This is a genomic window from Thermostichus sp. MS-CIW-36 (assembly GCF_054059035.1).
On record NZ_JBSSBR010000007.1, the window covers coordinates 1 to 57,671 of the forward strand.

At 58.2% G+C, this 57,671-nt stretch carries 48 protein-coding genes (1 of these 48 running past the window's edge); 26 read left to right on the forward strand and 22 right to left on the reverse strand.

Features of this window, described 5'->3' with window-relative positions:
- Positions 1-639 precede the first annotated feature (639 nt).
- Positions 640-3,423: an isoleucine--tRNA ligase gene (gene ileS / locus ACVWVQ_RS04770; RefSeq protein WP_457507269.1), complete on the forward strand. Its 2,784-nt coding sequence runs from the start codon at positions 640-642 to the stop codon at positions 3,421-3,423.
- Positions 3,424-3,521: 98 nt separating this feature from the next.
- Here the strand turns inward: ileS and ACVWVQ_RS04775 are convergent, their stop codons facing one another.
- Positions 3,522-4,892, reverse strand: coding sequence for a dihydroorotase (locus ACVWVQ_RS04775; RefSeq protein WP_457507171.1), 1,371 nt, complete (start codon positions 4,890-4,892; stop codon positions 3,522-3,524).
- Positions 4,893-4,894: 2 nt separating this feature from the next.
- Positions 4,895-6,286 carry a histidine phosphatase family protein gene (locus ACVWVQ_RS04780; protein ID WP_457507271.1) on the reverse strand — a complete coding sequence of 464 codons (1,392 nt, stop codon included), beginning with the start codon at positions 6,284-6,286 and terminating at the stop codon, positions 4,895-4,897.
- 377 nt (positions 6,287-6,663) lie between these two features.
- Here ACVWVQ_RS04780 and murQ point away from each other — a divergent pair, with 377 nt between their 5' ends.
- From murQ to ACVWVQ_RS04805, 5 genes are all read left to right on the forward strand, one after another.
- Positions 6,664-7,593, forward strand: a complete 930-nt coding sequence (murQ, locus tag ACVWVQ_RS04785; RefSeq protein WP_457507173.1) for an N-acetylmuramic acid 6-phosphate etherase — start codon at positions 6,664-6,666, stop codon at positions 7,591-7,593.
- 21 nt (positions 7,594-7,614) lie between these two features.
- Complete coding sequence (locus ACVWVQ_RS04790) at positions 7,615-8,901, forward strand: recombinase family protein (RefSeq protein ID WP_414400729.1); 1,287 nt, start codon at positions 7,615-7,617, stop codon at positions 8,899-8,901.
- A gap of 371 nt (positions 8,902-9,272) precedes the next feature.
- Complete coding sequence (bchL, locus tag ACVWVQ_RS04795; protein WP_041437180.1) at positions 9,273-10,109, forward strand: ferredoxin:protochlorophyllide reductase (ATP-dependent) iron-sulfur ATP-binding protein; 837 nt, start codon at positions 9,273-9,275, stop codon at positions 10,107-10,109.
- Between the two features lie 158 nt (positions 10,110-10,267).
- Positions 10,268-11,245 (forward strand): protochlorophyllide reductase, encoded by a 978-nt coding sequence (locus ACVWVQ_RS04800; protein ID WP_414349746.1) that lies wholly within the window; start codon positions 10,268-10,270, stop codon positions 11,243-11,245.
- 40 nt (positions 11,246-11,285) lie between these two features.
- On the forward strand, positions 11,286-12,686 hold the full coding sequence (locus ACVWVQ_RS04805) for a ferredoxin:protochlorophyllide reductase (ATP-dependent) subunit N (protein WP_457507176.1): 1,401 nt from the start codon (positions 11,286-11,288) through the stop codon (positions 12,684-12,686).
- Here the strand turns inward: ACVWVQ_RS04805 and ACVWVQ_RS04810 are convergent.
- The 3 genes from ACVWVQ_RS04810 to ACVWVQ_RS04820 all read right to left on the reverse strand — a co-directional run bounded on the left by ACVWVQ_RS04810 (position 12,683) and on the right by ACVWVQ_RS04820 (position 14,907).
- A complete protein-coding gene (locus ACVWVQ_RS04810; protein ID WP_414330709.1) occupies positions 12,683-12,928 on the reverse strand; it encodes a hypothetical protein in 246 nt (81 codons plus the stop codon). The two genes, ACVWVQ_RS04805 and ACVWVQ_RS04810, sit on opposite strands and share 4 nt — an antisense overlap.
- 314 nt (positions 12,929-13,242) lie before the next feature.
- Positions 13,243-14,553 carry a glutamate-1-semialdehyde 2,1-aminomutase gene (gene hemL / locus ACVWVQ_RS04815; protein ID WP_414399924.1) on the reverse strand — a complete coding sequence of 437 codons (1,311 nt, stop codon included), beginning with the start codon at positions 14,551-14,553 and terminating at the stop codon, positions 13,243-13,245.
- 78 nt (positions 14,554-14,631) lie between these two features.
- On the reverse strand, positions 14,632-14,907 hold the full coding sequence (locus ACVWVQ_RS04820) for a DUF4404 family protein (protein ID WP_414330610.1): 276 nt from the start codon (positions 14,905-14,907) through the stop codon (positions 14,632-14,634).
- A 202-nt stretch (positions 14,908-15,109) separates the two neighbouring features.
- Between ACVWVQ_RS04820 and ACVWVQ_RS04825 the strand changes: the two genes are divergently transcribed.
- The 5 genes from ACVWVQ_RS04825 to ACVWVQ_RS04845 all read left to right on the forward strand — a co-directional run bounded on the left by ACVWVQ_RS04825 (position 15,110) and on the right by ACVWVQ_RS04845 (position 19,274).
- Positions 15,110-15,421, forward strand: coding sequence for a hypothetical protein (locus ACVWVQ_RS04825; RefSeq protein WP_457507178.1), 312 nt, complete (start codon positions 15,110-15,112; stop codon positions 15,419-15,421).
- 30 nt (positions 15,422-15,451) lie between these two features.
- Positions 15,452-16,198, forward strand: a complete 747-nt coding sequence (locus ACVWVQ_RS04830) for an SIMPL domain-containing protein (protein WP_457507180.1) — start codon at positions 15,452-15,454, stop codon at positions 16,196-16,198.
- A 422-nt stretch (positions 16,199-16,620) separates the two neighbouring features.
- Positions 16,621-17,811 carry a response regulator gene (locus ACVWVQ_RS04835; RefSeq protein WP_457507182.1) on the forward strand — a complete coding sequence of 397 codons (1,191 nt, stop codon included), beginning with the start codon at positions 16,621-16,623 and terminating at the stop codon, positions 17,809-17,811.
- 47 nt (positions 17,812-17,858) lie between these two features.
- Positions 17,859-18,362, forward strand: coding sequence for a hypothetical protein (locus ACVWVQ_RS04840; RefSeq protein WP_414344808.1), 504 nt, complete (start codon positions 17,859-17,861; stop codon positions 18,360-18,362).
- A gap of 45 nt (positions 18,363-18,407) precedes the next feature.
- Positions 18,408-19,274, forward strand: coding sequence for a shikimate dehydrogenase (locus ACVWVQ_RS04845; protein WP_414356614.1), 867 nt, complete (start codon positions 18,408-18,410; stop codon positions 19,272-19,274).
- A 63-nt stretch (positions 19,275-19,337) separates the two neighbouring features.
- Here ACVWVQ_RS04845 and glnT read toward each other — a convergent pair whose 3' ends face one another.
- The gene (gene glnT / locus ACVWVQ_RS04850) at positions 19,338-20,636 is read right to left on the reverse strand and encodes a type III glutamate--ammonia ligase (RefSeq protein ID WP_457507185.1); all 1,299 of its coding nucleotides are present in this window, start codon (positions 20,634-20,636) and stop codon (positions 19,338-19,340) included.
- 362 nt (positions 20,637-20,998) lie between these two features.
- Here glnT and ribH point away from each other — a divergent pair, with 362 nt between their 5' ends.
- Positions 20,999-21,583: a 6,7-dimethyl-8-ribityllumazine synthase gene (gene ribH, locus ACVWVQ_RS04855; protein ID WP_414330323.1), complete on the forward strand. Its 585-nt coding sequence runs from the start codon at positions 20,999-21,001 to the stop codon at positions 21,581-21,583.
- Here ribH and htpG read toward each other — a convergent pair.
- Together htpG and ACVWVQ_RS04865 are read right to left on the reverse strand one after the other, a co-directional pair.
- Positions 21,577-23,436 carry a molecular chaperone HtpG gene (htpG, locus tag ACVWVQ_RS04860; protein ID WP_457507187.1) on the reverse strand — a complete coding sequence of 620 codons (1,860 nt, stop codon included), beginning with the start codon at positions 23,434-23,436 and terminating at the stop codon, positions 21,577-21,579. The two genes, ribH and htpG, sit on opposite strands and share 7 nt — an antisense overlap.
- 107 nt (positions 23,437-23,543) lie before the next feature.
- Entirely contained in the window at positions 23,544-25,013 is a 1,470-nt protein-coding gene (locus tag ACVWVQ_RS04865) for an LCP family protein (protein WP_457507189.1), read from the reverse strand.
- A 121-nt stretch (positions 25,014-25,134) separates the two neighbouring features.
- Here ACVWVQ_RS04865 and ACVWVQ_RS04870 point away from each other — a divergent pair, with 121 nt between their 5' ends.
- The 4 genes from ACVWVQ_RS04870 to ACVWVQ_RS04885 all read left to right on the forward strand — a co-directional run bounded on the left by ACVWVQ_RS04870 (position 25,135) and on the right by ACVWVQ_RS04885 (position 30,648).
- Positions 25,135-25,731 (forward strand): 4'-phosphopantetheinyl transferase family protein, encoded by a 597-nt coding sequence (locus tag ACVWVQ_RS04870; protein WP_457507191.1) that lies wholly within the window; start codon positions 25,135-25,137, stop codon positions 25,729-25,731.
- Positions 25,732-26,272: 541 nt separating this feature from the next.
- Positions 26,273-26,668, forward strand: coding sequence for a plastocyanin/azurin family copper-binding protein (locus ACVWVQ_RS04875; protein WP_457387746.1), 396 nt, complete (start codon positions 26,273-26,275; stop codon positions 26,666-26,668).
- 66 nt (positions 26,669-26,734) lie between these two features.
- Positions 26,735-29,227, forward strand: a complete 2,493-nt coding sequence (locus ACVWVQ_RS04880) for an HD family phosphohydrolase (protein ID WP_457507193.1) — start codon at positions 26,735-26,737, stop codon at positions 29,225-29,227.
- A 197-nt stretch (positions 29,228-29,424) separates the two neighbouring features.
- Positions 29,425-30,648: a glycosyltransferase gene (locus tag ACVWVQ_RS04885; protein WP_457507195.1), complete on the forward strand. Its 1,224-nt coding sequence runs from the start codon at positions 29,425-29,427 to the stop codon at positions 30,646-30,648.
- A gap of 111 nt (positions 30,649-30,759) precedes the next feature.
- On the opposite strand, the gene ACVWVQ_RS04890 is transcribed toward ACVWVQ_RS04885, so the two are convergent.
- Entirely contained in the window at positions 30,760-32,505 is a 1,746-nt protein-coding gene (locus ACVWVQ_RS04890) for a peptidoglycan D,D-transpeptidase FtsI family protein (RefSeq protein WP_457507197.1), read from the reverse strand.
- Positions 32,454-32,600 (reverse strand): hypothetical protein, encoded by a 147-nt coding sequence (locus tag ACVWVQ_RS04895; protein ID WP_414344636.1) that lies wholly within the window; start codon positions 32,598-32,600, stop codon positions 32,454-32,456. Before ACVWVQ_RS04895 ends, ACVWVQ_RS04890 begins: the two co-directional genes overlap by 52 nt.
- Before the next feature lie 555 nt (positions 32,601-33,155).
- On the opposite strand from ACVWVQ_RS04895, the gene ACVWVQ_RS04900 reads away from it, so the two are divergent.
- The gene (locus ACVWVQ_RS04900) at positions 33,156-34,007 is read left to right on the forward strand and encodes a hypothetical protein (RefSeq protein ID WP_457507199.1); all 852 of its coding nucleotides are present in this window, start codon (positions 33,156-33,158) and stop codon (positions 34,005-34,007) included.
- Between the two features lie 75 nt (positions 34,008-34,082).
- Positions 34,083-35,669: an ArnT family glycosyltransferase gene (locus tag ACVWVQ_RS04905; protein WP_457507201.1), complete on the forward strand. Its 1,587-nt coding sequence runs from the start codon at positions 34,083-34,085 to the stop codon at positions 35,667-35,669.
- A gap of 24 nt (positions 35,670-35,693) precedes the next feature.
- On the opposite strand, the gene ACVWVQ_RS04910 is transcribed toward ACVWVQ_RS04905, so the two are convergent.
- The 5 genes from ACVWVQ_RS04910 to ACVWVQ_RS04930 all read right to left on the reverse strand — a co-directional run bounded on the left by ACVWVQ_RS04910 (position 35,694) and on the right by ACVWVQ_RS04930 (position 40,328).
- Complete coding sequence (locus ACVWVQ_RS04910; RefSeq protein ID WP_011432626.1) at positions 35,694-37,058, reverse strand: gluconeogenesis factor YvcK family protein; 1,365 nt, start codon at positions 37,056-37,058, stop codon at positions 35,694-35,696.
- On the reverse strand, positions 37,051-38,034 hold the full coding sequence (rapZ, locus tag ACVWVQ_RS04915) for an RNase adapter RapZ (RefSeq protein WP_414409087.1): 984 nt from the start codon (positions 38,032-38,034) through the stop codon (positions 37,051-37,053). Before rapZ ends, ACVWVQ_RS04910 begins: the two co-directional genes overlap by 8 nt.
- Positions 38,035-38,144: 110 nt before the next feature.
- Entirely contained in the window at positions 38,145-38,849 is a 705-nt protein-coding gene (nth, locus tag ACVWVQ_RS04920; protein ID WP_457507204.1) for an endonuclease III, read from the reverse strand.
- Positions 38,850-38,855: 6 nt separating this feature from the next.
- Positions 38,856-39,953 (reverse strand): RIP metalloprotease RseP, encoded by a 1,098-nt coding sequence (rseP, locus tag ACVWVQ_RS04925; protein WP_457507206.1) that lies wholly within the window; start codon positions 39,951-39,953, stop codon positions 38,856-38,858.
- Positions 39,954-40,085: 132 nt separating this feature from the next.
- Entirely contained in the window at positions 40,086-40,328 is a 243-nt protein-coding gene (locus tag ACVWVQ_RS04930) for a NifU family protein (RefSeq protein WP_414373537.1), read from the reverse strand.
- Positions 40,329-40,841: 513 nt separating this feature from the next.
- Here ACVWVQ_RS04930 and ACVWVQ_RS04935 point away from each other — a divergent pair.
- The 5 genes from ACVWVQ_RS04935 to sppA all read left to right on the forward strand — a co-directional run bounded on the left by ACVWVQ_RS04935 (position 40,842) and on the right by sppA (position 46,386).
- Complete coding sequence (locus ACVWVQ_RS04935; RefSeq protein WP_457507208.1) at positions 40,842-41,975, forward strand: PIN domain-containing protein; 1,134 nt, start codon at positions 40,842-40,844, stop codon at positions 41,973-41,975.
- 44 nt (positions 41,976-42,019) lie between these two features.
- Positions 42,020-43,765, forward strand: coding sequence for a sensor histidine kinase (locus ACVWVQ_RS04940; protein WP_457507210.1), 1,746 nt, complete (start codon positions 42,020-42,022; stop codon positions 43,763-43,765).
- Between the two features lie 75 nt (positions 43,766-43,840).
- Positions 43,841-44,689: a 16S rRNA (adenine(1518)-N(6)/adenine(1519)-N(6))-dimethyltransferase RsmA gene (gene rsmA / locus ACVWVQ_RS04945; RefSeq protein WP_457507212.1), complete on the forward strand. Its 849-nt coding sequence runs from the start codon at positions 43,841-43,843 to the stop codon at positions 44,687-44,689.
- 105 nt (positions 44,690-44,794) lie between these two features.
- Positions 44,795-45,499, forward strand: coding sequence for a 3-oxoacyl-ACP reductase FabG (gene fabG, locus ACVWVQ_RS04950; protein ID WP_414373529.1), 705 nt, complete (start codon positions 44,795-44,797; stop codon positions 45,497-45,499).
- Between the two features lie 74 nt (positions 45,500-45,573).
- The gene (gene sppA / locus ACVWVQ_RS04955; RefSeq protein ID WP_414355892.1) at positions 45,574-46,386 is read left to right on the forward strand and encodes a signal peptide peptidase SppA; all 813 of its coding nucleotides are present in this window, start codon (positions 45,574-45,576) and stop codon (positions 46,384-46,386) included.
- Positions 46,387-46,724: 338 nt separating this feature from the next.
- Here the strand turns inward: sppA and ACVWVQ_RS04960 are convergent, their stop codons facing one another.
- Positions 46,725-47,216 carry a hypothetical protein gene (locus ACVWVQ_RS04960; protein WP_414400644.1) on the reverse strand — a complete coding sequence of 164 codons (492 nt, stop codon included), beginning with the start codon at positions 47,214-47,216 and terminating at the stop codon, positions 46,725-46,727.
- Between the two features lie 687 nt (positions 47,217-47,903).
- On the opposite strand from ACVWVQ_RS04960, the gene ACVWVQ_RS04965 reads away from it, so the two are divergent.
- From ACVWVQ_RS04965 to ACVWVQ_RS04975, 3 genes are all read left to right on the forward strand, one after another.
- Positions 47,904-49,040: a citrate synthase gene (locus ACVWVQ_RS04965; RefSeq protein WP_011433503.1), complete on the forward strand. Its 1,137-nt coding sequence runs from the start codon at positions 47,904-47,906 to the stop codon at positions 49,038-49,040.
- A gap of 67 nt (positions 49,041-49,107) precedes the next feature.
- Positions 49,108-50,175, forward strand: coding sequence for a permease (locus tag ACVWVQ_RS04970; protein ID WP_457474027.1), 1,068 nt, complete (start codon positions 49,108-49,110; stop codon positions 50,173-50,175).
- A 354-nt stretch (positions 50,176-50,529) separates the two neighbouring features.
- A complete protein-coding gene (locus ACVWVQ_RS04975; RefSeq protein ID WP_011433505.1) occupies positions 50,530-50,964 on the forward strand; it encodes a DUF29 domain-containing protein in 435 nt (144 codons plus the stop codon).
- A gap of 158 nt (positions 50,965-51,122) precedes the next feature.
- Here ACVWVQ_RS04975 and ACVWVQ_RS04980 read toward each other — a convergent pair whose 3' ends face one another.
- From ACVWVQ_RS04980 to ACVWVQ_RS05005, 6 genes are all read right to left on the reverse strand, one after another.
- Complete coding sequence (locus ACVWVQ_RS04980) at positions 51,123-52,490, reverse strand: FAD-binding oxidoreductase (RefSeq protein WP_414355895.1); 1,368 nt, start codon at positions 52,488-52,490, stop codon at positions 51,123-51,125.
- A gap of 112 nt (positions 52,491-52,602) precedes the next feature.
- Complete coding sequence (gene pstB / locus ACVWVQ_RS04985) at positions 52,603-53,400, reverse strand: phosphate ABC transporter ATP-binding protein PstB (protein ID WP_457507215.1); 798 nt, start codon at positions 53,398-53,400, stop codon at positions 52,603-52,605.
- Between the two features lie 70 nt (positions 53,401-53,470).
- A complete protein-coding gene (pstA, locus tag ACVWVQ_RS04990) occupies positions 53,471-54,364 on the reverse strand; it encodes a phosphate ABC transporter permease PstA (protein WP_457398131.1) in 894 nt (297 codons plus the stop codon).
- A 38-nt stretch (positions 54,365-54,402) separates the two neighbouring features.
- Entirely contained in the window at positions 54,403-55,386 is a 984-nt protein-coding gene (pstC, locus tag ACVWVQ_RS04995) for a phosphate ABC transporter permease subunit PstC (protein WP_457482289.1), read from the reverse strand.
- A gap of 148 nt (positions 55,387-55,534) precedes the next feature.
- Positions 55,535-56,596: a phosphate ABC transporter substrate-binding protein PstS gene (gene pstS / locus ACVWVQ_RS05000; RefSeq protein WP_457507217.1), complete on the reverse strand. Its 1,062-nt coding sequence runs from the start codon at positions 56,594-56,596 to the stop codon at positions 55,535-55,537.
- Positions 56,597-57,104: 508 nt separating this feature from the next.
- A protein-coding gene (locus ACVWVQ_RS05005) for an aspartate carbamoyltransferase catalytic subunit (protein ID WP_457507219.1) crosses the window boundary here: on the reverse strand, positions 57,105-57,671 show its 3' portion. It continues 414 nt past the right edge of the window; 567 of the gene's 981 nt are visible here — the last part of the coding sequence; the start codon falls outside the window, past its right edge — the gene reads right to left on this strand; the stop codon is at positions 57,105-57,107.

Sequence of the window (57,671 nt, forward strand, 5' to 3'; positions counted from 1 at the left end):
TTCGGGCCTGTTTTGTTCTCTGGTAGAGCAGAGCAGGCCCAGGGCTACTGAAAGCCCGCTCCGTACCGCTTAGCGGTCGGAGCCGGGTAGTTTACACGCCCGTCCATTCCAAGCCCCGCTACAGCTATCTGCAAAACTATCCGCTCTCTCCCACCCCCAAGGCAACAACAGGCGGTCAGGGAAAGAGCGGTCTAGCGGGCCTTCAACTGGAACCTGACTGCCGGGAGGAACTCCAAGCGAGCCAGAACGTGAAGACTCTTCAGCAGACTGAAGGATCTAAGTTCAGACCGTTAGAGAACAGCCCCGGCGCACAGCCGGCTGAACCCAACTTGACGACCCTTACAACTACTACTATCTGGCATCCGCAGGAACCTCCCTTACTAAACGACACCCTGAGACTAGCACAAATCTTTTCTTGTTTTCTCGATCAGGGAGTTCATGCGGTGGTTTGTTGGAGCCGTTTGAGAGCTCCAGGCGCTCTGGGTGACCGTGGGCTTCGGATCCCCTGTCCCACAAGAGGGGTGAGGGATGGACTGCTGAGGATGAGGCGACAGCGTAGGATAGAGAGACGCCCTTTAGGTTGCTCGAGTTGCCGTGGACTACAAAAGTACCCTCAACCTGCCCCAAACTCAGTTTCCCATGCGGGCAGAGGCCGCCAAGAGAGAACCCGCCATTCAAGCCTTTTGGCAGGAAGAGCAAATCTACCAGCGCCTTGCCGACCACAATCCTGGGGATCCCTTTGTCCTGCACGATGGACCGCCCTACGCCAATGGCGATATCCACATGGGCACCACCCTCAACAAGATCCTCAAGGATATCGTCAACAAGTACCACATCCTGCAGGGGCGCAAGGTGCGCTACGTGCCCGGCTGGGATTGCCACGGCCTGCCCATCGAACTGAAAGTGTTGCAAAGCCTCACTCCGCAGGAGCGGGAAAACCTCACCCCTCTGCAGCTGCGACAAAAAGCCAAGGAGTACGCCCTGCACTACGTTGATGTGCAGCGGGCCAGTTTTCAGCGCCTGGGGGTATGGGGATCCTGGGATCGGCCCTACCTGACCCTGTCGCCGGAGTACGAAGCCGCACAGATTGAGGTGTTTGGACAAATGGCCCTCAAGGGCTACATCTACCGCGGCCTCAAACCCGTCCACTGGAGCCCCAGCTCCCAGACGGCTCTGGCGGAAGCGGAGCTGGAGTACCCTGACAACCACATCTCCCCCAGCATCTACGTGGCCTTTCCCCTGCAGAGCCTGAGCCCGGCGGCGCAGCCGGTTTTGGAGCCTTTCATGCCGGGCCTGCGGGCAGCCATCTGGACCACCACCCCTTGGACGATCCCGGCCAACCTGGCTCTCTGCTTTAACCCCAAGCTCACCTATGCAGTGGTGGAGTCTCCCCGCTTCGGCCTGCTGTTGATCGCCGCCGATCTGCGGGAGCGGCTGGAGAAGGTTCTGGAGACGCCTCTGGAGATCAAGGCCACCCTGCCGGGATCCGCCCTGGAATACAGTCAAGGACGGCACCCCCTCTTTGACCGCGCCAGCCTCTGTGTGCTGGGGGACTATGTCACCACCGAGTCCGGCACCGGCATTGTGCACACAGCTCCGGGGCATGGGGAAGATGACTTCAAAACCGGCCAAAAGTATGGTCTGCCCATTCTCAGCCCTGTGGACGATCAGGGGAGATTTACCGCCGAGGCCGGATCCCAGTTCGTCGGGTTGGATGTGCTCTCCAAGAAGCCGGAGACCAGCGGCAATGCTGCTGTCATCCAGGCTCTGCAGGCTGCGGGGGCTTTGCTCAAGGAAGAGCCCTACAACCACAAATATCCCTACGACTGGCGCACGAAAGAGCCAACGATTTTCCGGGCCACCGAGCAGTGGTTTGCGTCTGTAGCTGGCTTCCGGGAGCTGGCCCTGCAGGCCATTAAAACCGTGAAATGGATCCCGGCCATCGGGGAGAACCGCATCACTGCTATGGTGTCGGAGCGCTCGGATTGGTGTATTTCCCGCCAGCGGGCTTGGGGTGTGCCCATCCCCGTCTTTTACGACGAAGAAACCGGCGAGCCCTTGCTCACCGCCGAGACCCTCGACCACATCAAGGCCATCTTCGCCCAAGAGGGATCCGACGCCTGGTGGAAGCGCCCGGTGGAGGAGTTGCTGCCGGAGAAGTACCGCCACAATGGCCGCACCTACCGCAAAGGGATGGACACCATGGACGTGTGGTTTGACTCCGGCTCCTCCTGGGCAGCAGTGGCCAAGGTGCAGGGGTTGGGCTACCCGGTGGATCTATATTTGGAGGGCTCCGACCAACACCGGGGCTGGTTCCAATCCAGTTTGCTTACCTCCGTGGCCGTCAACGGCCATGCCCCCTACAAGGCGGTGCTCACCCATGGGTTTGTGCTGGACGAGAAAGGCCAGAAAATGAGCAAGTCCCTGGGCAATGTCATCGATCCGCTGGTGTTAATTAACGGCGGCAAAGATCCCCAGACGGATCCCGCCTACGGGGCGGATGTGCTGCGCCTGTGGGTCTCCAGTGTGGACTACTCCGGGGATGTGCCGCTGGGCAAGACCATTCTTGGGCAAATGGCGGATGTGTATCGCAAAATCCGCAACACAGCTCGCTTTTTGCTGAGCAACCTCTACGATTTCAATCCGGCTCAGGATGCCGTTCCTTTTGCAGCCTTGACGGAGTTGGATCGCTACATTCTGCACCGCCTGCACGAGGTGGGATCCGAGATCGGCGAATCTTTTGCCAGCTATCAGTTCTACCGCTTTTTCCAGGCGATTCAGAACTTCTGTGTGGTGGATCTCTCCAACTTTTACCTGGATATTGGCAAGGATCGCCTCTACATTAGCCATGCCCAAAGTCTGCGGCGGCGCCAATGTCAAACGGTGCTCTCCCTGTTGCTGGAGAACTTGGCCAAGGCCATCGCCCCCGTTCTCTCCCACATGGCCGAAGAGATTTGGAGCCATCTGCCCTATCCCAAGCCCACCCGTTCGGTGTTTGAGGGGGGGTGGATGAAGCTGCCGGAGCACTGGCGGGATCCCCAGTTGGCGGCCATTTGGGAGCAGCTGCGAGAGGTGCGCCAAGAGGTGAACAAGGCTCTGGAGCAAGCCCGTACCGGTCGCGTTAGCGGGACGGAGTCCTTTAAGCCCATCGGCGCTTCCACCGAGGCCAAGGTAATCCTGAAGGTAGCGGATCCCAGCCTATACGCTCTTTTGCAGGAGCGGGCTGCCGAGTTGCGCTACTTGTTCATCACCTCACAGGTGGAACTGGAGAAAACCTCAGGTCAAGGCTTGGAGGTCTCTGTTTTTCCGGCTGACGGCCAAAAGTGCGTGCGCTGCTGGAACTATTCCACCCGTGTGGGGGAATTTGCCGAACATCCAGAGCTGTGTGAGCGTTGTGTAGCCGCTCTGGCCGGGGAGTTTTGAATTAGTTTTGAATTAAGGACTCGTCCTGCTGGCGGGAAGGGATCCCCCTCTTTGAATTGGCTCTTTCTCCGGACAGGTCTTGTCGGCCTTCTTCGGGATCAAGGGGCAGAGCTGCGGGATGGGATCTCCTCAACATGGGTGTGCAGCACTTTGCCGCACAGGGTTTTCTCCAGCCAGGGAGTCGCTGGCGATCGGGAGTGGAGAGTGGCCGCAGAAACCGTCCAAGGGTGGGTGGGATCAAACAGCACCCAGTCGCTGTGGGGGGTGAGGGTGGGCGGATCTAGGTTTAGGCAGCGGGCCGGGTACAGGCTGAGGGCAGACCACAGTTGCAGCGCCGTCAGGGATCCCGTTGCCACCAAATGTTGCCACAGCAGCGGCAGAGCCAGCTCCAGGCCCATCGCCCCCGGCGGAGCATCGGCAAAGGGCAGGGTTTTCTCTTCGTAGGTGTAGGGGTGGTGATCCGTAGCGATCCCCAAGTTGCCGGAACGGATCCCGGCGATCAGAGCCTCCCGGTCGCCGGCGCTGGGAAGAGGGGGCAGGAGACGAAGGTGGGGATCGTAGCGATGCTCAAGGACGGCCTCTTCGGACAAGATCAGGTGCATCCAAGTGGTGCTGGCGGTAACCGGCAGTCCTTCTGCTTGGGCCTGTTGGATCAGCTCCAGGCTGCGGGCTTGGCTCAGGCGCATGATGTGCACGGGCGGGGGGGAAGGAACGCTCCTGATCACCTCCAAGAGACGGGCCAGAGCGGCAGTTTCGGCACTGGCAGGGATCCCTTTCAGCCCTAGGCGCAGCGCCCAGATCCCTTCGTAAAGGCTGCCTTGCCCGGCCAAGGTGGGATCCCAGGCCCAGAGCAGCAGGGGTTTCTTCCCCAGCCGCAAATACTCCAGAGCCCGCCGCAGCAGAGCCAGGGAGCGCAGCGGCTGAACTTCTGCAAAACCAACTGCTCCCGCTTGCGCCAGTTCTCCCCAGGGGGTTGGGGTTTCTCCTTGGCCACCCACGCTCAGGGCAGCCCAGGGCAGCCAGCGGGGATCCCCCAATTGGCGGGGGTAGCGGTTCAGGTGCTCCGGGCGATCCAGCACGGGAAATAAGCCGCTTCCGGGAAGGGGGGTGGGCAGAAGCCCCACCTGGGTAAAGCCTCCCGCCAAAGCCGCTGCAGCCAAAGAGGTCAGGGTTTCCCGACTGTGGGCCAGAAAGTGCTCCGCACCGCTTACGCGACCGCTGCCAACCATCTCGCCGCTGTGGGCATACAGATCCAGCAAACCCGGCCCCACTACCCAGCCCGAGGCATCGATGGTGGGGATATCGGCAGGGATCCCTGCCGGCTCGGTGGCCCGCAGACGACCCTCTTGCAACCACACATCGGTTACTTCATCCCGCTGACGCCAAGGATCCAACAGGCGCACTCCCTGGAGATGCACATTTTGTCCTGTTAGTCGTCCTGTTAGCTCGCGGAGAGGGGATGAGCCCATCTTTACAAAGCTCCAGCGGTGGTGCAGTCCAAGATCTGGCCCGACAGATGGGTGGTGAGGTTCAACACCTTCAGAACCGGGGCACCCTCCTTGCCTTCTGGATAGTCGATCACCGTAATGGCGCCATTCCCCTGCTTGAAGATCCAAAAGGCTTGGGGGGAAAGGTCGAACAACTGACAGATGATCGCCTTGTTGATGGCATCGTGGGCAACAACAACCGCCGTGCCCTGAGGAAACTGGGCTGCGGTGATGGCCAAAAGCTCCTGCCAAGCGGAGCGAGTGCGCTCCCACACCTGGTGAAGGTTTTCCCCATTGGGCATCTGCACACTGGCGGGATCCCGTTGCCAGCGCTCCAGCTCGCCGGGGTATTCAGCTTCGACTTCGCTTTGCAGCTTGCCCTCCCAGTCGCCGTGGCAGATCTCTTGCAAGTCGGGCATTGGGCGCAAAATGAGGTTGCTGTGGTTGCTGCAGATGGCATCGGCTGTGGCCCAAGGGCGCTTCAGGGGGCTGGAGAAGGCCAGTTGCAGAGGTTGAGTGGCCAAAAATTCTGCCACCTTGGCTGCCTGTTCCTCCCCGGTGGCATTGAGGGGGATATCCCGCTGCCCTTGAAAACGGCGCTCTCGGTTCCATTGGGTTTCCCCATGCCGCACCAGCAAGATGCGCATCCCCTGCTTGCGCTTGGGCAGGGCTTGGCCGAGGTGAGCGGTGATGTTCAGAGATTCCAGTTGTGGCGGCCCCTGCAGGCCCTCGGGAAAATTGAGAACGCTGATGGCGCAGTTATCCTGCCCGAGGCGGTGATAGTGGTGTGGCCCCAGGCCGATGGCGGTGCTGACCAGGGCGCGATTGATGCCGCTGTGGCCCACGATGAGGATATTGAGGGTCTGTCTCTGGGAGGGATCCGCTCCATGGTTCCAGGGGCCTGAAGCCGATTGCAGATGGAAAGCCAGCATTTCCCAAAACCCCTGCGCCTGCTGCCAGAGATCCCGCACCGGAAAGCGGCCCTCTAGCTCCAGGGTGTCGGGATGGTGCCGCCACAGGTGGTAATCTTCGGGGTATTTCTCCTGCACCTCAGCAAAGGTCAGCCCTTCCCAGGCTGTCAGGTCGATCTCCCGCAGTTGATCGGTAACGTGCAGAGGGATCCCTTCTCGGTCTTTCAAAAGGATGCGAGCTGTCTCGAGGGCGCGAGACAGGGGGCTGCAATAGGCGCAATCCAACGGGATCCCGGCCAGGGCCTCGGCTACACGCTGCGCCTGCACTTCTCCAGTGGGGGTGAGCCGGGAGAGATCGGAGCGGCCTTGAATGCGATTTTCCAGGTTGAAGGTGCTCTCACCATGGCGCACGATCAAGATGCGCAGGGCAGGCTGGTCGCGGTAGCGGGACGGAGTCCTTGCCATCGCTTGCACGGACTTACTCATCGCAGTAGCGGGACGGAGTCCTTAGAACACCTTCTAGAGTACCGCCACTGGGCGGCGCTCGCCTTCGTCAATTCACCGGTTGGGCTGCCGACTGAGGCGTATTTGGGCTGGTCGCCGCTTGTGATGGGGGCATCTTTGGAGAATGGCCGCGCTGCGTTTCCGCTGGCAGAGGTTTTGGTTGAATGGACGTTGGCGAAGGGGGCCGGCTTGGTGCTCCTTGCCCTTGTTGTGGTGCTGTTGGCGCAGTTTTTCCCTCCACTGCTCCCTCAGGAGAGCCCCCTGCCACCGATAGAATCCGAGAAGACAAAGTGTAGGATCCCTGAAGGCGGATCCCTCTTGCCTGGACAAGCGCTGCCATGGTTTCTCCACAATTGGCTTGGGATCCCGGATCCCTGACCGAAAGCCCCAACCCGGCCACAGCCGAGATCGACCGTCTCAGCACCTGGGAACTGGTGAAACGGATCAACGCTGAGGATCGGCGGGTGCCGGAAGCGGTGGCTGCTCAAGCAGAGCCGATTGCCCAAGCCATCGATGCCATTGCCGAGCGGATGAGTCGCGGCGGGCGGCTGATCTATATCGGGGCAGGAACCTCAGGTCGGCTGGGGGTGCTGGATGCGGCTGAGTGCCCGCCCACTTTTGGCACTTCCCCCACCCAGGTGGTGGCTTTGATCGCCGGGGGGGAAAAAGCCCTGACCCAGGCGGTAGAGGGTGCAGAGGACGACGCAGAAGCGGCTGCCCGCGCTCTGGAGAGTCTCCACCTCCAAGCTCAAGATAGTGTGGTGGGAATTGCTGCCAGCGGTCGTACCCCCTATGTGCTGGGTGGGATCCAAGCCGCCAGAAGTATTGGGGCGCTCACGATTGGCCTGGCCTGCAATCACCCTTCTCCTCTAACCGAGCAGGTGGATATTGCTATTGCCCCTTTGGTGGGGCCGGAGGTAATCCTCGGATCCACCCGCATGAAAGCCGGCACAGCCCAAAAGTTGGTGTTGAACACGATCTCCACTGGAGTGATGATCCGCTTGGGCAAGACTTATGGCAACCTGATGGTGGATCTCCAGGCCAGCAATGCCAAGCTCAAGCAACGGGCGGAGCGAATAGTGGCCCTAGCCTGCGATCTGGATCCCGCCGCGGCTGCCCAATTGCTGCAGGCTTGTGATGGAGAGGTCAAAACCGCCATCCTTGTGGCCTTGCTGGGGTGCTCTGCTCAAGAGGCCCGTCAGCACTTGCAACAGGCCCAGGGCAACATTCGCCAGGTGCTTGATTCCGTTCTGGCGCAGCGGCGGTGACAATAGTTGAATGGCTTGTCCATGAGCGTTTGCGGCTACCTCTACACGCCTTCCCATGCCCCTTTGCCGGAACAGGAGTTGGCCTGGCTCCAGGGGCGAGGGGCCGATCCCATCCTGCACGATTGGGGATCCCGAACTCATTTGGAGGAGCTGTTCCGACGCATCACAGCCGGCTGGGTGCAGGAAGTGCTGCTCTTGCGCCTGTCGGATCTGGGGGATCGGGCGGATGAAATCCACGAGCGGCTGCTGCAAATCCAACACTCCGGGATCCGCCTCAGCTTGGTCACCGAATCCGGTCTGCAAACCCCCACCAAGGCTGCCGATTGGATCCCGCTGCTGGCCGAGATCCCCCATCAGTTGCAAAGCCGCCGCCTCTGCTGCAGCCAAGCCCAAAACCGCCTGGCGGGCAAGCCTCCCCCCGGCCCTGCCCCCTTTGGCTACCGCCGCGAAGGGGAACGCTACGTGCTGGATCGCCGGCAGGCCAGCATCGTTCAGGATTTTTTCCAGCACTTTCTCCTCTACGGATCCCTGCGGCAGGCGGTGCGCTTCTTGGAGGAAAAACACCACAAGCGGATTTCTGTGGCCACCGGACGCAACTGGCTGCTCAACCCGGTATACCGCGGGGATCTGGCCTATGCCGACGGCACCACCCTGCGGGATACTCACCCGGCCCTTCTCAGCCGCACGGAAGCCGCCCAGATCGATCGCTGGCTCAAACGCAACCAAGGGATCCCTCGCCGCAGCGCCAGTGCTCCCCGCGCTTTGGCCGGCCTGGTTCATTGCTGCGCTTGTGGCAGCCTTCTGCGCATTGTGCAAACCACCCCTCGCAAGGGGAAAAAGAACGGATCCCCCTACCTCTATCTGCGCTGCCAAACCTGTCGCTACAGCCTCCCCTACACCGAAGTCCTGCAGGAGGTGATCCGGCAGGTGTGCGAACAACTGCCCCAACGCGCCCAGACGCTGGATCGACAAGCCCTCACCCAAGTCCGCCAAGAGCTGCAAGCCCAAATCCAGGCCAACGCCGAGCGGCTGCGGCAATTGGAAGAGCTGCAGCAATCTGGACTAATGGACGAGGCCTCCCTGGCCCAGCGTCGCTACCAGTTGCGAGCAGAGACGGCCCGCTTGGCCCAAAAGCTGGAGCAACTCCCCCCCGCCAACCTCACCCAGACCATCCAAACCCTCTCCATCCCGCCCTTCTGGCAAGACCTCAGCGAGACCGAACGGCGTGCCTACCTGCGGGAATTCCTGCGCAGGATCGAGGTGGATTCTGCAGGAGCGGTGCGAGTTACTTTTGCCTTCGATCCCTGAGAGCGAAGGGTTCCCCCCACCTTCCCCCCAGAATTGAGACCATTCTTGATTCTTTCTCAGCCCAGACCTGCCTCAGCGCCAAGCCAAGAGGACGGGATCAGCGCCATGGCATAGCTGAATCCTTCCCGATTTGGGTGAATTGTCATCTGGAATTGTTTTCTTTTGATCACTGATGAAAGTATATCTAAAACTAAAATCGGGAAAAACATCAAAAATCGACTTGAGAAGCCCTGGGAACTTTCTTAGGACCATTTGCAAGATCTGGGAACTTCTAGCTTTTTGAGGGATCCACCTTTATCCTTCGCAACAGTTCTCAGGGGGCGGGTTGGCTGCCGATAATGTCCCTTGTCTGCCCCATGGAGGAACGCGCTGTGAAGTTGGCAGTTTACGGAAAAGGTGGGATCGGCAAATCCACCACCAGTTGCAACATCTCGGTGGCCTTGGCCAGGCGGGGCAAAAAGGTCTTGCAGATTGGCTGTGATCCCAAGCACGACAGCACCTTCACCCTGACCGGCTTTCTCATCCCCACCATCATCGACACCCTGGAAGCCAAGGGCTATCACCACGAAGACATCTACCCAGAAGATGTGATCTACCGCGGCTACGGCGGCGTGGACTGCGTGGAAGCGGGTGGGCCCCCGGCAGGGGCCGGCTGTGGCGGCTATGTGGTGGGGGAAACCGTCAAACTCCTGAAGGAGCTGAACGCCTTCGATGAGTACGATGTCATCCTCTTCGATGTGCTGGGGGATGTGGTGTGCGGCGGTTTTGCGGCTCCCCTCAACTACGCCGACTACTGCCTGATCGTAACCGACAACGGCTTTGATGCCCTGTTTGCCGCCAATCGGATTGCTGCCTCGGTGCGAGAAAAGGCCAAAACCCGCAAGCTGCGGTTGGCCGGGCTGATCGGCAATCGCACCAGTAAGCGGGATCTGATTGACAAATACGTCTCGGCAGTTCCCATGCCGGTTATCGAGGTGCTTCCCCTCATTGAAGATATTCGCGTCTCGCGGGTCAAGGGCAAAACCCTCTTCGAGATGGCGGAAACCGATCCCAGCCTGGAGCCTGTCTGCCAGTACTACCTGAACATCGCCGATGAGCTGCTGGCCCGTCCGGAAGGGATCGTGCCCCAACCTGCCGAAGATCGGGAGCTGTTTGCTTTGCTCTCCGACTTTTACAACACTCCAGCCCGCCAACTGGCCTTGGTGTAAGGGATCCCCTGCCAGCGGGGGCAGTGTGTCCAAAGATGAAGCCACTGTTTCGGAAAACCGTCGCAAACCTTATCAATTTGTTGTCCGATCCGCTTTCCCCCCCAAGATGGATCCTGTAGGGATCCCGCTTTGGGAAGGAAATGGCACAGGAGTTGGATATGCAAGGACAAGAGCAACCCACCGTCGTGATTACCGGAGCTTCCTCGGGTGTTGGCCTATACTCAGCTTTGGCCTTGGCCAAGCGCGGCTGGCACGTGGTGATGGCCTGTCGGGATCTGGACAAAGCCTACCGGGCGGCCCAGCAAGTGGGGATCCCCCAGGGCAGCTATACCCTGATGCAGATCGATCTGGCCAGCTTGGCCAGCGTGCGGCGGTTTGTCGAGCAGTTCCGCAACTGGGGCCGTTCCTTGGACGCCTTGGTCTGTAATGCCGCCATCTACATGCCCTTGCTCAAGCAGCCCTTGCGCAGCCCGGAAGGATATGAGCTGACCATGGCCACCAACCATCTGGGGCATTTCTTGCTCTGCCACTTGATGCTGGAGGATCTGAAACGCTCCACCTATCCGGATCGGCGGCTGGTGATCTTGGGCACGGTTACCCACAATCCCAAGGAGCTGGGGGGTAAGATCCCACCCCAACCCCACCTGGGGGATCTGCGGGGGTTTGCCCAGGGCTTTAAGGATCCCATCAGCATGGCCGATGGCGGCAAATTCGATCCGGTGAAAGCCTACAAAGACAGCAAAGTCTGCAATATCCTCACCATGCGCGAGCTGCACCGCCGCTTCCACGAAAGCACTGGCATCACGTTCCTCTCTCTCTATCCGGGGTGTGTAGCCACCACGGCTCTGTTCCGCCATCACTATCCCCTGTTTCAGAAACTTTTCCCCTGGTTTCAAAAAAACATCACGGGCGGATTTGTTTCTCAGGAATTGGCCGGAGAGCGGGTGGCCCAAGTGGTGGCCGATCCCGAGTTTCGTCGGTCGGGATTCTACTGGAGCTGGGGTAACCGGCAACGCAAGAATGCCAAGCCCTTTAACCAAGAAGTCTCTGACGAGGCGGCGGACGATGCCAAGGCCAAACTGCTTTGGGATCTCAGCGAAAAATTGGTGGGTGTGCCCCAGTTGGTAGCCCTCTAGTTGGCAACGTTCCCTTCTTTTATGTTTTTAGGAGACGAGCATGAATGCTGCTTTGGATAGTGCCAATGCCCTTAACTTCCAGTGCGAAACCGGCAATTACCATACCTTTTGCCCGATTAGCTGTGTAGCCTGGCTTTATCAAAAAATTGAAGACAGCTTCTTTTTGGTCATCGGCACCAAAACCTGTGGCTACTTTCTGCAAAACGCCATGGGGGTGATGATCTTTGCCGAGCCCCGCTATGCCATGGCGGAGCTGGAAGAGGGGGATATTAGCGCCAAGCTCAACGACTATGAGGAGCTGAAGCGGCTGTGCCTGCAAATTCAGCGGGATCGCAATCCCAGCGTGATTGTTTGGATCGGCACCTGCACCACCGAGATCATCAAAATGGACCTGGAGGGCCTAGCCCAGAAGCTGGAGGGGGAGATTGGGATCCCGATTGTGGTGGCCCGGGCCAATGGCCTCGACTACGCTTTTACCCAAGGGGAAGACACGGTTTTGGCCTCGATGGCTCAGCGCTGCCCAGAGCAGGTGCGGGCAGAGGAGCAGGAAACCCGCGGGGGTCTCCAGGCGCTTTTTTACGGGCTCCGCTCTGGAACAAAGAAAGAGGAGGAAGGCTTCCACAAGCATCCTCCCTTGGTGATCTTCGGCTCGGTGCCCGATCCGGTGGTTACCCAACTCACCCTGGAGCTGAAGAAACACGGGATCCGCGTCTCCGGCTGGTTGCCGGCCAAACGCTATGGAGAGCTGCCGGCCATCGAGCCGGGCACCTACGTGGTGGGGGTGAATCCTTTCCTCAGCCGCACAGCCACCACGCTGGTACGCCGTAAAAAGGCTAAGCTCATCACCGCTCCTTTTCCCATCGGGCCGGATGGCACCCGCGCCTGGATAGAAGCCATTGCCCGCGAATTGGGGATCCCAACTCAAGGCTTGGCAGAGCGGGAAGCGGAAGTGTGGAACCATCCCCAGGTTCGGGATTATCTGGAGCTGGTGCGGGGCAAAAGCGTTTTCTTCATGGGCGATAACCTGCTGGAGATCTCGCTGGCCCGTTTCCTGGTGCGCTGTGGCATGACGGTGCAGGAAATTGGGATCCCTTACATGGACAAACGCTACCAAGCGGCTGAGCTGGCCCTCTTGGAGCGCACCTGCGAAGAGATGGGAGTGCCCAAGCCCACCATCGTAGAAAAGCCGGATAACTACAACCAAATCCAGCGCATCAAGGCCCTGCAGCCGGATCTGGTGATCACAGGTATGGCCCACGCCAACCCCCTAGAGGCACGGGGGATAACCACCAAGTGGTCGGTGGAGTTCACCTTCGCCCAGATCCACGGCTTCGGCAACACCCAGGCTCTGCTGGAGCTGGTGACCCGACCGCTGCGGCGCAATGCTGCCCTCAAAGGCTTGGGTTGGGAGCGGCTGGTGCGAGAAGAAGCCCCTATCTAACCTTCCGGCTCCTCATTGTCAAACAGTAGACCGTCTAGGTGATCTGGCAGTTGCTGCCGGTCGATCCAGACCATGCCCGCCAGAATAGCTTCGGCCTCGTTTTGAAAGTAGCCGTAGGCTTTGGTGCCAATCTCCGACTCGCAAGAGCCATCTTGCTGGAGCAGCCGGCAGCGAAAGATAAACCCCTTCTCTGTAGCTTGGGTGGTGATGCTGATACATTTACGCTGAACACTGCTGAACATCACTGTTCAACTATGCAGCGATAGCATTCTGTTTGTTTCCAAACAGAATGGCGGTATCCCGCAAAGCTTTGAGTAGAATACCCAAAGCGCAGTTTCCGTGTCGTCTTACTACCAATTTTCTGCTTTGCTTTGGCTACCATGTTGGCAGACTCGAAAGTAAACAGAAAGATCAACTGGTAGTAATCCGTACTGAACATATTATACATTATTTTCAGTATAGTTGAGCTTATTATTGACTAGAGTCATGCTCCAGTTGCGGTGGATGTGCTCGGCCATAGCAGGGATCCCGCCTCGAAAGAGGGTGAATTGCAGACTCAGAGGGTGCTCAACACCTCTCGCGCTGCGGCCAAGGTTTTCTCCACATCGGCCTCTGTGTGGGCCAGGGAGGTGAAGCCGGCCTCAAATTGCGAGGGCGCCAGATAGACTCCCCGCTCCAACATGCCGCGATGGAAGCGGGCAAATTTCTGCAGATCGGAAGTCTTGGCCTCTTCGTAGTTGCGCACTGGGCCGGCAGTAAAAAAGAAGCCAAACATGCCGGGCAGATAGCCCCCGCACATCTCATGCCCCGTTTCCCGCGCGATCTGCAATAGCCCCGTCGCCAACTTCTCGGTAATCCGCTCCAGATACTCGTAGGTGCCCGGGCGGCGCAAAATGTCCAGTGTCTGGATCCCTGCTGTCATGGCCAGGGGGTTGCCGGAAAGGGTGCCCGCCTGATACATCGGCCCCGCTGGAGCCACCATCTCCATAATTTCTCGCCGACCGCCGTAGGCCCCCACCGGCAGGCCGCCGCCGATGACCTTGCCCAGGGTCGTTAAATCGGGGATGACCCCAAACTTGGCCTGTACACCGCCATAGCTGATGCGAAAGCCGGTCATCACCTCATCAAATACCAGTAGGGCTCCGTACTTTTGGGTGAGATCCCGCAAGCCTTCCAAGAAGCCCGGCTGGGGGGGAATAAAGCCGGCATTGCCCACCACCGGCTCTAGGATGACTCCGGCAATGGAGTCGGGGTGCTGTTCAAACAGGGCCTTGACTGCCTCCAGGTCGTTGTAGGGAGCCGTCAGCGTAGCGCTGGTAGCTGCCTTGGGCACCCCCGGCGAGTCTGGCAAGCCCAGCGTGGCCACCCCCGAACCGGCTTTCACCAAAAACATGTCCGCATGGCCGTGGTAGCAGCCCTCAAACTTGATCACCTTTTCCCGACCGGTATAGGCCCGCATCAAGCGCAGCACCGCCATGCAAGCTTCAGTGCCGGAATTGACAAAGCGCACCATCTCCACACTGGGCACCGCCTCAATGACCCGCTCCGCCAGTTCATTTTCCAGAACGCATGGGGCGCCGAAGCTGGTGCCTTTCTCCAAAGCTCGGCGCAGAGCCTCAATGACCTCGGGGTGGGCATGGCCGACAATGGCAGGCCCCCAACTGCCGATGTAGTCGATGTATTGGTTGCCGTCCACATCCCAGGCGTAGGCCCCTGAGACACGGTCGAACACGACGGGATCCCCGCCCACCGACTTGAAGGCGCGCACCGGAGAACTCACTCCCCCCGGCATGAGGCTTTGTGCCCGGGCAAAAATCTGTTTGGAGCGGGCGGTGTTAAACGAAGTGGAGTGGAGAGTGCTGGTCATAGAGCAGGAGCTTTCAACGCATTACCAAGGCTAGCAAGCAAGGGAGCTTTCTGGTGAGCCCTTTTACGGACCCTGAACCTACAAACCCATCCCTGCCAGTGTGTCGATCACCTGCTCCAGGATCAGGGTGAGGTTGGGATGCGAGGTCTCGAACAGGCCCAGCGCCTCTCCGATGCGATCCCTGGGGCCTTGGCTCGGTTTGCTCTCGGTCGGGGATCCCAGATCGGCCAGCACCGCCTCCACTTCCTGGCGAATGGCGGCAATTTGCTGTCGCTGCTTTTCATCCAAGCCAGGGGTTTTTTGCAGCTCAACATCCAGATCGTGCAGCAGTTGTCGCAGTTTCGATTCGGCCATTCTGTAAAGAGACCTTAACGACTTGAGAACCGATTGAGTTTTGACCACCCTGCCTCAATCATACGGTCTGATGGGTTGAAGCAGGGATCCCTCTATCTAGGGTCTAAGAGCGGGTAAGCGGCGAAGGTTAACTTTTGCAGCCGGGGATCCCAGCATTGGAGCAACTCCCATAGGATGGGCAGTAGCCTTGCTGTCTACCCCCATGTCTGAGCTAGCATTGACCCTAGTAGGGGCGGCGGTTGCTGTTGCCCTTTTCATGGGAATTTTTGTCTGGGAACAAAGACGCAGCCAAGAATTGCTGCAGCGGTGGGCGGCAAAGCAGGGCTACTCCATTTTGAGCCAGGAGGCGCGGTATTGGCGGCTGGGGCCTTTTTCCGGGAGCACTTCCAAGTATCAACGGGTATTCCGTGTGCGGATACGGGATCCGTGGGGGCAAGAACGCACCGGCTGGGTGAGGTTAGGGAACTGGTGGCTGGGGCTTTTGTCGGATCAGGCTGAGGAGCGGTGGGAGTAGGCTGGGATTGAACCACAGAAGGGGAAAGCAATGAACGGGATCAGGGGTTGGAAAGGGCTGAAGGGGGTGGCGTGGCTGGGCCTGGTACTGGCGGTGGCCCTGTTGGGTTGGAACATAATCGCCGGAGGCGGAGCGATGGCCAGTCCCGCTGAGGGATCACGAATGTTGACGGTTACAGGACAGGGATCGGTCTCCGTAGAGAACTCCATTGCCCTCATTCGCTTGGGGGTAGTCATTCAAGGGGAGACGGCGCAATCGGTACAACAACAGGTGGCAGAACGCTCAGAGCGGCTGGTCAATCGCCTCAAGGAGCTGCAAGTAGGCGCTCTACAAACCACCGGCATTTCCCTCTACCCGCAATACGACTACCGGGATGGCCAACCTCGCCTAACGGGTGTGCAGGGGCAAAACAGTCTGCAATTCGAGGTGCCTGTGGCCAGAGCTGGGCAAGTGCTGGATGAAGCCGTGGCCGCCGGAGCCACCCAGGTGGAATCGGTCAGTTTCCGGGTTGATGAAGCCACCCTGTTGGAGGCGCGCAGCCGCGCCCTAACCCAAGCCGTGAAAGATGCCCAACGTCAAGCCCAGGATGTGCTGGGGGCCTTGAACCTGAGCATCCGTTCCGTCGAGCGCATCCAGATTCAGAGCGATGGCTACATGATCCCGCCGCCGATCCCCTTTGCCCGCGCCGACTATGCCCGTCTAGAAACAGCATCCACACCGGTGGAGGGGGGACAGCAAACCGTGCGCGCCCAAGTCACCCTCGAGATCCGTTACTGAGCCTCTGCTTTGCTGCCTCGAATAATTCACAAATGTTCACCACATAGATTTCAGCTCTCCCGCCAAAGGGCTTCTGGTCAGAGCAAGCCTTGGGCAGCAACAGACACCGGCTCTGGACGAGCGAAGTCTCAGTGATTCAAGAGTGATTCAATCCATCTAACCAACTCGGCAAAGTGGAAGCGGCTGCTGTTCGCTACCGCATCAGAATAACGATGGAGATACCACATTCATTAGAATAGCGATGGAAAGTTGCGGGTAGTTTGCTTTCCCGGATTTTCTCGCCATCCTGCCTCAGTTTGTCTATGGATCCCAGACCGGAGAGCGCTAGTGCAGCTCCTGCGCCTGAGAAGGCGAAACTCGTCTCTGGCAGAAGTCAAGACGGCAGCCTGCAAGCCCGTGTACTGATTGTGGATGATAGCTACATGGTGGCAGAGATGCTGTCCAACTTTTTGGGCAAGCAGGGCTGCAGTATTTCTTATGCTTTGGATGGCCTCTCCGCGCTGGAGCAAATTCGCCGCCAACCCCCAGATCTGATCATTGCCGATTGGGTCATGCCCTCCCTGAACGGCCTAGACCTGTGCCGTCAACTGCGGCAACTGCCGGAATATGCTTGGGTGTACTACATCATTATGACTGCCCGCGAGGGCAACGATAGCATGGAGCGGGCTTTGGAGGCAGGCGCCGATGAGTTTCTTTCCAAACCCTTTCAGGCTGCAGAGCTGCTGACGCGGGTGCGGGCAGGGCTGCGCATTGTAGAAAGTCGCCGCCAGCAATATCTGCTCAAAACTGGGCAAAAATCTCCTCCCTCTCCCCCCAAGTCGATTGGTTTGGAGGTGGGTAACCGTCAGGATTTGGTGGCTCGTTTGCCGCTGCGGGTGGCCCAGGCCCGTGCCCAATCCGAACCCCTCAGCTTGTTTGTGCTGCGCTTGGCCAACCTCGGTTCTCTGGCACAAGAGCTGGAAGCCGACGGTCGGGGTGCTCTTCTCAAGCTGTTTAGAGAGCGCCTGGCCAATAACCTGCGCGATGGAGACGACCTGTTTTGCTACGACGAGGGGCAGTTTATCATTCTGCTGCCGGGGAGCACCTTGGCTGCTGCGCAAATTGCTGCCGAACGCTGCTGTCAGCGGATGATTCAGGATCCCTTTGTGGTGAATGGGCGGGCGCTGCCGGTACAGCTCCAGTTTGGAGCGGCCAGCCTCATGGACAGCGATGATCCCAAGGGGGTGGCTCTGTTGCGCCGGGCTGCCCAGGCCATGCGAGATAGCAGGAATGTGCACAGCTCGGTGGTGACTGCTCCCCATCCCATCCCAGTTTCCGACCGCGTCAGCGGAACGGAGTCCTCAGAGCTGCTGAAACGCCTGCAGCGTCTGGAAAAAGAAAACGCCGAACTGCGCCGAGAGCTGGAGACTCGCCTCAGGCAGATTGAGGATCTCCGCCAACACCATCAAGAGCTCAGCCAAAAAATGCAGGCTTCTGCACCGGAACTGTCCACAGCGGGATCCCTGGCCCATAGACCCTTCCGCTTGCGGCGGCGAAAACTCCGGCAGCTTTGTCTGAAGCGTCAACTGAGCCGTAGAAGACCGCGCCTGGCCTTGGGGCGGCTGAGCAGGTAGTGATGGGCTGAGCGAACGGGAGAGACGGAAGGGAGGTGCAAAAGGCTATGATGGGCATTCTTCAGGGTCAAGTGGCCGGATCTGGGATCTGGAGACCAGCAGGAAGATGGTTCCTAAACAACATTGAGCTAGTCTTGACGGCGGTAGGAATAGGGGTGATTCTGCTAAGTGGTTTTGTGGCCAGCCGCAGCGCTTTTTCGCTAGAAACGGCAACGGCGGTCAGCGCCACTTTGGTGGGGGTTATCCACGGGATCCTCTTTTGGCTGTTGCGACGGCGGCAGAGACAGGTGAGGCGGGAGGCAATCGGGCAAATTCGGGAAATGCTGGAAGATTTGGGCAAAAACCGCCTGCAAACCATCAAGATGAGCTTGTACATGGTGCAGGCGCGTCAACCGGAACAGGAAGAGCGAACCCGACAAAGCTTTGACCGCGTTTATCAGATCCTGGCGGAGATGAGCACCTTGATCGACCACATTTCGGAAGAATCGTTGGCCGGCTGGCGCCATCGCTACCGGCAGACTCTGCAGCGGGTTGAGTCGGAGTCTCAGTAGTCTTTAAAGTGACTTCAGGGATCCCTTGAGGAGTTGGCTGAGCCGGTGGACGGTCGGATTTCGGGAAGCACCCAATTGCTCGGTCTAATCGGGGATCCGGTGGCCCACAGCTTATCCCCGGCCATGCACAATGCTGCTTTGGCGGCTATGGGGGAAAACTATTGCTATGTGCCGTTTCCGGTGGCTCCAAAACACTTGGCGGCGGCGGTGGCAGGGCTGGCGGCCATTGGGGTGCGGGGGTTTAATGTGACGATTCCTCACAAACAGGCCATTCTCCCTTTGCTCGATCAGATTGAATCGCGGGCAGCAGCGGTGGGGGCGGTGAATACGGTTTACCCCTTGCCAGAGGGCGGGTGGGCGGGCACCAATACCGATATCGATGGCTTTGTGCAGCCTTTGCTGGGTCTGGAAAAAGGGATCCCTACTCTCATTCTGGGATCCGGGGGGGCAGCGCGGGCGGCCATCCAAGGCTGTTTGGAGTTGGGGCTGGGGCCGGTGCGGGTGGCAGGGCGATCCCCCAACTCATTGCTGGCCTTGCAACAGACCTGGCCTCAGGTGGAGACGGTGAACTGGGCGGAGTTGAATTGCTACCTGTCTCAGACGCGGCTTTTGGTCAACACCACCCCTGTGGGTATGCACAAGCCGGGATCCCCTGGCGGTCAGGAGCTCTCTCCCCTGAGCCGAGAGCAACTGGGCCTGCTGTCTCCAGGTGCCATCGTCTACGACCTGATCTATGTGCCGGATCCCACTCCTCTGCTGCGCATGGCCGCCGAGTTGGGACATACCCCCATCAGTGGACTAGAGATGCTGGTTCACCAGGGGGCCAAGGCTCTATCGCTTTGGCTGGGAGGCAAGCCTGTGCCAGTAGAGGTGATGCGGCAGGCAGCTCAACACCAGTTGGCCCAGGTTTAGGGTCACTCCAGGCCAGTTGGAAGCCCTCTCTCAAGGTGTAATGAGATAACAACAACTACCGGGCTAGCAATCCAAGGTTGTTTCCCGCTCCCAGGGCGTGATCTGACGGTTGTATTCCTGCCACTGTTGGCGTTTGAGCTTGAGGTAGGCATTCACAAAGGGATCCCCAAGCCTGCTGCGGAACAGGGTGTTTTGGTCTAAATGGTTGAGGGCTTCGACCAGAGAGCCGGGCAACGTTGGGGCATTGGGGAGGGGATCGGTGTAGGCGTTGTTGTCGCAGCGGGGGCCAGGATCCCGTTGGTGTTGGATCCCGTCCAGACCGGCGGCAATGAGACCAGCAGCCAAAAGATAGGGATTGGCGGCAGCATCGGCCAAACGCAGTTCAAACCGCCCGGCATCCGGGATCCGAATGGCGTGGGTGCGATTATTGCCGCTGTAGCTGATCGTGTTGGGAGACCAGGTGGCCCCAGAGAGGGTGACAGGGGCATTGAGGCGACGATAAGAATTGACCGTTGGGTTGGTGAGGGCACACAAAGCAGGCGCATGGTGCAGCACCCCGCCGATGAAGTGATAGGCCAGTTGAGAAAGCCCCAATTCCCCTTGAGGATCGGCAAACAGGTTTTGTTCGCCTTGCCAAAGAGAAATATGGGTGTGGCAGCCGTTGCCCGTCAGATGGGCAAAGGGTTTGGGCATGAAGGTAGCTCGATAGCCATGCTCTTCGGCAATGCTTTTCACCATGTATTTGAAAAAGGCGTGGCGATCAGCCGTAACTAGGGCATCGTCAAACCGCCAGTTCATTTCAAATTGGCCGTTGGCATCTTCGTGATCGTTTTGATAGGGATCCCAGCCCAGCTTCTGCATGCCATCGCAGATGTCTCGGATCACCGAAAAACGCCGCATCAAACTTTGCTGGTCATAGCAGGGCTTGGCCTGCTGGTCGCGCTCATCGGAAATGGCCCACTCTTCGGGCGACAGAAGCATGAACTCGCATTCGATCCCCGTCTTGACTTGAAAGCCCATGGCTTCTGCTTGGGACAACACCTTCTTCAATACCCAGCGGGGGGTTTGTGGCAAGGGATCCCCGTTGACCTGAATTAGATCGGCAGGCATCCAGGCCACTTCCGGCTGCCAGGGCAGTTGAAACAGGCGCTCGCGCTCCGGCTGGGCAAACACATCGGGGTCTGCAGGCGTCAAGTCCAACCAGGCAGCAAACCCGGCAAATCCAGCCTGACCCTCTGCCATGAAGTCGATAGCTGAGGCAGGCACCAGCTTGGCCCGTTGGATCCCAAGCAGGTCGGTAAAAGAGAGCAGAAAGTAGTTGATCCCTTGGGCGCGGGCAATTTCAGAAAGCGGCTGTGTCATGTACCCAAGCTAGGTCTTGGCCTCAGGTAGAGGTGTGTCTTTCCGCACAAAAATAGATCTTTATCAAAAGAAACGGCCAGGAAGACAAACACCGCCATTTGTATTCGCCCAGGGTTGCGCAGCAATGGGAAAATTCTCCCCTGGCCAACAATTACCCGTTGATGTTCCTTCCCGCTTTTGAGTCAGCCCAGATGGTTGCCAAGGCGGGGTGGAAGTTGAATGCCAAGAGGGCCAGCAAGCCATCGTTTCGAGCAGTACCTCTGGGCATGAAGGCCGCTCCCTCAGTGAATTAGGATGGGAAAGCGTGGTTTTGCCGTGTCGGCCCGCTTGTTCTTCTCTTGGGTAGATCTGGAGCAGCGTAGATGGCAGTTTACGAGGGCAATTTTGTTCAGACGGAGGATCTGCGTCTGGCCATCGTCATCGGTCGGTTTAACGACCTGATCACCGGCAAATTGTTAGAAGGGTGCCAGGACGCGCTGAAGCGGCATGGTGTGGATGTCGGCCCGGAGAGCAAGCAAGTGGACTACTACTGGGTGCCCGGCAGTTTTGAGGTGCCTTTGCTGGCTCACCAACTGGCCCAATCTCGCCGTTATGACGCCATCATCTGCCTGGGGGCAGTGATTCGCGGGCAAACTCCCCACTTCGACTATGTGGCGGCGGAGGTCTCCAAAGGCATTGCGGCGGCAGGATTTCGTACCGGCGTGCCGGTTATTTTCGGGATCATCACCGCCGATACCCTGCAGCAGGCTCTGGAGCGGGCCGGGGTCAAGAGCAACAAAGGTTGGGAATACGCCATGAGTGCCCTGGAGATGGCGACGCTGATGCGCCAAGTTGCCCCCGTGCTCCAAGGCAGCTACGGCCACAGCGGCAACGGGGCCGGATCCCGTCCGTCTCTGCCCGGTGGAGCGGAAGCCCTGCAGTCTACCCTGGACAGCGCTGCCTATTGAGGGCGGGTGAGCCGAGTCAGCACTTCGTTGGAACGCTGCACAAAGGCCCGCGCGGCTGCCGGGTCAAAGCTTTTCTGGGTAATCAAAGCCAGATCGTAGATGTGATTGCAGATGAGGTGAACCAAGTCGGGATCCCGACCCTGATCGGCAAGAGACTGCAGGTTTTGGATAAGGGGATGGGCCGTGTTCAGAACCAGCGTGTGCTCTTCCAGAAACTCCAGCGGCTTCTGCTGGATGACGGCGTTGAGCTCCTGCAGGCGCCGCAGCGTCTCCGGCAGCAAGATCATGGCCGGAACCGACTCTGATTTAAGAGCTTCTGCTTTGATCTGCAACTTGTCTTTGCCCAGGGCCTGCCGAAAGAGATCGACCAACTTTTGGCTGCGGGTTTTTTGCGTGACCGGATCCACAATTTCGGCGGCTTTGTCTTTATCCACCAGCGTTTCATCCAGCTCAGAGTCCACCCGCTTAAATTGGATCCCTTCTTCTTTGTATTCCCGCTCCAAAAAGCTGCTGAAGTGGCTGTCGATCCAGCTATCCAGCATGATCACTTCCAGTCCTTGAGAGCGGTGGAGATCAATGTAGGCACTCTGGGCAGCCTCATCGGTGGCGTAGTAAACTCGCTTGTTTTGCCTATCGCGGGTGCGCTCCAGGTACGCTTTCAGGGTCACATATTCGGGTTTATCGGCAGGGGATCCGGCCACTCGGAAAATGAGAATATCCTTAATCTGGGCAAAGAACTTGTCGTTGTTCATCGCCCCAAACTTCATAAAGAGGCTGATGTCGGGCCAGACCTTGACGTATTTTTCGTAATCTTCCCTGTACAGTTCATTGAGACGATCCGCCACCTTTTTGGCAACGTGATCCCCAATGCGTCTTACGGTGCGGTCATTTTGCAAGAAGCTGCGAGAGACGTTGAGGGGAATATCCGGACTGTCGATCGCCCCCCGCAGAGGTAGGAGGAACTTGGGGATAACTTCCTCACAGTTATCTTGGACAAAGACTTGGTTGCAGAACAGCTTGACTTGACCCTTGGTGGGATCAATATCCGGGCGCAACTTGGGAAAATAGAGGATCCCTTGCACGATGAAGGGATAGTCGGTGTTGATGTGTACCCAAAAGTGGGGATCCTCTTGGAAGGGGTAGAGGTAGCGATAAAACTCTAGGTAATCCTCATCTTTAAGTTCGGAAGGTGAGGTTCTCCACAGGGGCTTTTGCTTGTTGATCACTTCCCCGTTTAACTTGATGGGAACGGGGATGAAATCGCAGTATTTACGAACCAATTCCCGAATGCGGCTTGGCTCCAGGTATTCTTCGTTTTCGGGGGTGATGTAAAGGGTAACGGTGGTGCCGATGCTGGAGCGCTCAGAATCGGAGAGGGTAAAAGTAGTGGTGCCGTCACAAGCCCACTTCACCGGCGTGCTGCCGGGCCGATAGGAGAGGGTGTCGATCTCCACCCGCTGCGACACCATAAAAGAGGAGTAGAATCCTAGACCAAAGTGGCCAATGATTGCTTGCTCTGCGTCTTTGCCCTTGTACTTTTGAATGAACTCTTCAGCGCTGGAAAAAGCCACCTGGTTGATGTATTTTTTCACTTCCTCGGCAGTCATGCCAATGCCGTTATCGGCCACCGCTAAGGTCTTGGCCTCCTTGTTGAGGGCAATCGTAATCTCCGGCTCTGGGAGATCTGCCACTTCGCCGGCAAGGCTGGCCATCTTCAGCTTGGTGATGGCATCAGCAGCATTGGAGATCAGCTCCCGCAAGAAGATCTCTCGATCCGAGTAGAGAGACTGCTTGATGATGGGAAAGATGTTCTCGGTGTGGATGGTGATGGATCCCTGTTCCAGCACGGTCATAGGTGGCTCAGCACTCAAACAAGCTCAGTGCTAATCTACAGAGACCGAAAAGTCCCCGACAAGCAGGCTCTTTTTCGGAAATCCGCACTCGCAACCGAACCGGCTCTCTAGAGCTGAGCTGCTCCGGGCGGAGCTTGGGTTTGGCCGTTGGCGTCAGCGGCGCGGAGTGCTTCATCCAAAGCCAACTGTTGAGCCCAATCCTGGCCGATCCGAATGGTGACATCGGAGTTGAGAACGCCAGTAGATTCTACCCGCACTTCTCCCAGGCCAATGGCGGCGCGGATCTGTTTAGCCCCCTCCCGATCCCCGCTCTGGGCGAGGATCTCCGTTTGCTGCAGCACCTGGGTGCTGTCTTCCACGGCAAAAGCATGGGCGTATCCTTGTCTCACCAATTCTTGCACCATACGGCGGGCCATCCCCGGCTCTCCGGTTGCGTTTTGCACGGCTATGCGCAGGCGGTGTGGAGGAATGCGGGCTACCTCTGCCTCCAGGCCAAAGTGGGAGACGGCCACCCGTCGGATCCCGGCTGGATCCGGCAGCCAGTAGCTGGTGGAGAATTCTCCCGGCTGACTGAAGCGGCCCGGCAGCAGCACCAGGTCGATGCGATCGCCCCCAGAGGTGAGGACAAACTTGGCCAAGCTCAGAACCTCTTCCCAGGTGAGGTTGGTATCGAGGTTGGTGCGGATAACCTGCAAAATCTTTGGGATCCGCGGCCAGACAGCAGGGGAGAGCAGTTCCCGGCTCAGGGCCCGCAGCAATTCCTGTTGCCGTTGCACCCGACCGATATCCCCTAATCCCAGGTGATCGCGGCGAAAGCGGGCAAAGTGGTGGGCTTGTTCTCCATTGAGGCGTTGCCAGCCGGGTTCCAGGTGGATAAACAACTGCTGGGTGTGATCCACGTATTGCATCGGTTCCGGCACGTAGATTTCCACGCCGCCCACCGCGTCGATCAGCTCTTCCAGAGCGTCGGTATTGAGGCGAATGTAGCGGTCAATCGGGATCCCACCCATCAAGTGGCTGACCACCTGAGCCGCCAGCGCCGGGCCCCCTGCCAAGTTGGCAGCATTGATCTTGGTCACGCCAAAGCCGGGCAAGCGCACACGAGTATCGCGGGGGATGGACAAAACGGTAATCCGCCGCGCCTGGGGATCAAAGCGGGCCAAGAGAATGGTGTCGCTGCGGGTGTGGAAGCGATCTCGCTCTGTGGGCAAGGGCAGGGTGGGATCCGGGTTGTCCGTGCCGAGAATGAGGATATGCAACGAGCGATCCAGAGCCGCAGCCCGTAAGGCATCAGGACGGAAGGCTTCTTGTTCTGCAGGAGTGAGGGAAGTTGGGATCACCTGACGGGGCAACATCACGGCCAGGAGGGCACCGGCAGAACCCGCCAACACAGCCGTGAACCCCAACAACAGCCAGAGGATCCCCTGACGAATAGCCTGCTGACGAGCTGCGCGGACACGGTCAGGACGGGGGGGATAGTGGAAGGAGGGCATCAGGTCAGACCAGGTCTCGCGAGCGCGTACAGGAAAGGGTGTACTGTCTGGGTGGTGTTGCCAACCCCACCAATTCAAGGTCATGTTATCCCATCCTTATTCCTTAGAGTTGTCTAGACCCAACTTCAGAGTGGGATCCCTGCAGCCGTTGTCGGGAAAGTCAGAGGTGCATCTTTGGCTGCAGACAGTCCCCCCGTTGGAGAAGTTGCTCCCCCAGCTCGGCCTTCTTTCCCCTGAAGAATGTCGGCGGGCAGAGCGTTTACAACTGCCGGCAGATCGGCGCCGCTTTCTGGCCGGTCGTCTTGGGTTGCGGAGCTTGCTTAGCCGCTACAGCGGCATTCCGCCCCAGGGGATCCCCCTCGACCACAGTTCTACCGGCAAACCCTACTGGCGGGATCCACCCCTACCGCTGCAGTTCAACCTCAGCCACTCCCACGAGCGCGTCCTGATCGGCCTGAGATGGCAATACCGCATTGGAGTGGATCTGGAATGGGTTCGACCTGTGCCCCGCTGGCAGCGCATCGCCCAGCGCTACTTTTCGGCTGCCGAGCAAGTCCGTTTGGCCAACTGTCCAGCTCCAGAGCGAGATGCCCTCTTCTTCCAAATGTGGACACAAAAAGAGGCACTCCTGAAGGGAACGGGCAGAGGTCTGGCCGGCTCCAGAGCTTTGGACGGGGACTCTTGCTGGGTAACCCTACCCCTTCGGGTTGCCGGTGGCTACGCCGCTGCGGTAGCCCTTGAAATAAGGAAAGACGGAGAGGAAGCCCCAGCCGTGCGACTCTACGAGGATGTGGATGGCTAGACAGGGCAGAAGGGAATCAAAACCTGATACATTCACGCTGAACTCTCCTGAACATGGTTCAGGAAAGAAGCGATCGCATCCTGCCTATCTCTGTTCGCGTCAGCGGGACGGAGTCCAAACAGGAAGGCGGTATCCCGCAAAGCCCTGAGGAATACCCCCCGAGCGCTTTCCCCCTTCACTTCCCGGCAACCGTTGCGGTGGACTCAAGGATCAGGGGGAAACTTGGTCTACTATATCCCTCTCAATGACTTTTGCCAAACCGCCTAAAGCTCAGTAAATTCAGCAAAGTTCAGGGTTTTGGGGGTTAGAGGCATGCTCTCCGCCTAGAGATGCTATCTTGAGTTTCCAGGCTACTCGCAGAGGAGTGAGAAGGGAGGAGTGAGAAGTGAGAAGGAGGAATCTCTTCTCTTTGCTCTTTTCTCTCTCCTCGTTGCTCTTTTCTCTTTGCTCTTTCCTCTTTGCTCTTTCCTCTCTCCTCGTTGTTGCAATGTTAAACAGGTTCTGTCATTTCCTGGTGCTGGGAATCTGGCTATCGGCCCTCATGATTGGGATCCCGCATCCGGTATGGGCGCGGGATCTCTCCAGACAAACGCCGCAGGAGAAGGTGGTTGAGTTGGGCACTGCCGACAATCAGTTGGTGTTTGCGCCCAAGGAACTGTCTTTTCGCAACGGCAGCCTCTACCGTCTTCGCCTGAGCAACCCCAGCCAATTGAAACATTATTTCAGCGCCAAAGATTTTGCCGATGCCGTTTGGACCCGTAAGTTGGACGTGGCCGGCGTGGAAATTAAGGGCCAGATCCGAGAACTGGAGCTGAAGCCAGGCGCTTCGGTGGAGTGGCAATTTATTCCCCTGAAATCTGGGGTCTACGCTTTGGTTTGCACCATTCCCGGCCATGCAGAAGCAGGTATGGTGGGGCAGATTACCATCGGCGATTGAGATTCTCTTCCTGGGCTACCCGGCCAAAAGGGGATAGAAAAGAGAAAGACGCTGCCAGGCCAATCCATGAAAAACCCGCTCACGCCCAAAGCCCTTCGCGCTGCCGACGCGAACGCGGAACACTGGACTCGGCGACGCCAGGCAGCTTCCCCTCGAAAGAGCAGGCCCCCCCTTTCGGAACGGGTTGCTGGCTATGCCATAGCGCTTCTCTCCCTCACTGCTGTCCACGGGATCCGCTACTACAACGAACCACAACTGACCGTCGGCAGCCGTTCTCCGCAGACGTTTCTTGCCCCTGCTGCGGCGGAGATTGAAGATGTGGAGGCTACCCAGGCCCGACAAGCTGAGGCGCGACGGCGGGTGGTTCAGGCCCTCAAAATCAACAGCACCGCCAACGACAGCATGCGGCAAAACCTGGAGGGTCTCCTGGCTGAGGTGGAGGCCATCCGCCAAGAGGCAGGGCCTCTGCCCTATGTTTCTGTCCAGTTGCTGTCTCTGCCAACGCAGATCTATCTGCGCCAGCTTTCCCCAGAGGAGTGGGAACCCTTCCAGGCTCGCGTCCGACAAGAGGCCATCCGCGGAGCCACCCCATCTCCTTTGGAAGAGCCTTCTTCGGGGCGACCGGAGCAGCTTCCTCCTGAGCAGCGGGCCAAGCAAGAGCTTGTCGAGGTTTGGCAGCGGGTCTGGTTGGACGGATCGGCCACCCAGATGGCGGCGACGGATCCCTATACCCAGTTGATTGCCCAGGTGGAAGCGGCGCAGCAGCGCTATCGGGCAGCTTTGCCGGCTCTGGAGCAGCTCACCCCCCCTGTTCCGGCCACCGTTCTCAATTTGGCAGATGCGGATTGGCAGCATTTGCAAACCTTGAGCCGGCGGGTCTTGGAGCGCCTGCAGAAGATAGGGATTGTGGATGGCCTGCCCCGCGAAGTTCGCGCCGAAGGGATCCAAGCCCAACTGGACGATTTGATTTTTCCGGGCAGCGCCGCCCAACGACAGGAGCTGCAGGCCCTGGTCTATCAGTGGCTGCAGCAGGTGCTCATTCCCAACGTGGAGGTGGATCCCCAGCGCACCGAGCAGCGCATCCGCGCCGAGCTGGAAAAAGTCGAGCCGGTTCTGATCTCGGTTGCCGAGAACCAGGTGATCGTGCGAGCAGATCAGGTCATCACTCCCGAAATTTTTCTCATCTTGGATCACTTTGGGCTTACCCAGCGCGGGATCAACGTCTGGGGCTTGGTGGGGGTAGCCGGCGTGATGGGCCTGGGCCTGGCTGTCTTTGTGCCTCTGCAGCAACGCTTGCGGCCAGGGTTGCGCCGCCGGGATCGGGTGTTGATCCTCATGGTTTCCCTGACCGCTCCCCTTTTGGCGGCCTTGTTCAAGCTGGAGTTCAGCTCCCTGCCGGCAGTGGGGCTGTTGCTGGGCAGTTTTTACGGGGCAGGGCTGGGCTTGGTGGTGGTGGTAGGCCAGGCGCTGTTTTTGCCCTTGGTCTCCCCTGTCAACCTGCTCACCCTTGTACCCTTGCTCTCCGGCAGCGTGGTGGCCTCTGCCCTGGCCGGGCGTTCCCGTTCCCGCGAAGAGCTGGCCTTGCTGGGGGGAGGAGCGGCAGCGGTGCAGATGCTGGCCTACGGGGCGGTTAGCTTGGCCGCCACCGGCGGCATCGACCTGTTGGCCATGGCTTTGGCAGGGGGAACCAGCTTGGGATGGAGCATTGTTGCCCTGGGAGCCAGCCCCTACCTGGAGCGCCTATTTGACTTAGCCACCCCCATTCGTCTGATCGAGTTGAGCAATCCCAATCGCACGCTGCTGCGGCGGCTGGCTGCAGAGGCCCCCGGCACCTTCCAGCACACTCTGCTTGTGGCCACTTTGGCAGAACGGGCTGCCCAGAAGCTGAACCTCAACGTGGAGCTGGTGCGCACCGGCACTCTTTACCACGACATCGGCAAGATGCTGCAGGCCCGCTACTTCATCGAGAACCAGATGGGCAGCCTCAACCCCCACACCCAACTGGACGATCCCTATCGCAGTGCTCAGATTATCAAGGCCCACGTCAGCGATGGCTTGCGCCTGGCCAAGCAATATAATCTGCCTACCGCCGTCCAGGCGTTTATCCCTGAGCACCAGGGGACGATCCTGATTGCCTATTTCTACCATCAAGCCCAGATGAAAGCCGGGGGTCAGCCCGTACCCGAAGAGCCGTTCCGCTACGATGGCCCGATCCCCCAGAGCAAGGAGACGGGGGTGGTGATGATGGCCGATGCCTGTGAAGCCGCCCTGCGCAGCATGACTCTGAGCGATGGCTTCGGCCCCGATGTGGTCGAGCGGGCAAAGGCTGTTGTCCGCAAAATTGCCCAGGCCCGCTGGCAAGATGGCCAGTTGGTTGATAGTGGGCTGACGCTGGAGGATTTGGAGGTGGTGGCAGACGCTTTCGTGGAGGTCTGGCGGGAATCCAACCACGAGCGCATCCCCTACCCCAGTTTCACCCCTGCCCCCTCGCTGCCTGAGACTGCCTCTGCTCAGGCCCAGATCCCGGTGTTGATGAGCCCCTCTACGGGATCCCCTTAGCCAGGTGACCTCTCCCGTTCGCGTCAGTGAGACGGAGTCCTCAGAAGCTAAGTAGGTGGAGAAAGGTCTAGCCCTGCGGCTCATCGATCAGTACGATAGGGGATCGTTCTGTGGATCCAATGTGAACCAAGGCAGTCCTAGGATTTGCAGCCCTAGGCGGGGGATTTTTGTTTTATTGTTTTTGGATGGCCTGCTGAATGCTTCATGGAGCTCCTACTTCCTCTGCCGATCCCAAAGCTTCTGCAGCTCCTTTTCAGATTCCACCTCTGTCTCAGTCCAGCCCTGTGCAACTTTCGCTGGTCATTCCCACCTACAACGAAGCCTCTAGCATTGGCAGCTTGGTCAGACAATTGTGTGCCCACCTAGACACGATTCTGCCTGGAGGCTATGAGTTGATTGTGGTGGATGACAATAGCCCCGATTACACTGCCAAAGTGGCCCAAGGATTGCAAAAAGAATTCCCTCAACTGCAAGTCATTTGTCGCCACCACGAACGAGGCCTGGCCACTGCCGTGCTGCGGGGATGGCAAGCTGCCCGCGGCGAGGTGTTGGGGGTTATGGATGGGGATTTGCAGCATCCGCCGGAGATTGTTCTCAAATTGTGGCCGCTCATCCAGAAGGGGGCAGATCTGGCGGTGGGCAGCCGCTATGCACCATCGGGAGGGGTGAGCCACTGGAGCCTGGGCCGGCGCATTGTCTCCCGCGGGGCCCAATGGATTGGGCTGGTTCTGCTGCCAGGAGTTTTCAGCCGTGTTTCCGATCCGTTGAGCGGACTGTTCCTGGTCAGACGCCAAGCCATTGCCGGGATCCCGCTCAACCCCAAGGGTTACAAGCTGCTGATCGAGGTGCTGGCGCGGGGCCGGGTGAAAACCATTGCTGAAGTCGGCTACATCTTTCAGGAGCGCCAAAACGGGGAGAGCAAAATCCAACTGCAAACTTGTCTCCAATACCTCCACCACCTGATGGTGCTGCGCTTTTCGCTAGGGCAGGTGGGATCCTTTTTGCGCTTCAGCACGGTTGGCCTATCCGGCACCTTGGTGGACATGGCTTTGCTCTATGTTTTGCACGATCCCACCAACTTAGGATGGGATCTCATAACCAGTAAGCTGGTTGCTTCGGAGGTGGCCATTCTCAATAACTTCCTCTGGAACGACCTGTGGACTTTTCGCCATGTGACCCGCTTGCAGCCGGGGCCCTGGAATCGCCTGAAGCGGTTGGCGAAGTTTAATGTTATCTGCTTGATCGGCTTGGTTCTCAACGCTTCACTGGTGATCTTGCTGAGCGAGCGCTTGGGCATTCATTATTTGTTGGCCAACTTAATTGCCATCGGTGTTGTCGTATTCTGGAACTTCTACCTCAACTCCAAACTGAGCTGGAGGAGTGCGGAGGTTAAACCCGACTCTGTGGGTGGCCAGTCTTGAGTATGGCTTTTTCCAGGAAGAGCCAATCCGGAGGTATGGGCATTTCGCTCATTTCCTCACTGTCTGGGCCCCCTTTGGCATCCGCCTTCGCCCCTTGTTCCTATGGCTGCGCTAAGTAGAGTTAGGGCGGATCCCCTCTAGGGCGATGATCTCCTGGATCACCGAGCGAACAACGGGAGCAGCCGTCGTCGAGCCGAAGGCATCTTCCCCCTGGGGCTCGTCGATCACCGCCAAGATCACGTAATTCGGGCGAATGGCCGGGAAATAGCCCACAAAACTGGTGATGCGCTTGCCGGGCAAATAGCCCCCCCGTGGCCCGGCTTTCTGGGCAGTGCCGGTTTTGCCAGCGATCTCATACCCCTCGATCTTGGCCGATTGCCCCGTGCCAAAGTCCACCACATCCCGCATTTGGATACGCACTGCCAGCGTGGCTTGCTCGGATAGTACCCGCACCGGCTGCGGCTGCGGGGATCCCCAAACCAAAGTATCCGTATCCTTCTCCACCAAGCCTCGCACCACATGGGGCTGCACTTTCAGTCCGCCATTGGCAATGATGCAATGCATGGCAGCCAACTGTAGAGGAGTGAGGGCCAGCCCCTGGCCGAAAGCGACAGTGGCCCGCTCCACCGGCACCGTAACAAACTGTCGCAGCGGTTTCAAACGGCTGGCCGGCTCAAAGGGCAAATCCACGCCACTGCGCTCGTTGAACCCCAGCCGCACCAAGGCATTGTAGTACTGGCGGGGATCCAGCTTGCGCATTAGATGTACCATGCCCACATTGCTGGATTGCCGCAGGATATCCGTGACGCTCATCCAGCCATGGGCCCCTCGCTGGTGGTAGTCGTAATTTTGAATGGGCCACTGACCGATGAGAATCCGACCCTCGTCATAGACCCGCTCATCTGCTGTAAAGGCTCCAGCATCCAACCCAATGGCAATGTTGATGGGCTTGAAGGTGGATCCCGGCTCATACAAATCCGTTACGGCCCAGTTGCGAAAAAGACCGGGGTCATACTCAAAGTAGCGGTTGGGGTCATAGGTGGGCTCGCTCACCAGAGCCAAAATCTCCCCCGTGTGGGGCTGCAAGATGATCACCGTACCCCGCAGGGCTCGAAACCGTTGCAGTTGGGCTTTCAGGGCAGCGCGGGCAGCTCTTTGCAGACGCATGTCTAGGGTAAGTTGCAGCACCGTCTCGCCAGATTGCAGCAGCCCTTCCGGCACCTCGGCAGCCAACAGTCGTCCGTAGCCATCGCGAGGAATAGTAACAGGCTGAACAGTACGCTCCAGCAGCTCTTGCCGGGAATATTCCACTCCCGCTTGGCCCTGATGATCCAGATCCACATAGCCCACCACCTCAGCGGCCATCTCTTTTTGGGGGTAAATGCGTTGCCGCTCGCTCACCAGCTCCAGGCCATCCAGATGCAGAGCCTGAATTTGATCCGCCACCTCCTGGGATACCCAGCGCTCCACCCGCACCGCATGATTAACCGACAGCCGCTGCGTCAGTTGCTCCACCGGACGCCGCAACAGGGGAGCAAGGGCAGTGGCAATTTCCTCTGGAGTGCGTTTGCCAAAGAGGCGGGGATGGGCCCAGAGAGTATAGACGGGGCGATCTACGGCCAGCAATTCTGCCTGCTGCTTGGCAATAGAATGACGATCCACAATTGAGCGACGAGGAATGAAAGGTCTTAGCTGGGCTCGCTGCTGGGCTTCGGCTCGCTGCTGCAATAGGGGTGCCTGTTGATGTTGCAAATAAACCAGACGTGCTCCTGTTACAAATACGGCGATGATCAAAGCCAGTCCGGTCATGCCGGCGCGAAAGTCAAGCTGGCGGGCCGTCGGGATCCGCTCCCCCAAGAGCCATCCCAGCGCTGTTCCCCACTGCCTAGAGCTTCGCGGTGAAGGGATCCAAGAACCTCTGCGTCGGCGCCGTTGAGCAAGTTGCCGGCCATTTTGCCTTGTCTCCAGAGATTTCGGCACAGGCCGCCCTACCCTAGCCCTAGGTCTGCCTTCCATTGCAATCCTCACATGAGCACCACCGCTAGTTTGGCGCTCATCCCTCTGTTATGCCACCCCACAGCTTTTGGAAGAGACCTTGGGATCCCGAAAAGCAGCCAGGACATTTTAGAGGTATTGGAGATAACATAATACCTCAGAACATGAATTAGGTGCGGGCAAATCCTCAGACTTTTCGCACTTGGATCCGCAGTTTTAAATCACATTCAAAAGAAACTGGGAGGATATGAAAAACCCAACTCACTTGCGTACATTCAACAGCTCAAACCTTTAACTTGCTTGATTTAAAACCTCTTCCCGGCGCCTCGTGCAGTCAGCCACTCAATTTCCGCTCCTGGTTGGAGAGAGGGGAAGTTGAATACAGCACAGCGAAAACCGGAGGACTTACTGCTTTTCATAATTTTTTAAACGCTTCGTATTCTCGGAAACAGACGACCGGCAGACTAGCAAGCCATAATCTAAACAAATCCAGCTTTCCCGGAGTTGAGTCTATGAAATGCGTGGAGGAGAGCCACAACAAGCGCGTGTACCAAGAGTCTTCTGTAGGTTTCCTTGGGTCTCTTGCTACTTTTGTTTTTATCTGTTTCTTTGCGTTCATCCTTTTTATGGCTTTATCTTCGATCTGGTCTTCCCAGGGTGAGCGCCGTTTCACTTGTTTTCGAGTTGACCAGTCTACGGTTAATTGTGAAGTGTCTTTCCAGCCGTTTCTACCTTTGCCGAGCCAAACTACACTTCACATAGATGTAAGAGGAGCTGCAGTCAAAACTGAAATTGTGGAGGATGACGACGGAGAAAGGACTGAGCGCTACTATGTCACGCTGGAAAAGCCTACAGGGGAAACCCCAGCCTGGTTGGCCTTTGGTGAAAGTGAAGCTCAGGAATTGGCAAGGCGCGTTGATTCTTTTGTGAACAGTACAGAGAGTCGGCTCTTGATAGATATCGATAGATTTCACTTACTGGAGTTAGTGTTTGCGATCTTGTATTCTCTCCTTCCAGGGCTATTTCTGGCTCTACTTCTTTGGGTAGGAGCTCTCATGCTGAAGGTGTCTTTTTGGTGTCGCCGTCTAACGTTTGACCGCTCTAGGTACCAAATCCAAGAGGAGCACCTTACTCCTTTTGGGTCGCTAGGGCGGAAAACTTATTCCTTTGGAGATGTACAGCAGATTTTGGTTCAGGCCAAAAGGAATTTTGTTGAATTCTTTTCGGTAGAAGTGAAATTGCAATCGCGGAAACCTTTGCTGTCAGTCTGCTACACTGATAAGGAACCAGAGGCGCGGGCAGAGGCCGAGAAGCTGGGTCAATTTTTGGGGTGTCCGGTCATTTTGCCGGAGGCAAAATCATAATACTAGAGGGACGTAGCCCCGAGAGGTATTCAAGGTAAGTTAGATCTGTCCATCTGCCCATAGGGATCCCCTCCATTGCCTAGAGCGGTTTGGCTAATCCTGGGGTTGGGCTTGTTCATGCGGGGCCTGGTGGCTGCCCTTTTGCCGCCGGGCTTTGACGAAGCCTACTACTACCTCTACACCCGCCATCTGGATTGGAGCTATTTTGACCATCCGCCGCTGGTGGCCTGGACAACGGGCTTGGGGCCTGCCTTGACCGGCCAGGTGTCGGCTTTTTCTATTCGACTGGGATCCCTGCTGCTGTATTGTGGCTCTTCCCTATTCCTCTACTACACCGGAGCACGCCTTTTCTCTGTTCGGGCGGGACTGATCAGCTTGGCGGCCATCAGCATCGCACCCATCCTTTGGATTGGGTTTGGGGTGCTGACCCTGCCGGATAGTCCGCTGGTCTTTTTTACGGCAGCAACCCTATGGGTGGCCAGCCAGGAGTTTTTCCCGGTGCCTTTGGGGCAGGGGAAATTGGCTGTCTATGGGGCGGCTCGCTATCGGCCAGGGCCTAGGCTAGCGCTCATAGGTCTCTTGGTGGGGCTGGCCTGCTTGGGGAAGTACCACGGCTTGGCTTTGGGGTTCGGCCTGGTACTCTTTTGTCTGCTCAGCTCAGTTCATCGCTGTGCCTTGAGGTCGGGCTGGACGGTGCTGGCGGTGCTGGGTTTTGTGCTGGCCTTCAGCCCGGTGCTGATCTGGAACGCCCAGCAGGATTGGGTCTCCTTTCGCTTTCAGGCGGGGCGGGCGGTGCCGGAGGCAGGGTATCAACTGCAAGCGCTGGGGCTGACGATCCTTTCTGAAATCTTTTACCTGTTCCCCAGCTTGGGGATCCCTTTGGGGTGGGCGAGTTTGGCAGGGACGGGTCGGGTGGCCCTGCAGATTCTCCGCGGGATGCGGCTGACGGATGAAGAGCTCAAGCACCTTTTGATCCTGGCCTGTGGATTACCGCTGGTGTTGGCCTTTACCTTGATGGGAGGCTACCGGCCCATCTTGCCCACCTGGCCCATGCCGGGGTTTTGGGTGCTGACGCTGCTGCTGGGATCCTTCTGGGAACGGTGGCCGGGAGCGAAGCGAACCTTGGTGGGGACGGCAGTGATGGTGAGTTTGGTGGTGGGGGTGGGGCTGGCCCATGTGCGCTATGGCCTGCTGCAGGCTCCTGGCGGGCTGGGCCTGTGGCCCGTGGAGCAGGATCCCTCTACTCAGCTCATTGAAATTGAGCAGTTGCGGCAGCGGTTTCGGACAGATCCCCACCTGGCTCAAGCCCTTGAGGAGGCAGAGTTCGTTTTTACCAATGCCTATTTTTTGGGCGGTCAGATCGCCATGGCCCTGGCTCCGCTGACGGACAAGCCTCTGACCTGCCTGGATGCAGATTTGCGGGGCTTTGCCTTTTGGTCGCAGCCGCAGGATTGGCTGGGGCAGGATGGGCTGCTCATCACTTCCAAGTTGTTCCAGCCGAGGGCAGGGATCCCAGCCACCTATGGCGACTACTTTGCCCAAATCGAGCCTGTGGCCGAGGTTCCCCTGGTGCGGGCAGGGGCGGTGGCGCAAACCTTTCAGGTGTACCTGGCTCGACAGATGCGCAAGCCCTATCCCCGCCCTTATTCCCGCCTGCAATAACAGCAGAGGACATCCTGGGCAAAGCTAGAGGGGGCGATGTCTGTCGAACCAGCGCATCAGCATTGCAGCCAAGCGTTCGGGGTTGTGGCGCACCAAGCCGGTCTCTGGATCCTCTTGCATGACGTTAGCCAAAACGGCGCGGCAGCCCAGGTAAGCCAGTTTGTCGGGATCCAGCACCACAAACTCAGAACCGCTGCGGCGGTAATGCTCCAAAGCACGTGGGGAGGGTGGCTCCCGCTGCACCAGCACGCCGTCAAATAGGCGCACTCCTGCCACCCGATCCAGAGCCATGACGTGATCCCCAACGGTATAGCCGTCGGTTTCCCCCGGCTCGGTCATGATGTTGCAGACGTAGATGTGGGGGGCCATATTTTTGGCCAGAGCTTCCACAATTTCCGGCACCAACAGGTTGGGAATGATGCTGGTGTAGAGGCTACCCGGCCCCAGCACCACAAACTCTGCCGCCTCAATAGCCTCGATGACTTCCGGTAGGGCGGGAGGGTTGGGGGGGTCACAGCCGATTCGGCAAATGCGTCCTCCGGCTTTGGCAATGTTGGACTCTCCCACCACGCGGCGGCCATCGCTCAGCTCCGCCCAGAGGGTAACATCCGCCAGGGTGGCCGGCAGCACCCGCCCCTGAATGGCCAAGACTTGCGAGGTGGCAGTGATGGCCCGAATCAAGTCGCCGCCGGTTACCGCGGTGAGGGCAGTGATGAACAAATTGCCGAAGCTGTGGCCGCTCAACCCTTCCCCCGACTGGAAGCGATATTGAAACAGCTCGGTGAGCAGCTTTTCTTCGTTGGCCAGAGCAGTGAGGCAGTTGCGGATATCGCCGGGGGGCAAAACGCCGATCTCCCGCCGCAGACGCCCTGAGGATCCCCCGTCATCGGCCACCGTGACAATGGCCGTGATGTTGGAGCTGTAGCGCTTCAGACCCCGCAGCAGATTGGAGAGGCCGGTACCGCCCCCCAGCACCACAATGCGGGGACCACGGCTGAGACGCCGCCGCGACAAGAGCTTATCCACCAGCGCCTCATCTCCCTCGGGGATCAGCACATCCTCGATGGAGCGCATGGCGCTGCGAAACCCCAGCACCACCATCACCAGCCCGATCCCAGTCACCAGGGGGCCACTGATGTTGTTCGGGATCCAAGTGGTGATCAGGCGCAGGGTGATGTCGATCAGCCGCTTCAGGCGAAAGATGGGGGTCAACTCCGTCCAGATGGCAATGCCCAGCACCATCAGCAGCACGCCCCCAACCGCCAGGCTCAGCCAGCGTTTAACGGCTAAACCGGGAAAGAGCCATTTCCAGCCACTTCCCGGCCAAGCAGCCTTGCGGCGGCGAATGCCCCAAGCGGCGGACTTGTTGCTGGGCACAGGCTTAGGCATGGGAAGGTGCAGGAACGCCGGCCAAAGGGATCCTAACCTGTTGCTGCGCAACGCCGGCTTCGCCGGGCGCCGGGCCAAAGCGGGCTTCCAGCTCCCGCTGAGAGTCGAGCAGATGGCGATGCTGAACCTGAACATTCAGGTCGGGAAGAACGTGGTTGCCGGCAGGGACAGTCCAAGGCTGCAAATCCTGGGCCAGGCGCTCCACCAGGGCCACCGAGCGGTGCTGACCGCCGGTACAGCCGATAGCCAAAGTCAGGTGGGGGCGACGCTCTGCGCGGTAGTGGGGCCAAAACGCTTTGATCAGGGACAAGATGTGCTGATAGGTGGATTGTGTGATGGGATCCGCAAACAAGAACTCCTGCAGCAGGGGATCCTGCCCAGTGAGGCGACGCAGATGGGGCTGAAAGAAGGGGTTGGGCAAAAAACGCACATCGAACAGCAAGTTGGCATCGGGGGGAACGCCGTATTTGAAACCGAAGCTGACCAGCCTTAGGTTGAGGGGCTGGGGGATCCCTTGCACCAAAGCTTGCAATTGCTGCCGCAGTTGCTGGGCATTGAGGTCGGAGGTATCCAACCAGTGGGTGCAGCGTTCCCGCACCGGGGCCAGAGCCAGCCGCTCTTGCTCAATGGCCTCCAACAAACCGGCAGCTTCCCCGTAGGGATGGGGACGGCGGTGGGCGCTGAGACGGTTGAGCAACACTGGGGAGCGGGCCTCCAAGAATAGGAAAGGGATCCCTTGCGATTGCACCCAAGCAGCCAGGGTGGGAACTTGATCCCGGTACTCCTGGGCGTGGAGATTCAAGCTGATGGCCAAAGCAGCGTGATGGGTCCGCATCGCCTCAACCAAGGGGATCACCTGGGCAGGCGGGATCCCTTCTAGGCCGGTGTACCCCAGTTGTTCCAACTGCTGGATGGCCAAAGTTTTCCCGGATCCCGTCAGGCCGGCAATGACCAGAACGGGGGGCGCGACTGACATGGGTTTATCCTGCATGGAGCTTATTCTAGGGCGAGGGGCGGCCAAAACAAGTGCTGCAAGGGAGGGATCCCTGCCGGCTCAGCCATACAGGGCGCCCGGAAACCATCCTCTCAGGTTGGCGAGGCTTTGGTAGCTTTTTTATCCATTTTCTCATCCGGTGCCGCCGGTCTCAGGAGGGGAGCGCTGGGGCAGAGATCCACCAAAAAACATTGCTGGCACAGAGGCCTGCGGGCAGTGCAGATGGCCCGCCCGTGGTCGATCAGACGGATAGACCAGTTCTCCCAATCCGCCTGCGGCAACAACTGCATCAGATCCTTTTCGATGCGCACGGGATCCTCGTGCTCAGTGAGGCCGAGGCGGCGGCTGAGGCGCTTAACATGGGTATCGACGGTAACCCCGGCATTGATGCCAAAAGCATGAGCCAACACCACATTGGCCGTCTTGCGGGCTACGCCGGGTAGGGTGAGCAGCTCCGGCATGGTGCGGGGCACTTGACCACCGAAATCGCTCAAGATCTTGCGGCAGGCTTCCTGAATGTGTTTGGCCTTGTTGCGATAGAAGCCGGTGGAATGGATGAGAGCCTCGATCTCCTCTCGCGGCGCTGTCGCCAGGGCCTGGGCATCCGGGAAGCGACGAAACAGCTCCGGCGTTACCTGATTCACCCGCTCATCCGTACACTGAGCGGAGAGGATGGTTGCCACCAAGAGCTGCAGCGGCGTCCGGTAGTGGAGGGCACAGGTGGAGTTGGGGTAGTGGCGCTTCAGCCGAAGCAGGATCTCCAAAGCTCGCTGGCGCAGGGCCCGTTTGCTGGCCATCTTCCCCTAGCCTGACCCGGTGACAATGGCGAGGGTGTCTTTGAAGATCAGCACCACCCCCAATCCCAGTAACAACACCAAGCCCGTCTGCATCACCCGCTCCTCCAGATGCTTGGGCAGCCGTTTGCCGCGGATCGCCTCCAGGATCAAAAAGGCAATGTGTCCCCCGTCCAAGGCGGGCAGGGGCAACAGGTTGAGAAAGGCCAGGTTAATGCTGATCAAAGCGGTGAAATTAAACAGGCTGGCGGCGTCATCGCGGGCCAGATCCGCCCCAATCTTGACGATCCCCACCGGGCCGGAGACCTGAGCAGCCGTGCTTTGGAAATTCTGAACCAACTGCCGCAAGCCGTTCAGATTGAGCATCACCACCCGCTGGTAGGCATTTCCCGCCTCCGTGAGGATCTCGGCCACGCTCTGAGGGGGACGCAAGGTCACCTCCTGGTGGGGGGCCAAGGTCACTCCAATGGCCACCGTCTCTCCCCGCACCTCTGGGATCACCGTCAATTGCAGGGGATCCCCTTCCCCACGCTGCACCTCTAGGGGAATGGGCCGGTTCTCGCTGCTGCGGATCAGCACCTGAAAATCGTTCAGAGCTGCCAAGGCCGCCGTCTCGTCGGCAATCCCCCTGTAATCGCGATCGGCTGCCTGCAACACCACATCCCCTGCCTTCAGGCCGGCCCGCTCCGCCGGGCTATCGGGCATCACCTGAGGGATGAGAATGCCGGGATGGAGGCGCGTTACCGAGGGGATCCCCACCGAGGCGAACATCAACACCAGCACCAGATAGGCGAAGATCAGGTTGGCCATCACCCCTGCACTCATCACCACCAGGCGATCCAGCACGGGGCGGTTTTTCAGCAGATCCGGGTCGTCGGGGGGGTAGGGAGAATGTTCATCCTCGTCAGGAAAGCCCACGTAGCCCCCCAGCGGCAGGGCGCGAATGGCGTACTCTGTCTCCCTGCCCTGGTATCGCCACAGCACCGGCCCAAACCCCAGCGAGAAGCGGTTGACATGGATCCCTTGGAGTTTGGCTGCCGCAAAGTGCCCTGCCTCATGCACCAGGATCAGCAGGGCGAGAATGGCGATGGAGAGGAGAACAGACATGCGCTAGCTCTGAAGAAGGCACAGAAGAAAGAAGTGGGGAGCAGAGAGCCACCCGAGGCTATTTGTCAAGGCACATAATCCAACACATGATAAAGAACCCTAAAGGAATCTCACAAAAACCTACAGGGCCCCTCAGAATACCTGCTCCACCTCCAAAATATCGGGAATGCTCTCCCGCAACTTGCGCTCAATGCCCATCTTTAGAGTCATGGTCGAGCTGGGGCAGGCTCCACAGGCCCCCTGCAAGCGCAGCTTGACCACCGGGCCATCGATTTCCACCAATTCCACATTGCCCCCATCGGCCATCAAGTAAGGACGCAGCTCGTCCAGGACTTTCTCGACGTTCTCGGTATTGAGTTCCAGTGCTTGTGCCATGGTTGCTTTTAGCCTCGTTGAGATTTGGATTGTAGCGGTTTCTGATACATTCACGCTGAACTCTCCTGAACATGGTTCAGGAAAGAAGCGATCGCATCCTGCCTATCTCTGTTCGCGTCAGCGGGACGGAGTCCAAACAGGAAGGCGGTATCCCGCAAAGCCCTGAGGAATACCCCCCGAGCGCTTTCCCCCTTCACTTCCCGGCAACCGTTGCGGTGGACTCAAGGATCAGGGGGAAACTTGGTCTACTATATCCCTCTCAATGACTTTTGCCAAACCGCCTAAAGCTCAGTAAATTCAGCAAAGTTCAGGGTTTTGGGGATTAGAGGCATGCTCCACAGATCCCTCAAGCTGGCAAGGGATCGCTATGATTTCAGCATAGTCTGAATCCTTCTGGGGGAGGGCTGGCTTGGTTGTCCGGATCCCTCCAACACCAGACGACTAGAATGAGTAGGAAGCAGATTTGCCTATTCCCAGCAGCATCACCCACTCAGCAGGGCCGTCTTTTTTCTTATGCTAGACGCTTTACTGATCGCGATCTTCATGTTGGCGGGAGCTGGCCTCGGGTTTTATGGCCTGGATTTGCTCCCTCCTGCTGCCATTCAGGGGGCCAATGTGGAAGGAGCCCGTGTCGTCACCAGCGGCTTTGGCCTGCTGGCAGGGCTGGCTCTGGGATCCCTGGTGCGCTGGAGCTACCGTCGCTTTGAGGCCAATGTGCGCTCCTTGCCGCCGGACGTGTTGATCAGCCGCTCGGTGGGGTTGGTGATCGGCTTGGTGATTGCCAATCTGGCCATGGCTCCTGTGTACTTGCTGCCCCTGCCCCCCCAACTCAACAGGTTCCTCGAGCCGCTGGCTTCGGTCTTTTTCAGCTTGGCCTTTGCTTACCTGGGGGTCAGCCTGGCCGATACCCACGGCCCCTCGCTGCTGCGGCTGTTTAACCCCAACTATGCTTTACAAGCAGCCCTCTGGGCGGAGGGCAATGTGGTGGCTGCCAGCGCCAAGGTTTTGGACACCAGCTCCATCATCGATGGCCGAGTGGCTCAGTTAATCGAGACAGGTTTTTTGGAAGGAACCCTGGTGGTTCCTCGCTTTGTGCTGACGGAATTGCAAACCATCGCCGACAAGGCCGATGCCCAAAAACGAGAGCGGGGCCGCAAAGGCTTGGATACGCTGCAGTCTTTGCGAGAGGCCTACCCCGATCGTTTCGTTATTCACGAAGCCAACTATCCAGATCTGACCACTGTCGATGAAAAGCTGGTGCGCCTCACCCAAACCGTGGGGGGAACGCTGCTTACCACCGATTACAACCTGAAGAAGGTGGCGGCTCTGCAGGGGGTCAAGGTGCTGAATGTGAATGAGTTGGCCGAGGCGCTGCGGCCCATCTATGTTGCCGGCGACAGCTTTGATATCAAGATCACCCGCGAAGGAAAAGAGCCAGGTCAAGGGGTAGGCTACTTGGAAGACGGCACCATGGTGGTGGTGGAAGAAGGGCAGCGCTCTGTGGGCAAAACCCGCTCTGTAGTTGTGACCAGCGCCATTCAAACCTCAGCAGGCCGCATGATCTTCGCCCGCCTCAACAAGGATCCTGCCCCACTAACCCGCCCGGCCTCTGATCCCGCCAGCCCGGCTTCCTCTGGAAAAACCTGAGTTTTGGCCTGTGTTCCCCTAACGCAATGGTGGTCTCCTCCCCCATGGGTGTGCTCCGACCCACTCCGATGTTCTACACGCAGGATCGCCAGAGGCGCTTCTGGAGTTTTTACTGGGAAGATGCCGAGAAATATGGCATCTACCCTCAGCACATCGTGAGCGGACAGCAAATCTGGGAGGTGGCCAACGCTGGAGAGTACGAAGCCAAGCTCAACCAGGTCTTTGCAAGCGGGGATCCCCTCTCCTACGAATGTCAGGTGCTCTCGCCCCGCTACAAGTTGCATCTGCATCTTTCTCTCAACCCTGTACGGGACATGGAAGGGGAGGTGGTGGCGGTTGCGGCAGTGGGCAAGTTGCTGGGGGCTACGCCTTTTGCGTTGGCCGGAGGAACCAGCAGCCCCAACAGCCAGCCCCATGCTCTCCCGGCCGATCCGGTACAGGGGATCACGACGCAGTTGGTGCGTAACATCCGGCATTCCCTGGATATCCGGCAACTGTGCCAGCAGACCGTGGAGCAGTTGGGGCAACTGTTTGAGGTAGATCGCTGCCTGATGGCCCTCTACGAGGTGGGGCAAGACTCCCTCACGGTCAATGCCGAGTACCGCCGCCATCCTGGGGATCCCTCCCTGCTCCACCAGACCCTGAAGCTGGCAGATTACCCCCATTTGTTGCAGGCCCTCAGACAGGAAGAACCGGTGGAGGCGGGGCGACATCTGGCCATTGCCATGTCTTACCAGGGCTACGCCAACAGCCTGCTCTGGCTGGAAATGCTGGATCCGAACAGGGTTCCTGTTTGGCAGCCAAGCCACATTCAGGTACTCCAGAGCATTGCCACCTACCTGGGCGCAGCCATTGCCCACGCCATTTTGCTGGATCAAAGTCGCCAACTGGCAACCCGCTTGCAGTTAGCCAACCAAACTCTGCGTCAGAAAAATAAGGAGCTGGAGCAGGCCCGTGCCCAAGCGGAATCGGCCAACCAACTGAAAAGCCAATTCCTGGCCAACACCTCCCACGAGCTGCGCACCCCTCTCAACGGGATCATCGGCTTTATCAAGCTGGTGCTGGACGGGATGGCCGAAAACCGCGAAGAGGAGCTGGACTTTTTGCAAGAGGCCTATCGCTCTGCCCTGCACCTGCTGGCCCTAATCAACGATGTGCTGGATATCGCCAAGATCGAGGCGGGCAAAATGCAGTTGGAGTTCCAGCCCTGCGACCTGCGAGCCTTGTTTAAGGATGTGGAGGCCAAGACTAGCCTGCAGGCCAGCCAAAAGGGCCTACAACTGAGCTTCCACCTGCCCAACACCTCGGATCAGATTTTGCTCTTGGGCGATTACCAACGCCTGTTGCAGGTCATGCTCAATTTGGTGGGGAATGCCATCAAGTTTACCCCCAAAGGCTCAGTAACCGTGCGAGCGGATATCCTGCCCGGCAATCCGGGGTTGGCCCGCATCCGCGTCATCGACACCGGGATCGGGGTATCGCTGGAAAAGCAGCAGAAGCTGTTTCAGGCTTTCACACAGGTGGATGGTTCCACCACCCGCCAATATGGAGGAACCGGCTTGGGCCTGGCCATCAGCCAACGCCTGGTGGAGGCGATGGGAGGGGAGATCAATTTCTACAGCTTGGGCGAAGGGCTGGGATCCACCGTCACCTTTACGGTGCCCCTCTACCGCAAGCCGCTCCTGAGCGGGGATCCGAACCCAGAGGCGCTCCCTGCTCAACCCGCCCGAGATAGACCTGAGGATGCGGATCCCACCTTGATTTCTGTTCCCAACTCAGTCCAGCGATGACCCACCCGGCCATTTCTCCTTCAACCGCTCTGGGTACCTCTCGGTTGCGGCGCAGCACTGCGCGAACATTCCCCCATGCCCTATCCTCGTAAACGGTTTGGTCAGCATTGGCTCAAGGATCCCGCTGTTCACGAGGCGATTGTGCGGGCTGCCCAGTTGAATGATCCAGAGGGAGACGCGGATCCCACTTGGGTGCTGGAGATCGGCCCCGGCACCGGCCAACTGACGCGGCGATTGCTGGCCCAGGGCGCCCAGGTGGTGGCGGTGGAGATCGACCGGGATCTGTGCCGACTGCTGCAAAAACGGTTCGCCGGCCAACCCCGTTTTCACCTGCTGGAGGGAGATTTTCTCCGCCTGCCGCTGCCTCCTCAACCCCGCCTGCTGGTGGCCAATATCCCCTACAACCTGACCGGCCCCATTTTGGAAAAGGTGCTCGGATCCCCAGCCCAGCCAGTTCGGCAATTCGAGCGCATTGTCCTTCTGGTGCAAAAAGAGCTGGCCGAGCGCTTGCAGGCCGGCCCCGGCAGCAAAGCCTATGGTGCTCTGAGCCTGCGGACGCAGTATTTGGCCGATTGCGAGCTGATCTGCAGGGTGCCCCCCACCGCTTTCAAGCCCGCCCCCAAGGTGGAATCTGCTGTGATTCGCCTCACCCCCCGCCCCGCCCCCACCCCCGTCCGGGATCCCTGCTGGTTTAACCACCTCCTCCGGCAGGGGTTCTCCACCCGCCGCAAGAAGCTCGTCAATGCCCTGGGAAGCTTGGTGGAGCGAGAGGTGGTCGCAGCAGCTTTGGCTCAGCTCCGCCTCAACCCCGATGCCCGCGCTGAAGAGCTGGATCTGCCCCACTGGCTGGCCTTGAGCGATCTGTTGCTGGAGAAAGCGCCCAAAAGGGCTGTTGTTCCTCAAGAGGAGCAGGAACCAGGGTAGGGTAAGAGAGGGAAGCTCAGTTGGACAAACCCAAACATCCTCTGGGGTTTTTGAAGTCCCTTCCCGATCTTGTTCTGGATCCCTTTCGCCAATGCAGGTGCATCCATGCAAAGCAACCAAGGCAAGCAAATCCTCTTGACCGGCGGCACAGGCGGGCTGGGTTTGGGGGTGGTTCCCGTGGTGCTGGCCAGCGGCGCAGAGCTGACCTTGACCTATCGCCAAGAGAAAGATCTTGCCATTTTGCGGGAGCGCCTGCCGGCCAATGCTCTGGATCGGGTTCGCTTTGTGCAAGTGGATTTAACAGATGAGGCGGCGGTTGCCCGCGTCATTGCCGACCTACCCCGCGTGGATGGGCTGATCCACCTGGTGGGGGGCTTTGCCATGGGCCCCACCCACGAGTACAGCTTGGCGGACTGGTATCGCGACTTCGACCTCAACCTCACCACCACATTCCTGACCTGCAAGCACAGCCTGCGCAGAATGTGGCAACAGGGCTATGGGAGGATTGTAACGGTGGGATCCCGAGGAGCGGTGGAGCCGGGCCCGCAATTGGCCGCCTACTGCGCTTCCAAAGCGGGGGTGGTGGCCCTGACCCGCACCATTGCCGCCGAAACCCAAGGCACCGACATCACGGCCAACGTCATCCTGCCCAGCATCATCGACACGCCGGCCAACCGAGCTGCCATGGGATCCGAGCGAGCCAAGCTGTGGGTCAAGCCAGAGTCCATCGGGCAGGTGATCGCCTTTTTGGTCTCAGAAGCAGCGCGGGATCTGCGAGGGGCGGTGATCCCGGTGTATGGCAACGTCTAGGCAACTGGTTGACCAAGCCATGAGCCGCCATTCATGATACAGAATATGCACTTATCCCTATCCAGTTCTTTTCCATGCTGAAGCGATTATTCTTGGGTGGTTTGCGCCGGCAAATCGGTCGCATTGAGGTGGCAGGGGCCATTGATGGCAAAACTCGCGAGCGGGTTCTCAAGGCCCTGAAAGAGGTGGAAGAAAACCAGATCCCTGCTGTGGTGCTGCGCATCGACAGTCCAGGCGGGACGGTGGCCGACTCCCAAGAAATCTACAATGCCCTCTTGCGTTTGCGGGAGAAAAAGGGCACCCGTATTGTCGCCAGCTTTGGCAACATTGCCGCCTCTGGGGGGGTTTATATTGCCATGGGAGCCGAAAAAATTGTCGCCAACCCAGGAACGATCACCGGTAGCATTGGCGTGATCATTCGAGGCAATAATATCGAACGCCTCCTGGATAAGGTGGGGATTTCATTTAAGGTGATTAAGTCTGGCCCCTACAAAGATATTCTCTCGTTTGATCGCGAGCTAACCCCGGAAGAGCGAAACATCCTGCAAGAATTGATCGACATTACCTACGGCCAGTTTGTGCAGACGGTTGCCGCTGCCCGCAAGTTAAGTTTGAATGTGGTCAAAACTTTTGCCGATGGTCGCATTTTCAGCGGAGAGCAGGCCCTTCACTTGGGTGTGGTGGATCGCTTGGGCACAGAGGAAGATGCCCGCCTTTGGGCGGCAGAGCTGGCCGGTTTGCCGACGGATGCGAAGTTCTACGACCTGCTCCCCCGGCGCAGAGGTTGGTCTCGGTTTTTGCCGGCAGCAGAAGCCTTGGCCCGTCTGCAGTTTGAAGTGAGCACCTCGGGCTTGCCCCTGTGGCTTTACCAAAAAAACTGGGTCTAAAGCCCCGCCCTGGGGCCTACGGCCCGCTGACGCGACTAGGGCGGCTTTGTGCTGTGCTACCCGCAGCGGCAGGGTAGTCAACCGCTTTAAAAACCCAACAGTCTCACGACTGGATACAGCCTCAATAGGCTTTGTAGTTGTTCTTTGCAACGGTACCTTTGGGCAAAAGGGAACCGCCCTGGATGCCAGCACGCGCGTAGCGCTTGGGGAAACGCCTGGGGAGACGAGCACCGCTGCCGTAGAGGGGCAACCCGATACGGTAAGTGCTGTCGCAGAACCAGGAACCAGAATCTCCTGCCTTTGGGCAGGGGAGTATGTCAACCGTACAGCCCAGCGAGTCAGAGCCGTTGATGGGTGTGGGGGTGCTGTTTGATGTTGTCGGCATCCTTTACCTCTACAACTGCATTGAGGATCCGTCGCGGCTCAACGCTGTGATTGAGCCTGAACACCCCCCGCTCTGGAGTGCAGGTTTGGTGTAAGGGGATGTGGCGAAACTGGGGCTTGTTGCGATAGGTGCGGGCCGCTGCTTGCACCCGTTCCACGAAGTTTTCCCCCAACAGCACCCCCGGCGGGAAAACATCGGTGGGCAAGGTGGGGATCCCGTTGTTCACGATCTCGGCATAGGTTGTGGCGTAGAGGAGAAGATAGGAAGTGCTGCGGCGTTCTTGGGCCAGGCAGTCCAAATCGGCAGCAGGTACCGGCTCGGCCACCAAAACCTCTACCAGGCGACCTTCCTGATCCTGCTGGAAGCAAGTGGCCACTCCCAGTACCACGTACTCCAGTCCTTGCACTGGGCTGGAGCCAAGGTGAGTTTGAGCAGTATCCGACATCGATGCCGATCTCCAAGCGGGGGAGCAAATTTTTGAGGCTCCGGCAAGCGCCAAGATCCCTCAAGCCGGGCGCAGTTCTCACCATAGCAACAATTTTTGCGTCGGGCAGCGGGAGCTGTTGCAAGATAGAAGGCAGATCCCAGCCCAGCTCTCTGTAAAGGATGGCAAGGGCGGCACTTGGCTGCAGGGATCCAAACTTTGCTTTACCCAAAAACTGGGCCCTCAAGGCTCACGGCTCGCTGACGCAGTCGCGACAGCTTGCGGAGCAGTAGGGAGCGGCTTTGTGCTATGCTGCCGGCAGCGGCAGGGTAGTCAACCGCTGCAGAAGCCCAACGGTTTAACGACTGGGTCAAACCCAAACAAATAATAAATAAATAGTTTTGTAATAGTTTTTTGTTGTCTGCAACAACACCCTAGGGCAGGGGGAAGCCGCCTTGAAAAAGAAAACCACTGGGGAGACAAGCGCCGCTGTCGTAGAGGGGAAACCTTCTTGCGAAAGCGAGACGGAGTCCTTTACGGTAAGTGCTGTCACGGAACCAGTAACTGGAATCCTCGCCCTCTAGAGCAGGGAGCATGTCAATGGGGCAAAGCGGGGTCAGTACTGCCCGAGGGGAGCAAGGGGTTGGGTTCCAGGCACCTTTGGCAACCCTTGATTCATCATTTAGGAAGCACTTTAGGAATCCGACTATGGCGGATGGCGAATACAGACCTGGGTTGGAAGGCGTTCCGGCCACACGCTCCAACATTAGTTTTGTGGATGGCCAGGCGGGGATCCTGGAATATCGGGGCATCCCCATCGAGGAATTGACCGCCCACAGTACCTTTCTGGAGACAGCCTACTTGCTGATCTTTGGCAAGCTGCCGACCCAATCGGAGCTGGACAACTTTGATCAGGCAATCCGCAGTCATCGACGGGTGAAATACCGCATCCGCGACATGATCAAGTCGTTTCCGGAGTCGGGCCACCCGATGGATGCTCTGCAAACCTGTGTGGCGGGCTTGGGGCTGTTTTACCCGCTGCGGGAGATGGATCCCGACTATGTGTTCGGCACCGTCACCCGGTTGCTCTCCAAGCTGCCGACCATGGTGGCCATGTTCCACCAGATGCGACAGGGCAATGATCCCATTCCCCCGGACGACAACCTGGATCATGCTGCCAATTTCCTATACATGCTCTCGGGCAAGAAGCCGGATCCCTGGTTGGCCCGCATTTTTGACATCTGCCTGATCCTGCACGCCGAGCACACGGTCAATGCCTCTACGTTTGCCCTTCTGGTGAGCGCTTCCACGCTGGCTAACCCCTACAGCAGCCTGGCCACGGCGGTGGGTACCCTTTCGGGGCTGTTGCACGGGGGGGCCAACCAACAGGTGATGATGCTGCTGCGGCAAATCGGCTCGGTGGAAAATGTGCGCTCGTTTATCGAGGAGAAGCTGGCCAAAAAACAGCGCATCATGGGCATGGGTCACCGGGTTTATAAGGTGAAGGATCCGCGGGCCACCATCCTGCAGCGGCTGGCTGAGGAGCTGTTTGAGCGCTACGGCCACGACAAGTACTACGACATCGCCCTGGAGGTGGAGCGGGTGTGTGAGGAGTTGCTAGGGCCGAAGGGGATCTACCCGAATGTGGACTTCTACTCAGGGTTGGTCTACGCCAAGCTGGGGATCCCAGAAGATTTGTTTACACCGGTGTTTGCCATTGCCCGAGCGGCGGGTTGGCTGGCCCATTGGCGGGAGCAGTTGTCCGATAATCGGCTTTTCCGACCCACCCAGGTGTACACAGGCGAACGCCAGCAACGCTACATCCCTATAGAAGAGCGGGGTTGAGAGCCGTTTGACAGGGCGCTGGGCCGAGATCCAAACTCAGTAAGGCCCAAATTGTGCGTGAGGCGGTGTGTTGAGCCTTTTAGACTCTCCCCTTTGGCGAGACGGGTTCACCCTGTTTCTGAGCATTGTGGTGCAGGCAATGCCATTTTTGCTGCTAGGGGTGTTTCTATCGGGGCTGCTGGCGGTGTTTGTCGAGGGATCCCAGTTGGCCCGTTTCCTGCCCAAAGGCAAAATCGGCAGCGCGGTGGCCGGTGGCGCTTTAGGATTCTTTTTCCCGGTGTGCGAGTGCGGCAACCTGCCGGTGGCCCGTCAACTGGTGATCAAAGGGATCCCACCCCACGTGGCGGTGGCTTTTTTATTGGCGGCGCCGGTGTTTAACCCGGTGGTGATCTTTTCCACTTGGATTGCCTTTCGCTCCATGCCGGAGCTGGTGATCTACCGAGTTCTCTTTTCCTTCGGCATTGCGGTGGTCGTCGGCTTGATCTTCAGCCTGCAAAAGGATTTCCAGCCTCTGTTGCAGCCGTCAGTCTGGCGGGAGCTGCAGCGCAATCGCCCCCAAGAGACGGATCCGAAAAGCACTTCCTGCTCGCCGTTGTTGCGGGGAGGCACCTTCTGGATTGGATCCCAAAGCCCTGCTCAAGGGGCCTCTGGCGGATCCCTGGCCACTTTACAAACGGCTGAAGATGTGTATCGCTCTGCTCTGGCCGCTGCGCCTTCTCCCTCCAGGGGACAAAAAGGAGTTCTCCTGCTGCAGACCTGGGCCAGGGAGATCCGCGAATTGGGATCCGTGCTCATCTTGGGCTCGGCGATGGCGGCCCTGATTCAAACGGTGATCCCGCGTTCGTTTGTGCTGGATTATGGCCAAGATGCATTGCTCTCAATCCTGATCATGATGGCCCTGGCCGGGATCATCTCCATCTGCTCGACGGTGGATGCCTTTTTCGCCCTCTCCTTTGCCGCCACCTTCACGCCGGGATCCCTGTTGGCTTTTATGGTGTTTGGGCCGATAGTAGACTTGAAAGCCATAGGCTTGATGCTCACTCTGTTCAAGCCCCGCGCCATTTTCTACTTCGTGATCTTGGTCTTTCAGCTTACTCTGGTGGGAGCTTTAGCCATCAACTACTATGGCAGTTAAAGCGTTTGTTTGAACCTTTCTCCACAGGGACGCCCTCTCCATCCACTCTCCGTCAAATATTCGTCAAATATAGTTGCTTCAGTTTAGGGTAAGACGCCTGGGCTCCTGATCGCGCCAGCGGGACGGAGTCCTTGAAAAGCCTTCCGGCTCGGTGCACTTTAAGTGTGGGTGCAGTGTCCTGCTTTAAATCGAAATGACTATAGAAAGAGTTGCCTGGATAAGGTTTGTCACCAGAGGACTCTGCTCCCAGACGGTTGAGAACTCAGGTGTTACAGGCATTATTGTAGTAAACTCAAGAAAGACATAGTCTGGATTTGATGATTATCGCGACTCTATTGGCAGCAGGACAAAGCTATGAGCAATCTATACTCGACAGACTTTAACTTGTGGATTGACCGAACAACCCGGCTATTGCGGGAAAGGCGCTGGCATGAAATTGACCTAACACACTTAATTGAAGAAGTTGAGAATTTGGGTAAGAGCGAACGACGAGGGATTACCAGTCAATTAACTCGCCTTCTGCTGCATCTACTCAAGTGGCAATATCAACCTCAGCGCCGTTCAGATAGCTGGCTAGATTCCATCACAGATGCGCGAACCCAAATCGGATTGGCCATAGAAGATAGCCCTAGCCTAAAAGGTTATCTGGTAGAGCAACTCGAAGAGAGTTATCAACGGGCGCGCCGCCAAGCAGCCAGGCAAACGGGGATAGAAATCTCGACATTTCCAGATGTCTGTCCCTACTCTCCAGAGTTGGTGCTTGCAGAGGACTGGCTGCCGGAAGTTTGACAGTCCACACCACAAAGCATTTAACGGTGGACAGCATTCCCACAGTACTGACTGTAGAGCTTTGGACTGGTGTTGTCCTGCCCAGACAATCCATCAGGGATTAAACATGGGCAATACAGATAGACCAAGGCCAATTGCTGTGCTACTGTTGCTATTCCTCAAGCAGAGGCGCGCTCCTGCCAGGTGCGCATCTTGCCCGGATTAAGCAACCCATAGGGATCCACTTCTTCTTTAAAACGAATCTGGCGCGGATCCATCACCTTACGCCCACCGTCTTCGATGATGAAAGTGTGGGGGTTGGCAATAAATACTCCCTGCTCTTCGTGGTAGCGCATGATCTCGTTCAGGCGCTCTTCGGTGGTAAAGCGGACAATTTGCAGGCCGACAGGGGTAGCTTGCCCGTTGATGCGAATCCACTCCAGGTGCATCAGCACTTCGTCGCCAAAATACTCGTACATGTGCTGCACCAGCTTCAGCTCCCGATCGGCGGGAAAAGCCGATTGTAAATAAGTCAGGCTGGGATCCACGCTGCGGCAGTGCAAAGTGGTGTGGTTCCAAGAAAATTCCCCCAGCGAGATCCCCTTGCTGGCCTCCTGGGCCGTTTTGTTGTAAACCACTTGGCCCCCATGTTCCCGGACAAGCTCCAACAGCGGCTCCAGGCTGCATTCGGCCACCATCAACAGGGCCACAGCGGATCCTTCTGGCAAATGACCCCGCAGCGGTGCAAAGTAGCTGGGGATCGGCCAAGCGTGCAGGCTGACCAATTTCTTGAGGATCCCATCGGCATCTCCCAGGGCTTGGCCAAAATGGGCACAGGGCATAAAGCCCACTTCAGGGGGAAAGGCCACCACCAGCTCCGCCCAAGGATAAGCAGGCGCCAGCGGGATCTCCACCTCGGTGATGATCCCATTGAGGCCCCAGGCATGGCTTACTTTGAATACCTCATCTCCCCGCAGCTCCAGCACCCGCGGCTCTTCCTCCAGGGTGACCACCCGCAGCCCCAAGATGTTGCCCCGATCCCGCAATTGGCCGTAAGTCACAGAACCAATGCCACCACTGCCGCCAGCAATGAACCCCCCGATGGTGGCCGTGCGATAGGTGGAAGGAGCCATGCGGATCTCCCAGCCCATCTCCCGGGTGTGTTTGTCGATGGCCATCAACTTGGCCCCCGCCTGCACCCGCGCCAAGCCCGGCTTTGCCCAAAGCACCTGGTTGAGCTTGCCCATGTCCAGGATCACACCCCCGGCCAGCGGGATACATTGGCCGTAATTACCGGTACCGGCACCGCGCACCGTAACCGGGATCCGCAGCCTGGCACAGGCCGCTGCCACTCGCATCACCTCGGCCTCATCGGCGGGGCGCACCACCAAATCTCCCCGCTTGTCGCTCAGTTGTCGGCTCAGCACGGGGCTGTAGTGGTAAAAGTCCAACGACAACTTGGCCACCTGAGCCGGATCAGTGATGATCTCAATACCCTCTAAGTCAGAACGCAAAGCCTGCAGCTTGTCAGGAGCGGCAACGATCATAGGTATCCGTATTTGGGTGCAACGGTTCTTCAGACCCCATCATCGGCAGAAATTGCCTGCAAAAGGGTTTGCAGAGAACAGTATGGGAAGGATCCCTGTCCGGCCAGGTCGATTAGCCGAAGCGGCCCTCCACATAATCTCTTGTGGCTTGCTTGGTGGGGCTGTTGAAGATGACTTCAGTTCTGTCAAATTCAATCAGCTCGCCCACACGGTTGGATCCCACCAGCTCCACGCTGAAGAAAGCCGTCATATCCGAGACGCGGCCGGCCTGCTGCATGTTGTGGGTGACGATGATGATGGTATATTCCTCCTCCAGCTCCTTCATCAGCTCCTCAATGCGGCGGGTGGAAATGGGATCCAACGCCGAACAGGGCTCATCCATCAAAATCACATCCGGCTTCACCGCTAGAGCCCGGGCAATACACAGGCGCTGCTGCTGCCCTCCCGACAGCGACTGACCATTTTCTTTCAACTTGTCTTTGACTTCATCCCAAAGGGCAGCCCGCCTCAGCGAGGTTTCCACCACCTCGTCCAAGTCTACCTTCATCCCCAGCACCCGCGGGCCGTAGGCCACGTTGTCGTAAATGCTTTTGGGGAAGGGATTGGGTTTTTGGAAGACCATGCCGATACGCCGCCGCACCGCCACCGGATCGACTTCTTTGGCGTAGAGATCCTTGCCGTGGTAGGTGAGCTTGCCCTCTACACGAGCACCGGGGATCAAATCGTTGGTGCGGTTGAAGCAACGTAGGATCGTGCTTTTGCCACAGCCGGAAGGGCCGATAAACGCAGTAATCTGTCGGGCTGGGATGTCCAGAGTAACATTTTTTACCGCCAGATTGGAGCCATAGTAGACATTCAGGTTCTCGGTCCTGAAAACGTAAGAGGTCTGGTTAAGAGATTGAGTTTGCATGGCAGCACTCACAAAAAGAGCTAGAGTTCGACGAAGAGTTCGATTCAAGACTTTGTTGAGAATCCTCAGGCTATTTCCTGGTCTTGTACACCAAAAAGCGAGCGGTCAAGCTGGCCGCCAAAACAATGGCTAACAAAACCAAAGCGCCCGCCCAAGCCAGCTGCTGCTGCACCCTGTAGGGAATGATGGAGAAAAAGTAGACCATCACCGGCAAGGTAGCCACCGGGCCAAATAGATTAGTAGACCAGAAATTGTTGTTGAAGGCGGTAAAGAGCAGAGGTGCAGCCTCGCCTGCCGCTCGGGCCAAAGCCAGGATTAGCCCGGTTACGATGGCCGGTGCCGCTGCCGGCAAAACAACGCGCATTGTGGTCTGAAAGCGATTTGAGCCCAGGCCAAGGGAAGCCAAGCGCATGTCGGGCGAAACCAGCAGCAACGCCTCCTCGGTGGAGCGGATCACAATCGGCAGCATCAGCACGCCAAAAGCCACCCCTCCCGAGAAAGCCGAAAAGCCGGATCCCCTCACCACCACAGCATAGGCAAACAGGCCGCAGAGAATGGCCGGTACCCCCGTGAGCACATTGCAGGAAAACTTAACCAGATAAGCCAAGCGGGTGCCGCGACCGAATTCAGACAAGTACACTGCCGCCAAGATGCCGAAGGGAAAGCTCAAAGCCGCCCCCGTAGCCAGCACCATTAAACTGCCGACAATTGCGTGACCAAAGCCCCCTTCCGCCAGGCCAGGGGCAGGGTAGCGGGTCTGGGTGAGGACATCCCAATTTATCCGCTGGATGCCTTCCTTGCCCACATCCCACAGCACCCAAGATAGGGAAGCTATGATCACCGCCACAAAGAGGCCACTCAGCAGGGTTAGAACAATGCCTGTGTAATTGCGGACAGGGGCAATGGCGGCACGAGTAATGTCGATGTCAACCTTCTCAGGGGCAAGCTGTGCTGAGTCGGACATGATAACAGTGCTCCTTCATCTTCTTTCTGCTTCCCAAGTTACTGCTCCAAGTTTTGAAACTTGCGGATGATGATCTCGGCAACAATGTTGACCAATAACGTCAGCACCATCAGCACCACGCCGGCATACATGAGAGCCGAAACCTGCAAGCGTCCTGCCTCGCCAAACTGAGAGGCAATCAAGGCAGTAATGGTGGATCCCGGCTGCATTAGAGAGATGTTGATGCGGTTGGCGTTGCCGGAAAGCATGGCCGCCACCATGGTCTCTCCCAGGGCCCGCCCCAGCGCCAGCATGATCGAGCTGACGATACCCGACAGGCCGGCAGGGATCATCACCGTTAAGATGGTCTCCCAGCGGGTTGCCCCCAAAGCCAAAGCCCCCTCTTTTAGGCTGCGTGGTAGAGATTCAAAGGTACTGCGGGTAATGGAGATGATGATGGGAGAGATCATGATCCCCAGCACCATAGCCACTATCAACAAGCTGGGCCCCCGCGGAGCCGGGCCACTCAAGAAAGGGATCCAACCCAGCGTCTGGTTAATGGCTCGAAAGATGGGCCGCACTGCTGGAATCAGAACAAAGATCCCCCACAGCCCCAGCACCACACTGGGAATGGCCACGATCAGCTCAATGGCAAAACCAATCGGCGCCGTTACCCACTTGGGAGCAAAGCCTTCCGTCAGGAAGATGGCTGTGCCAATGCCCAGAGGAATGGCAAAAATCAAAGCCACCAGAGAGGTTACCAAACTGCCATAAATCTGCGGCAGCACCCCGTAGATGTTTTCCACCGGGTTCCAGCGGGCAGTAACCAGGAAGCCCAAGCCAAACTGCTGAATCGCCGGCAGAGCCGCTTCGGTGGTTTGAAGAATCACCCAGATGAGGATAATGCCGGCAAACCCTGCCAAGGCCAGCGTCAGGCGGACAAAGCCCACATCAACAGCCCGAGACAGGCTCGCCTTTTTCTCAATGTCAACATCGATATCCGGGTTTGGTGGTGAACCATAACCCGTAGCCGCTGAAGTCATAGCCTCTCTCCCATGATCATCTTCGGTTCAAAATCTTTCCTAAAAATCCCACCGTGCAAGGTAAGCCCAGCAGCCGACCGAGAAAGCCTCATCTGCCTCCTCAGCCGGCCACCAGCTCCACTCTAGTGGAGTTCAGGCTGCAACCCAGTCATCGCACCGCATTGGGGTTAACGGTGATGGCATCCAGCTCTGCAAAGATCCGCTGGATAGCCGCCTCAGGCATAGGGATGTAGTCCAGCTCCTTGGTGATGGCTTGACCCTCTGGCCCCTGGGTCCACTTCAGAGCCTCCACCAGCTTGGTCAGCTTCTGCTGATCGGGATACTCGCGGTACAGCATCACCCAGAACAAGCCCACGATTGGGTAGTCATTTGGCCCTTCAGGGTCGGGCACCAACAGCGCAAAGTCATCAGGAATGGGAGCATCAAGCGCCGAGGTAGCTGCCTTAGTCGAGAACTCAACAATGTTGCCCGCTTTGTTTTCCAAGCGAGCAGTGGCCATATTTTCCAGCTTGGCATAGGACTGGTTCACGTAGCCAATTGCCCCTGGCTCCTGCTTGATGGTGGCGGCTACGCCCTCATTCCCTTGGGCTCCAATGCCAACAGGCCACTCGACAGAAGTACCAGCACCGGCTGTCCAATTAGGGCAGACAGTTCTGATGTGGTTGGTGAACACAAAGGTAGTCCCAGAACCATCAGAGCGGTGTACCCAGGTGATGTCCAGGGGTGGCAGCTTGTTTGCTATACCTGGGTTCTCGGCCTTGAGGCGAATGTCGTCCCAGCGAGTGATCTCGCCGGTCACGATGCCGCAGTAGGTTTTCCGCTTCAGGATGAGCTCTCCGTCTTCAATGCCGGGCAGGTTATAGGCAAACTCGATGGCCCCTCCCGCCAGAGGCAACTGTAGGGGCTCATAGCCGTATTTAGCTCGGAAGCTTTCCAGGCGAGCACCGGAGAAAGGCGCCTCGGAAGCGCCGAAGTCCACAGTGCCATTGATCACCTGCTCTAGGCCAGCACCACTCCCGACAGACTGATAGCTGACTTGCACAGTGGGGTCTACGGTGCGGTTGTAGGCGTCAAACCAACGTTGCAGCAAAGGAGCCGCAAAGGTCGCGCCCGCCCCGGAGATTTGCACGGTTTGGGCTTGAGCCGAGGTCGCTGTTAGAAATCCTACTGTTAGAGCGGTGAGGGAGAAAGCAGAAAGCAGGGTTCGCATAGGTAATATCTGTTGCGAATCAACACTTTCAACCCTATAACCTCAAAGTTAACAGAGGGATATCTAAAGGTTAACCTTAGGTTAAGTCAAGAGAAAAATCGATATTTTTTGAGTATACTGACTCGTTTCCAAACCTCGATTTTCCATCTGGTGGTCTTGGCCAGTTTGGATTTCAGCAAAATCAGGATCCTGGAGCCCAGAATCCGCGAAAAGGTCTAGCTGCTGAACTTCTATCTCGTTTGACAACCAATCAAACGGACACAACTTGAATAAGAGCTAAGCTTAGACGGCTGCAAAAAAACTCGATCCAGATCCAAGATGTGTAAAATTTGAGACAAAGATGTTGCTCCCCTCTCGCCAAGCTTGGACATGATTTCAGCAGGGCGGGAAAAGCTCTGGCCAGAGATTCTTTCGGCTTTTGGCAGAGAGAATTGGTTAGAAGATAGACTCCAACCTTCTAGACGTGGGGCAGCTCTACATGTTCCCCGAGCAGAGAAAGATCTGGGCTCTAAGCTGGGATCCGCCCGCCCCCCATGAGGTACAGCAGGGCCATGCGCACCGCCACGCCGTGGGTGACCTGCTGCTCAATCAGGTTCAAGCCGGGATCCTCCATTACCTCGGAGCTGAGTTCCACACCGCGATTGACCGGGCCGGGGTGTAAAACCCTCACCTCTGGGTGGCACAGGCGCAGCCGCTGCCGCGTGAGGCCGAAGAAATGGTGGTACTCCTGCAAGCTGGGGAGAAGGAACTCGCTCATGCGCTCCTGCTGCAGGCGTAGGGTGATAACAAAACGCGCCCCTTCGAGGGCAGGCTCCAGCTGCCAATGGACAGGGAGCGTGTGGCCGGGCACAAACTGGGCAAAATCTTTGGGCAATAGGGTGGGAGGGCCGGCTAAGTGAACCTCAGCTCCGGCAGCCACCAAGGCATAGATATCGGAGCGGGCCACCCGCGAGTGGAGAATATCGCCGACAATGGCAATTTTGATCCCTTGCAGCAACTCCAGACGGGGACGCCGGGGATCCAGATGGCTGCAGAGGGTAAACAAATCCAGCAAACCTTGGGTGGGATGTTCGTG

Coding starts and splice junctions, on each gene's coding strand:
- ileS (WP_457507269.1), top strand. CDS start 640: ATGCGGGCAGAGGCCGCCAAGAGAGAACCCGCCATTCAAGCCTTTTGG.
- ACVWVQ_RS04775 (WP_457507171.1), bottom strand. CDS start 4,892: ATGGGCTCATCCCCTCTCCGCGAGCTAACAGGACGACTAACAGGACAA.
- ACVWVQ_RS04780 (WP_457507271.1), bottom strand. CDS start 6,286: ATGGCAAGGACTCCGTCCCGCTACCGCGACCAGCCTGCCCTGCGCATC.
- murQ (WP_457507173.1), top strand. CDS start 6,664: ATGGTTTCTCCACAATTGGCTTGGGATCCCGGATCCCTGACCGAAAGC.
- ACVWVQ_RS04790 (WP_414400729.1), top strand. CDS start 7,615: ATGAGCGTTTGCGGCTACCTCTACACGCCTTCCCATGCCCCTTTGCCG.
- ACVWVQ_RS04800 (WP_414349746.1), top strand. CDS start 10,268: ATGCAAGGACAAGAGCAACCCACCGTCGTGATTACCGGAGCTTCCTCG.
- ACVWVQ_RS04805 (WP_457507176.1), top strand. CDS start 11,286: ATGAATGCTGCTTTGGATAGTGCCAATGCCCTTAACTTCCAGTGCGAA.
- ACVWVQ_RS04810 (WP_414330709.1), bottom strand. CDS start 12,928: ATGTTCAGCAGTGTTCAGCGTAAATGTATCAGCATCACCACCCAAGCT.
- hemL (WP_414399924.1), bottom strand. CDS start 14,553: ATGACCAGCACTCTCCACTCCACTTCGTTTAACACCGCCCGCTCCAAA.
- ACVWVQ_RS04820 (WP_414330610.1), bottom strand. CDS start 14,907: ATGGCCGAATCGAAACTGCGACAACTGCTGCACGATCTGGATGTTGAG.
- ACVWVQ_RS04825 (WP_457507178.1), top strand. CDS start 15,110: ATGTCTGAGCTAGCATTGACCCTAGTAGGGGCGGCGGTTGCTGTTGCC.
- ACVWVQ_RS04830 (WP_457507180.1), top strand. CDS start 15,452: ATGAACGGGATCAGGGGTTGGAAAGGGCTGAAGGGGGTGGCGTGGCTG.
- ACVWVQ_RS04835 (WP_457507182.1), top strand. CDS start 16,621: ATGGTGGCAGAGATGCTGTCCAACTTTTTGGGCAAGCAGGGCTGCAGT.
- ACVWVQ_RS04840 (WP_414344808.1), top strand. CDS start 17,859: ATGATGGGCATTCTTCAGGGTCAAGTGGCCGGATCTGGGATCTGGAGA.
- glnT (WP_457507185.1), bottom strand. CDS start 20,636: ATGACACAGCCGCTTTCTGAAATTGCCCGCGCCCAAGGGATCAACTAC.
- ribH (WP_414330323.1), top strand. CDS start 20,999: ATGGCAGTTTACGAGGGCAATTTTGTTCAGACGGAGGATCTGCGTCTG.
- htpG (WP_457507187.1), bottom strand. CDS start 23,436: ATGACCGTGCTGGAACAGGGATCCATCACCATCCACACCGAGAACATC.
- ACVWVQ_RS04865 (WP_457507189.1), bottom strand. CDS start 25,013: ATGACCTTGAATTGGTGGGGTTGGCAACACCACCCAGACAGTACACCC.
- ACVWVQ_RS04875 (WP_457387746.1), top strand. CDS start 26,273: ATGATTGGGATCCCGCATCCGGTATGGGCGCGGGATCTCTCCAGACAA.
- ACVWVQ_RS04880 (WP_457507193.1), top strand. CDS start 26,735: ATGAAAAACCCGCTCACGCCCAAAGCCCTTCGCGCTGCCGACGCGAAC.
- ACVWVQ_RS04885 (WP_457507195.1), top strand. CDS start 29,425: ATGCTTCATGGAGCTCCTACTTCCTCTGCCGATCCCAAAGCTTCTGCA.
- ACVWVQ_RS04895 (WP_414344636.1), bottom strand. CDS start 32,600: ATGGCCGGCAACTTGCTCAACGGCGCCGACGCAGAGGTTCTTGGATCC.
- ACVWVQ_RS04900 (WP_457507199.1), top strand. CDS start 33,156: ATGAAATGCGTGGAGGAGAGCCACAACAAGCGCGTGTACCAAGAGTCT.
- ACVWVQ_RS04910 (WP_011432626.1), bottom strand. CDS start 37,058: ATGCCTAAGCCTGTGCCCAGCAACAAGTCCGCCGCTTGGGGCATTCGC.
- rapZ (WP_414409087.1), bottom strand. CDS start 38,034: ATGTCAGTCGCGCCCCCCGTTCTGGTCATTGCCGGCCTGACGGGATCC.
- nth (WP_457507204.1), bottom strand. CDS start 38,849: ATGGCCAGCAAACGGGCCCTGCGCCAGCGAGCTTTGGAGATCCTGCTT.
- rseP (WP_457507206.1), bottom strand. CDS start 39,953: ATGTCTGTTCTCCTCTCCATCGCCATTCTCGCCCTGCTGATCCTGGTG.
- ACVWVQ_RS04930 (WP_414373537.1), bottom strand. CDS start 40,328: ATGGCACAAGCACTGGAACTCAATACCGAGAACGTCGAGAAAGTCCTG.
- ACVWVQ_RS04935 (WP_457507208.1), top strand. CDS start 40,842: ATGCTAGACGCTTTACTGATCGCGATCTTCATGTTGGCGGGAGCTGGC.
- ACVWVQ_RS04940 (WP_457507210.1), top strand. CDS start 42,020: ATGGGTGTGCTCCGACCCACTCCGATGTTCTACACGCAGGATCGCCAG.
- rsmA (WP_457507212.1), top strand. CDS start 43,841: ATGCCCTATCCTCGTAAACGGTTTGGTCAGCATTGGCTCAAGGATCCC.
- fabG (WP_414373529.1), top strand. CDS start 44,795: ATGCAAAGCAACCAAGGCAAGCAAATCCTCTTGACCGGCGGCACAGGC.
- sppA (WP_414355892.1), top strand. CDS start 45,574: ATGCTGAAGCGATTATTCTTGGGTGGTTTGCGCCGGCAAATCGGTCGC.
- ACVWVQ_RS04960 (WP_414400644.1), bottom strand. CDS start 47,216: ATGTCGGATACTGCTCAAACTCACCTTGGCTCCAGCCCAGTGCAAGGA.
- ACVWVQ_RS04965 (WP_011433503.1), top strand. CDS start 47,904: ATGGCGGATGGCGAATACAGACCTGGGTTGGAAGGCGTTCCGGCCACA.
- ACVWVQ_RS04975 (WP_011433505.1), top strand. CDS start 50,530: ATGAGCAATCTATACTCGACAGACTTTAACTTGTGGATTGACCGAACA.
- ACVWVQ_RS04980 (WP_414355895.1), bottom strand. CDS start 52,490: ATGATCGTTGCCGCTCCTGACAAGCTGCAGGCTTTGCGTTCTGACTTA.
- pstB (WP_457507215.1), bottom strand. CDS start 53,400: ATGCAAACTCAATCTCTTAACCAGACCTCTTACGTTTTCAGGACCGAG.
- pstA (WP_457398131.1), bottom strand. CDS start 54,364: ATGTCCGACTCAGCACAGCTTGCCCCTGAGAAGGTTGACATCGACATT.
- pstC (WP_457482289.1), bottom strand. CDS start 55,386: ATGACTTCAGCGGCTACGGGTTATGGTTCACCACCAAACCCGGATATC.
- pstS (WP_457507217.1), bottom strand. CDS start 56,596: ATGCGAACCCTGCTTTCTGCTTTCTCCCTCACCGCTCTAACAGTAGGA.